The following is a 45,072-nucleotide window of genomic DNA, read 5'->3' as shown; positions in this document are numbered from 1 at the left end:
ATTTACAATTATACCTAAATGAGTTCGTTTACAAGCTTAATAGACGGTATTTTGAAGAAAAATTATTCGACAGGCTAGTGATAGCAAGCATTACAGGGTTATGACTAATAACGGATAATCAAAAAAAATTTAAACTATATTCATTCATTTTAGCATAATTTGTGTTATAATATTTTGAATATTACAAAACTTGATTTTACTAAAAATATTGTTAATAAAAAGATTAAGAGAGATTTTTTGTTTTCGTAACTGTATCTATTGCAAATTTTTCTCTCAAAACTTTCATGTCCTCACTCACTTTCTTATCCAATACTTTTGCATAATGTTGTGTAGTTCTCAGATTTTTATGACCAAGCATCTTGCTTACACTTTCAATAGGAACACCATTTGTGAGTGTTACAGTTGTTGCAAATGTATGACGTGCAATATGAAAAGTGAGTTCTTTATCTATTTCGCATAAATCAGCTAACTCTTTTAAATAAGCATTCACTTTTTGATTAGATAGAATAGGAAGTAGTTTTCCCTCATTCATACATTGGGGATGGTTTTCATATTTATCGATTATAATTTTGCTAACCGGGAGGATTGGTATTCTTGAAGGATTATCCGTCTTTTGACGTTTGATTGATATCCATTTTTCTCCATCAATGCCTATGATTATATTTGATTTGGTTAGATTATATACATCAATGTAAGCTAAGCCCGTAAAACAACTGAAAAGAAACATATCTCTAACCAATTCAAGTCGCTTGATTTTAAACTCTTTATTTAAGAGTGTTTCGATTTCTTCTTGCGTTAAATAGACTCTTTCAATTTCTTTTATTTTACCCTTGTAGTTGAGCAACGGGTCTCTAGCTAACCAACCGTTTACATAACATTGTTTAATTATTTTTCCAAAATTCCGGATGTATTTTATAGTAGAATTGTTATTGCATTTCTTTGTATTTCGTAGGAAGAAATCAAAGTCATTTATAAATGCGATATCAACTTGATTAAGTGAAATATCATTAACATTATACTGGATTTTTAGAAATTCTTTTACATGGCTCAACGTGGTTTCATATTTTTTATATGTGTTATTTGCAAAGTTGGAACCAATTAGTTCTTTCATTCGTTTATTATGATCTTCAAAGATTAATATAAGTTGTCGCTGCTTTTCCTCTATACCTAGAAATTTGTTTTTAAAGGTTTGTACGTTAATTTCTTGATTATTATTGACCATCCATTTCTCTGTTTCGTATACTTTTGATAGTAAGACATCAAGGTAACTGTTTATTAGTCTTGCTTCTTCCGAATTACCTTTGATTTTTCCAGCTGAAGCATTCCACTTTGATTTTTCTATGAATTTTGAAGTACTCAATTCAATACGAGTACCATTGATTGTTATTCTCTGATAAATAGGGAGTAGGCCATTTTTTGAAGCCTTTGAACTTTTCACGTAGAAAAGTATTGACATTTTGTGTTTCATTTTGTGGTGACTTTATGGTTATTCAAATTAGTTATTTAATTCTTTTCCGTCAAGATGTTCATCTTTTGAACTGCTTACTATCACTGGCTTTACAAGAAATTCGGTTACCCTAAATTTGCTTTTTTTCGGGTAACCGATTTTACCACCAATGGTTTGAGATTTATTGAATAATTTGAATAGTATCAAAAACAAAAAACCCTGTAAATCATACGATTTACAGGGTTTTAATTTGAGATGAAAGTAATAATGTGGAGTCGGAGAGAATCGAACTCTCGTCCAAACAAGCAACCAAAGAGCTTTCTACGCGTTTATCCTTTGATTGGATTTTCGACAAAAAGCGAGGCCAAAGGCAGCCACTTCTTGCTTAGCTTTATAGTTGTCAGAAGGGATTCAAAGCATTACCCTTCCTAGGTTTATATTTACGGTTCCCCTGAATCAAACGCCACAAACCAAGGCTTCTGAGGAGAATCTAGCTTCTCGTCCTTGACGAGACTAGGCAAATCTTACTATAATTCAGATTAAGCAGCTAAAGCGTAATTATTTTCGCCGTTTATAAAGTGTGAACCTTGATATTTACGAGCCAAATGTCCAATGCTCGACGTGCTTACCGTTTAGTTCCACCTGCTGTCAAAACCGGTCGACCCCTTTTTTTAGTGTTCAGTTGTCAGTTGTCAGTTGTCAGCAACTCAGCAACTCAGCCACTCAGCCACTCAGCCACTCAGCCACTCACAACAAAAACCAGACCACAAATATACAATTTAAATTGTCATAAATAAAACTTGTCGGTATAAACCAATAATGTTATATTTGAAACAATTTTAAAGATTTACCATAAAAATATCACAAATGACATTTGGCATCATCAAAGAACGCAAAAATCCACCTGACAGAAGGGTTGTATTTACTCCAGAAGAGTTAGTACGTTTACAGCAACAATTTCCGGAGGCAAAAATTAAAGTGGAAGCCTCTGATATCAGGGTTTTTCCGGATCTATTTTATCAAGAAGCCGGACTAGTAGTAACAACAGATATGTCAGATTGTGATGTATTAATTGGGGTAAAGGAAGTGCCAATTGACGCTTTGATTCCGAATAAAAAGTATTTTTTCTTTTCGCATACCATTAAAAAACAACCGCATAATCGGAAGTTATTGCAAGCTATTTTAGAAAAGAAAATTGATTTATATGACCATGAAACGATTGTAGATGCACAAAATCGTCGTTTAATCGGTTTTGGACGTTATGCCGGAATTGTAGGAGCCTACAACGGTTTGAGAGGTTTTGGTATCAAATATGAATTGTTTACATTACCTAAAGCAGAATCGCTTAATGGAAAGGAAGAATTGATTGCTAAATTAAAGCGTCAAACTTTTCCACCCATAAAAATTGTGTTGACCGGTAAAGGCAAAGTAGGCATGGGAGCTAAAGAGATACTTGACGGAATCAAGTTCAAAGAAGTATCCATCGAAAATTTCTTAACCAAAAAATATTCGGAGCCTGTTTATGTTCACATTGACGTCTTAGATTACAACAAGCGAAAAGATGGTAAGCGATTGGATAACCAAGATTTTTATGCTAACCCTGCTGAATATATTTCTGATTTTGAACGATTTACTAAAGTAGCAGATGTTTTTATGGCCGGTCATTTTTATGGTAATGGTTCACCGGAAATTTTAACTAATGATATGTTGAAAGCTGCGGATTGTACGTTGAAAGTAGTGGCTGATATTTCATGTGATGTAAATGGACCAATTGCGTGTACTATTAAAGCATCTACAATAGCTGAACCTTTTTTTGGTTATTTGCCTTCAACCCGTGAAGAAGTCCCCTACATGCATCCGGGTTCCATTATGGTCATGAGTGTTGATAATTTGCCCTGTGAGCTACCCAAAGATGCCAGTGAAGGTTTTGGGGAAATGTTTATGCAGCATGTGATTCCTGCCTTTTTCAATGGAGATAAAGACGGAATTCTTCAACGAGCAAAAATTACTGAAAACGGAAAACTAACGCATCGATTCAGTTATCTACAAGATTATGTGGATGAAACTTCGAAGGTTTTACAATAACAACAGTTTAGAGCAGGTGATTTAATCCGAATTGTTTTTTACATTTGGGAAATGAAACTAGCTTGTATGAAAGGTAGATTTTTAATTTGGTTATTGTTTTTCATTTCCTCTGAAAATTTTGCTCAGGAACTGCTTCCTTTTGTTGAAAATTTCACAAAAACCGACTACAAAGGCGATAATCAAGTATGGAACCTCACTCAAGGTGAAGATAAAGCCTTTTATTTTGCTAATAATCACTATTTTTTACGGTATGACGGAGTAAAATGGGAGCGGTATTCGTTGCCGAATAAAACCATCATTCGTTCTGTATTTGCTCATCAAGACAAGATTTATTGTGGTTCCTATAATGAATTTGGTTATTGGAAAAGGAAAAAGGGTATAATGCAGTATTTTTCACTTTCTAAAGGGAAGAATTTTTTTAAAGGAAGTTCAAAGAATGAAGAAATTTGGAAAATTTTTCGTGCCAACAACAAACTGTATTTCCAATCGTTTAATGAACTTTATATTTATGAAAATCAAACGATTAAAAAAGTAGAAATTCCTTTTTTAATCTCCTATTGTTATGTGATTGATGAACAAATTTATGTTGCTTCTGTTAACAAGGGAGTGTATCTTTTTGATGGGAAGCAATTTTCACCATTGAGTAAATGGGATGCTATCTTTGATAATGTAATTCATGGAATCGATAGAAACCAAAAAAGCACCTATATCTTTACCTTAAAAAACGGAGTTTTTGTTGAGCAAGGAAATGGTTTGACAGAGTGGCAACATCCTTTGAATACAATCCTAAAAAAAGAAGGAATCAATGCTGCTCAGTTTTATAAAACAGATCAATTAGTAATTGGTACGGTATCCAATGGAGTGTATATTGTTCAGCTAAAAACCGGTAAATACATTAAAATTGATCGAAATAATGGATTGTCGAATAATACTATTTTAACTATTTCTATTGATCAGGAAAAGGATATTTGGTTGGGATTGGACAATGGAATTTCACATTTGGAAATCAATTCACCGTATCGAATTTTTTCAGATACAACCGGTGAGTTGGGAAGTGTATATGCTATTTCATCAACGCCAAACGGATACTTATTGGGTTCGAATCATGGTGTCTTTAAATATGAGAATAAACAATTGGAATTTGTAACAGGTTCGCAAGGTCAAGTATGGAATATACAGCAGATTGGACAAAAATATATTATTGGTCATAATGAAGGAACCTTTTTATTGGATATGAATCAATTCGTGAAAGTAAATCCACTGAATGGAGGATGGCAATTAAAGAGAGACATCGCTGCCCCACGATTTGTTCAATCCAATTACTTAGGCATTGCTTTTTTTGCTGAACAAGATAATTTTACTTCATTTAAACGTTTGAATACGGTGTACAGACCCATTAAAGATTTTATTCAAATCGGACCAAATGAAATTGTAGCTTCTGACAGTTATAGGGGGTTGTTCAAAATAAAATACGATCAAAATCTAGAGGTAGTTTCTTATGTTAACTTAACGGAAAAGAATCAGATTAGTAATGATTTTGGGGTAAAAATATTTCAGTATAAAAGTGAAGTGCTGTACTATATTCACTCAGAATGGTATGTTTTAGACCATGTTACAGATGTGTTGAAAAAGCATGAATTGTTTAATGAACATTTTAAAGGAATCAGTCAAATCATTCCTATTGATGATTCGAGTTTTGGTATATTGAAAGATAATTTGCTTTATATTATTAATCAAAATGAGCAACACTTTTCATGGAAATTGATAGCTCCAAAATATTATGAAGGAAAAATTGTAAACAATGATACGCGAATATTTAATTTTAATCATCAGTATTTACTCAATTTAGACGATGGGTTTTTATTATTTGAGACCAATAAAAATGATTTTACTAAACAAAGTATAACGATTGAAGCTTATCTGAACGAAGAATTGATTGAAAATGAGACAAAGATTCCATACAATCAGAGTTTGGAATTGCATTTTCTATCTGATTTTTACGGAAATAAAAAATCTCCCTTGTTTTATCGTCAAAATGGCTCTGAGCTCATTCCGTTAATTGAGGGTAAGTTAGCTTTAAATAATTTAACCAGTGGACAAAATAAAATTGAGGTTTTTTACACCAATGGAGTAGACTATGTAAAAGCAAATGAATTTACTTTTTATGTCAAAAAGCCTTGGTATTTATCTTTTTGGATGATTGTATTGTATCTATCCTTCATTGGACTTATTTTGTTTATTTATTATCGTTGGAATAAAATTCGGTACCAAGAAAAGCTAAAATTAAAAGAAGAGGAGTTAAAGCATCATAAGCAAATTGTAGAACTTGAATTGGAAGCAGAGAATAAGCTCAAAATTCAAGATTATGAAAAGCATATTTTAGAAATGCAAATTCAATCAAAAGCGACCGAATTAGCCGGTAAATCATTATCAATTGCTAAACAAGGTGAAATGATTGAAAACATTCAACGCATCTTAGAACATGAAAACGAATTATTGCAATTGAAAAGTAAAATTCGCAAAGTGATTAAAGCAAATGCCCTTAACAAAAAAGAGTGGGAGAGTTTTGAGAAAAACATCTATCAAAGTCATGATGAATTTGTACAGCGATTAACAAAACGTTTTCCACAATTGACTTCTAAAGACATTCGACTTTGTATTTATTTAAAAATGAATCTCTCTTCTAAAGAGATAGCTCCTTTAATGAATATTTCTTATCGTGGAGTTGAATTGCACCGGTATCGTCTCAGAAAAAAGATTAATCTGGATGCAGATATAAATCTTTCAACATTTATGATAAATCTATAATTTTCTGATATAAATTATAGAATTATTATTTTTTATGTATTTTGAATAACATTCTAATACTACATCATTTATACATCATTTAGTTTTTAAAACGATGTATTGTAAATCTGTTTTAATTGATTTAAATATTTGAAATTCATATCATTATAATATATAAAATTTATTTTGATGTATTAATGTTGTTTGATTTGGTTTGCTTACTATATCGTTTTAGTTACTATATTTACGATATCAAACTAAACAAACCAACAAAATGTATAGAATTATCTATTTATTACTTTTAATTGTAACAATTCCTACTATTCAAGCACAAGAAATTACCGGAAAAGTTACTGATTCAAATGGTATGCCTTTACCGGATGTAATTGTATTGGTTATTAGTACAAAAGAAAATACAGTTACTGATTTTGATGGTAATTTCAAAATTAAAGCAGAATCGGGTGATGAGATTCAATTTTCCATGTTAAGTTTTATAAAAAAGACAGTTCCGGCAGTAAATGGAATGACAGTAAAATTGGAAGATGATAATTCAAAAAGTTTATCGGAGGTTGTTGTTATAGGTTACGGAACCAAAAAAGCGGGTTCAATAACCGGTTCGGTTTCACAAATCAAATCTGCAGATATTTTAAAAACCCCTGCACAGTCTGCTATTCAATCCATTCAAGGTAGAGCAGCGGGTGTAAATATTGTTACTAATGATGAACCGGGGGCAAATCCATCTATCCGAATCAGAGGTCTAGGAACGTTACTTGGTTCACGTGATCCACTTTATATTATTGATGGTATTGAGAGTACTAGTTTAAATGGTTTGAGTCCCAATGAAATTGAAACAATGGACATTTTAAAAGACGCATCCTCTTTGGCGATATACGGTCAAAAAGGTTCTAATGGTGTGGTTATTATCACCACTAAAAAAGGTAAAAAAGGTACGATGAAAGTGAATGTTGATTCCTATTATGGTCAACGTTTCATTCAACGAGAAGTTGAGATGGCTGATTCGTATTTATTTGCATATTATAACAATACTGCACAGGGTTCATCTTCCTATTTTAATTTTGAACAACCATACAATACCAATTGGTTAGATGAAATTACGGATAATGGTGAGGTAATCAGTAATCATATCAACATTTCCGGTGGTACTGAAAATGCAACTTATCATTTCGGAGCCACCAATCTCAAAGAGCGAGGAATTTTAAACGGAACTCAATTTGAAAGAACGAACATTTCATCCAGAAATGAGTTTTATCTTCTTGATCAAAAAATAAAAATTGCACCCTCTATTAATTTATCAATTGTTAGTAATACTCCTAAACCTTTAAGTGCATTTACCAATGCATATAAGCAATCTCCAATTGTTCCGGTACGTTTTGATAACGGTCGATGGGGAGTACCTCTCAGAAATCCGGAAACAGGATTAATTGATATTAACGGAAGTGACCGTTTTAACAATGTTGCCAACCCTGCAGCTCAATTATTTTACACCAATGAGCAGAATAGAAATGTGACGTTGTTTGGCTCCATGAATGCGGAAATTAAAATTTTAGATGAATTAAAGTTTACCTCAAATTTTGGTGCTACTTTTGATTGGTCAAAAGGATTTACATTTACACCGAGCAGAGAAATATGGTTGTCTCAAAATGCTATCTCTACCATTGATGAATATTCTCCAAATGCACCTATTAATATTTTACAACAACGAAGAGGTGAAAGTTATCAATGGAACTGGGATAATTTTTTTACCTATAATAAAACATTTGGGCCACACGAAGTTACAGCAGTTTTGGGAATGTCAAGATCAACTTTGGGTGATACAGCATTTTTGTCCGGCACCCGTTGGAATGTGCCTGAACAATCAAATTACTGGTCCTTGAATTTATCTACTTACGATACAGAAACGGCTCCCGGTGCCGTTGTTTCTCAGCAACAATTCACACCAATAGTTTCCTTATCTTATTTTGCAAGAATGGATTATGAATATGATGGAAAATATTTATTTGCCGCATCATTAAGACGTGAAGGGATTAGTGCCTTTCAAGAGTCTAAACGTTGGGGAATGTTCCCTTCTGTTTCAGCCGGTTGGGTTGTTTCAAATGAAGATTTTTTACTAAACTCAAAATCGCTAAATTACCTGAAAGTTAGAGCCGGTTATGGTGAAGTTGGAAACGGAAATACACTAAATCCTCTAAATATACCTACATTTTTTCAGCGTTTTAATTATGCTTTCGGGGAAAATCAAGTAATAAATCCTGGGAGTAACCAGCCCTTTCAAGTTGATCCGAATTTAACTTGGGAAACCATTAAAGAATTGGGTTTTGGTTTAGATTTTAAAACTTTTGACAGTCGACTTTCCGGTACAATTGATTTATATGACCGTAAATCGACTGATGTTATTTTGCCGGTTACTCTACCTCCATCGCTCTCTCCTGGTCTTGTAACGTTAAACACAGGTGATGTTTCTAACCGAGGAGTTGAACTGTCATTGAAATGGGATGGTAAATTTAATGACAAATTCACCTATTGGGTAGGAGGAAACTTCTCTTACAATAAAAATGAGTTAACAAAAGTCAACAGTGCCTTCTTTTCTGAATTAATTGGAGGTCCAATCAATAACGGACAATGGACTAAACAAGTCTTGGTTGGTGAACCATTGGGGAGTTTTTATGTGTATGAAGTAACCGGTTTAAATGCCGATGGTGCTTTTACTTACAGTGATGAACGAGTGGTGGCCGGTTCCTATATACCAACACATACGTATGGGTTAAGTTTTGGTGCCAATTATAAAAATTTTGATTTTTCGGTTGATACGTACGGTGTGGGTGGAAATAAACTCTACAATGGAAAAAAAGCACAACGTTTTGGTGGTGAGAATGTAGAAAGTGCTGTATTGGATAATTTTTGGACACCTAACAATCCTAATGCTGCAAATCCATTACCATTCAACACCGTTCCATTGTCATCCACATATTACATTGAAGATGGTGATTTTTTTCGAATTAACAACATCACAATTGGCTATACGTTACCCAAATTTTATGAAAGAATTTATAAAGTCCGCTTTTTCATTACTGCAATCAATCCCCTTTTGTTTACCAAATTTACGGGTTACTCGCCCGAATTAGTGGGAAATAATAATGCTGATCCACTGCGGTCTGCCGGAATTGAATTGGATGCTTATCCAACAAATAAGACTTTTTTAATGGGTGTTAATATTAGTTTATAAAAATTAGGTTATGAAAAAAAATTATCGCTATACAATCTTTTTACTCTCTTTTATCATACTTTTTTTTATGTCATGTGAAGATGATTTAAATGTGGAGCCCAATGATTCTCTGACTGAGTTAGATTTCTTAAATAATCCGGCCAATGCAGTTCAATTGGTGAACGGTGTTTATAATAAGCAATTGGATTATAATATGTATTCCTTTTCTTGGATCGGAATAACCAGTATTACTTCTGATGATGCCGATAAAGGTTCCACACCAACAGATACCGGAACAGATAAGCATAAACTCGATAATTTGACTTTTGATGCTACTGACATTTCCTTTAATGATGTTTGGAACGGGCGTTACGATGGTATATACAGGGCTAACAATGCTTTGTTTTATCTGGAACAATTAACTATTGATCCTGTTCTGAAAGACCGTTTAATTGGGGAGGTAAAGTTTTTAAGAGCTTTGTTTTATTTTGATTTAGTGCGTTGTTTCGGTGGTGTTCCTCTTGTTATTGAACGAATAGACATTAACGATAATACTACTATCAATCAAGTAGTTTTTGTGAGAAAATCAAAACAAGAAGTGTATGACCAAATTGAAATGGATTTAACGGATGCTATTGGTAAATTACCTTTAAAAGGTCAATATTCGCCCAATGATTTAGGTAGAGCATCAAAAGGTGCTGCCCAAGCTTTGTTAGCTAAAGTACATTTATATCAAGGGGAATGGCAAATGGCTTATGATATTGCAGGCGAAGTTATATCCTCCGGACAATATGCTTTGTTGAACAATTATGCAGATGTTTGGAGAGAATCCGGTGAAAATAAAGCCGAATCCATTTATGAAGTGCAAGCAACTTTAACAAAAGGATTACGTGATTACACCAATGTTCAAGGACCAAGAGGCACACCTGATTTGGGTTGGGGATTCAATACACCATCATTAAGTTTAGCTAATTCTTATGAAAGTGGTGATTTACGCAAAGAAGCCGCTATTATGTTTGTCCCTTCAGTGTTATGGGATGGATTTATTGCACCCGTAAGTTGGACCAATCCAAGGTATAATTATAAAGCCTATCAAAGTCCTCTTTTAGAGTTATGGAATGATGATAAAGGAGAAACCGCTAAAAATTTACGTATTTTAAAATATAGCGATGTTTTATTGATTAGAGCTGAGGCCGGATTTCAGTTAGGTATGACCGGCGAAGCTCTAGACCGAATTAATGAACTACGTTCACGTGCTGGTCTTGATGTAGCAACAACAGTTACGCTACAATCGATATTGAATGAAAGAAGATGGGAAATGGCAATGGAGCATGACCGTTGGTTTGATTTAGTTAGAACAGGAACCGCAGTAAGTGCTATGTCAGCAAACGGTAAAACATTTGTGGTTGGGAAGCATGAATTATTTCCTATTCCCAATGATCAAATTATTTCAAGTGGAGGGTTATTAACCCAAAACCCAGGATACTAATATTACTAACTTAAATTTTTAACATTTTAAACATTATGATTATGAAAACAATGAAATTATCAATGAAGGCACTGTCTTTAGTATTGATTGGAGCTTCACTTATTGCATGTGGAGATGATGAGGAAAGAAAATTACCACCAATTGGTGGGTTTGATAATGCTGACCAAGTAGCCTCCGCTGATTTAGTTGCTTATTGGCCGTTAAATGGTAATGGAAAAGAAATTAAATCGAATACTGACCCATCAAACACAGTAGGTGCTTCTTATGTTGAGGCAATCAAAGGACAAGGTGTAAACTTTGCAAATGGTTATTTAGCTTATCCTGAGATAGCATCATTGAGTGCTTCTTTACCAAGTATGTCAATCAGCCTTTGGGCAAAAGTAACAAATAATGGTGGAGATGATGGTCATCCGACAATGATGTTTTCTTTAACTCGTCCGAACGAGTGGGGTGGAAACATCAACTTTATGGCTGAAACAGGATGGAGACCTGCAACTGCCGATACATTAGTAGTGAAAGGTTTAGCCATCATCAAAACAGAAGATGGTGGTGCTAATTTTCAAGATATCATTAACTCTGCAAACCCAAGTGCAGAGGATATTGCAAACGGTCATTCTGCTCAACCTAATAAAAATGGTGGACAATGGGCACATTATGTTTTAACATGGGATGCTACAACAGCCATGTTTAGATTATATGCGAACGGTGTTAAAATTTCTAATCCTGTTTGGGAATCCAGAAATGGTGGAAATCCTTTAGCACTAAATTTCTTTACTCCAACAAGACCGGTAATCGGGACTTTTGGTTCGGTAGCTTTTGGAACTCCTGATTCATGGCAAAGACCAATGAACGGACAATTAGATGAAATCAGAGTTTGGAAAAAAGTATTAACTCAAGCAGAAATCGGTGCTCTTTATGAGCTTGAAAAAGCAGGAAGATAATTTGTTTTCATATGATAAACCTAGCAGGATAAATTCCTGTTAGGTTTATTTCTACTTAATTTTTTAAAGAATTCTATATGCAAAATATTCTAAAATATTTATTTATCATTCAATTCTTCTTCATTTCTTGTTCATGTTCTAAAACAAACGAAACGGTGACTAGAGAAGATGATGTAATTAATATACCACCTTTATCTGAGCAGGAGTTATTAGATTTAGCTCAAAAAGATGCGTTTAAATATTTTTGGAATTATGCAGAATCCAACTCAAAATTGGCAAGAGAACGTTATCATGTAGATGAACCTTTTGTGGATGAACATTTGGTTGCAACGGGTGGTTCCGGTTTTGGTTTGATGACTATACTAGTAGGGATAGAAAGAGGTTTTGTAACCAGAGAAGAAGCCTTATCCAGACTACAAACTGCTTTAAATTTTCTAGAAAACGCCGATCGTTTTCACGGTGCATGGAGTCATTGGATTAACGGAACAAATGGAAATACAGTTCCTTTTGGTCCGATTGATAATGGAGGCGATATAGTAGAAACTTCTTTTTTGTGTCAAGGGCTAATTTGTGTACGTGAATATTTTAAAAATGGTACAGAAGCTGAACAAGCCTTAGCACAACAAGCCGATGAACTTTGGAGAGGAGTAGAGTGGAGCTGGTATACAAAAGGCGAAAATGCAATGTATTGGCATTGGTCACCTGATTACGAATGGCAATTAAATTTTAAATTAGAAGGTTATAACGAGTGTTTAATTACCTATGTTATGGGAGCTTCTTCGCCAACGCATCCAATTCCCTCAGAAGCCTATCATCAAGCTTGGGCTAGAAATGGTGCAATTGTTACCGCGGCTTCCAGTTATAATATTCCTAAGATTTTTAATTACAATGGGGCTTCTATTGTTGGTCCAATGTTTTGGGCACATTATTCTTATTTAGGTTTAGACCCTCGAGGACTAACCGACCAATATGCTAACTATTGGGAATTGACTCAAAATCATACTAAAATCATGCATGCTTATTGTGTTGCTAATCCTATTGGTTGGAATGGATACAGTGAGGAATGTTGGGGATTAACAGCAAGTTACACCAGAAATGCTAATGGAACCGTTGGCTATACCGACCATAAACCAGGTAATGATAGAGGTGTCATTACGCCTACAGCAGCATTATCTTCATTTCCCTACACGCCTGAAGAATCTATGAAAGCTTTGCGGTATTTTTACGAAAGCAATGATTGGAGAGACCGATTAATTGGTGTGGCTGGACCTTATGATGCATTTTCACCACATCATGATTGGGTTACAAAACGTTATTTAGCCATCGATCAAGGAACGATTGTCCCAATGATAGAAAATTACAGAACCGGATTTTTATGGAATTTGTTTATGCAAGCTCCTGAAATTCGTACAGGATTACAGAATTTAGGATTTTCATCCGCACAACATGGTTTTTAAAAAAAAATTAGTCACTACTTTTATTTTCTGTTTTTTGATAACAGGATATTTTCCTTTTGAAGCGTATAGTCAAGAAACAAAAGGAAGTTATTCTATAACAATAGAAAACAAAATAAATTACGGCTATATTTTACATCAACCTAAAAAAGGGGTGACAAAAAAACCATTGATTGTTTTTTTACATGGTTCAGGAGAGAAAGGTTTTGATTTGGAAAAGGTAAAAGTGCACGGACCATTAAAGTATCTTCAAACAAATGAATTAGATGCTTATGTTTTAGCCCCTCAGTGTCCTGAAAATACCTACTGGGAATCAGAATCATTGTATCAATTGATTCAAAAAATAATAAAAGAAAACCCAATTGATATTAATCGTGTATATTTAACTGGGTTGAGCATGGGAGCGTGGGGAGCATGGAATTTAGCTTTTGCTCATCCGGAAATCTTTGCGGCATTAGTGCCAATTTGTGGTTTTGTATATAGGGTTCCAATGATTGAAAATTGTAAAATTGCAAATATTTCAACACGAATTTATCATGGATTATTAGATGATATAGTAGATGTGGAATATTCTATCACAATATTTAAAAAATTAAAAAGTTGCTCAAAAGACATTCAGTTGACTATTTTTGATGATGCCAATCATGATAGTTGGTCAAGAGTTTATGCGGATGTCAATCTATATAAATGGATGTTAAGCCAAATAAAAAATCAATAATATGCGATTATTTCAAGCCTTAATTTTTACTGTTTTTATTACTACTACTGTGATGGCTCAAAAGGGGAACAATCAAAAAATAACCCTTTCAAAAGCGGAGTTTATAGAGCAATTACTTTCTAAAATGACGTTGGAAGAAAAAATAGGTCAATTAAATCTTCCAACATCCGGCGATATTACCACAGGGCAAGCCAGTAGCTCTGATGTGGCAAAAAATATCAAAGAAGGAAAAGTGGGTGGACTTTTTAATATTAAAACAGCAGAAAAAATAAGGGAAGTTCAAAAAATAGCGGTTGAGCAAAGCCGTCTTAAAATACCTCTTTTATTTGGTATGGATGTGATTCACGGTTATGAAACGACTTTTCCAATTCCGCTTGGTTTGTCTTCTACATGGAATTTGGAATTGATTAAACGAAGTGCTCAAATTGCCGCTAAAGAAGCCAGTGCTGACGGAATCAACTGGACGTTTTCACCCATGGTAGATATCTCACGTGACCCAAGATGGGGAAGGGTTTCAGAGGGTTCCGGTGAAGACGCCTATTTAGGTAGTGAAATCGCCAAAGCAATGGTCAGAGGTTATCAAGGAAAAGATTTGTCACTCAATACTACTCTTTTAGCTTGTGTGAAACATTTTGCTTTGTACGGTGCTCCTGAAGGCGGAAGAGATTACAATACAGTTGATATGAGTAGAATCCGAATGTATAATGAGTATTTCCCACCTTACAAAGCAGCTGTTGATGCCGGAGTGGGCTCGGTTATGGCTTCCTTTAATGAAATTGATGGTATCCCTGCAACAGGAAATAAATGGCTAATGACGGATGTATTGCGTAAACAATGGAATTTTAATGGATTTGTTGTTACGGATTACACCGGAATCCAAGAAATGATGGAGCATGGTGTGGGTGATTTCCAAACCGTATCAGCGGCTGCACTCAAAGCAGGAATAGAAATGGATATGGTTAGTGAAGGTTTTTTAAAAACCCTCAAACAATCTGTAACCGAAGGAAAGGTTTCTATCCAACAAATTGATAATGCTGTGCGATTAATTTTAGGTGCAAAATACGATTTAGGTTTGTTTGATGATCCTTATCGCTACTGTGATTTAAAGCGTGATAAAACCGATATTTTTACAACTGCTCATCGGAATGAGGCCCGAAAAACAGCAGCAGAATCATTTGTATTATTAAAAAATGACAAAGGAATTTTACCTTTAAAAAAATCAGGAACTATTGCTGTGATTGGACCGCTAGGAAATAATTCAGTAAATATGCCCGGAACGTGGAGTGTAGCAACAAAGCATGAAAAGGCTATTCCTTTATCTGATGGTATGAAATCAGTTTTAGGAAAATCAGTGAATGTGCTCTATGCCAAAGGCAGTAATTTGGTAGCTGATGCCGCTTATGAAGAACGTGCGACCATGTTTGGAAAAACCTTAAATCGAGACAATCGTTCCAGAGAAGAATTGTTGAATGAAGCCCTTCAAGTTGTTTCAAAAGCCGATGTGATTGTAGCTGCATTAGGTGAATCTGCCGAAATGAGCGGAGAATCAAGCAGTAGAACAGAATTAGGTATTCCATCCGTTCAAAAAGAATTATTGGATGCATTACTAAAAACGGGTAAACCGGTTGTTTTGGTTTTATTTACAGGAAGACCTTTAGTTTTGGTTGAAGAAAGTCAAAAAGTTGCTGCGATTCTTAATGTTTGGTTTCCCGGAACAGAAGCTGGATTAGCCATTACAGATGTATTGTTTGGTGATGAAAGTCCTTCCGGAAAATTAACGGCAACTTTTCCAAGAAGTGTAGGTCAAATTCCAATATTTTACAATCATAAAAACACGGGAAGACCGCTTGGAAATAACGAAGGAAAATTTGAAAAATTCAAAACCAATTACATTGATGAGCGAAATGAACCGTTATTTCCATTTGGATTTGGATTGAGTTATACTTCTTTTTCGTATTCTAATTTGAAAATTTCAAATTCTAAATTGAATTCTAATGGAAAAATTATTGCTTCTGTTGATATAACCAATATCGGAAATTATGATGGCAAAGAAGTCGTTCAACTTTACATTCGCGATATAGTAGGTTCGGTGACTCGACCCGTAAAAGAGCTGAAAGGTTTCCAAAAGATATTTTTGAAAAAAGGTGAGAAGCAAACTGTTTCTTTCGAAATTTCAGTAGAAGATTTAAAATTTTATAATTCTGATTTAGAATTTGTAGCCGAACCGGGAATGTTCGACGTTTTCATCGGAACAAATTCAGCTACCACCGAAAAAGTACAATTTGAGTTAGTTCAATAATTGAGTTTTTGTTTGCTTGAAAACCCTTTGAGTTTTTCAAAGGGTTTTTTTTAAACATTTTACTATGAAAAATAAATGCATCATTTTATTTTTTTTGTTGGGAATAACTTCTGCGTTTTCTCAACAAAAAACCTATTGTAATCCCATCAATATCGATTACGGATATTGTCCGATTCCCAATTTTGTAACACAAGGGAAACACCGTGCAACAGCAGATCCGGTGATTACTTTTTTTAAAGGGAAGTATTATTTGTTTTCTACCAATCAATGGGGGTATTGGCACAGTGACGATATGTTGAATTGGAAGTTTATACCAAGAAAATTTCTTCGTCCCGAGCATAAAGTATGGGATGAATTGTGTGCTCCTTCCTTATCTTTTGTCAATGATACGTTATTGGTTATCGGTTCTACGCAAACCAAAGAATTTCCTTTGTGGATGAGCACCAATCCGGAAGTGGATGATTGGAAAGAATTGGTTCACAAACATCAAGCAGGAGCCTGGGATCCTCAACTATTTTGGGATAAAGAGAAAGATGAATTGTACATGTATTATGGTTCCAGTAATTTATATCCGTTATATGGTTTGAAATTAAACCGAAAAACGTTTCAGCCGGAAGGCGAACTTGTTCCCGTTTTAGCATTAAATGATCATGAACACGGATGGGAGCGATTTGGCGAAAACAATGACAATACGTTTTTGCAACCGTTTACCGAAGGAGCTTTCATGACGAAGCACAACAATAAATACTATTTACAGTACGGAGCTCCCGGAACCGAATTTAGTGGCTACGCCGATGGGGTGTATGTGGGTAATCATCCACTTGGACCATTTGATTATCAACCGCACAATCCTTTTTCCTATAAACCGGGCGGATTTGCCAGAGGGGCAGGACATGGTGCAACGTATCAAGATGCTAATAATCAATATTGGCATGTTTCTACTATTGGTATATGTGTGAAGAATAATTTTGAACGACGAATCGGAATCTGGCCTTCGGGTTTTGATGAGGATGGTGTGATGTATAGTAACACAGCTTATGGTGATTATCCAACCTTTTTACCATCGGAACAAAAAAATCATTTAACAGAACATTTTTCAGGTTGGATGTTGTTAAACTATAATAAACCGGTTCAGGTTTCTTCTACCTTAGGAGGATTTCAAGCTAATTTTGCCGTAAATGAAGATATCAAAACCTATTGGAGTGCAAAAACCGGAAACAAAGGCGAATTTATTATTTCCGATTTAGGTGAAATGAGTACTGTGAATGCCATTCAAATCAATTATGCCGATCAAGATGTTGAATTGATGGGAAAACCTGAAAATACTGATGGACACAAATACATTTTATATGCTTCCAACGATGGTAAGAATTGGAAAATTGTTGTAAATAAAAGTAAAAATACCAAAGATGTTCCACACGAATACATTGAATTGCAAACTCCTTTAAAAACTCGATTTTTAAAAATAGAAAATTACGGAATGCCCACCGGAAAATTTGCGATAAGTGGATTCAGAGTTTTTGGAAAAGGCTCCGGTGAAAAACCAACAGCAGTTCAAAATTTTGTGCCTTTGCGTTCCGGTCCAAAAGTCAAAGGTGAACGAAGAAACGTTTGGTTCAAGTGGCAACAAGAACCAACAGCAGATGGATATATGATTTATTTTGGAAAATCCCCCGACAAATTATACGGTTCCATTATGGTATATGGAAAAAATGAATATTATTTCAATGGATTAGATCGTTCGGATGTGTATTATTTCCAAATTGAGGCGTTTAACAACAACGGCATCGGTCCACGAAGCGAAATTAAGATAGCGGATTAGTTTTTTTTCAATTTTACGCAAACGTTGTATAATTTATAAAAACACATTTTTGAAAACGTTTTCGTTGATAACTATTTTGGTAATTCGGTCAATTGATTTTGACTAAAATGTATATTTAGAAATTATTTTTTGTAAAAATTATCAGTACGTTAGTAAATAATTGATTTTTTTATGATTTATATAAATTTTTATTTTTAAAACATTCTCATAACTAACCTTTTAACCATAAACTAATGAGTTCAGAAACTACTAAAACAAATTATCCAGCACTCTATACCCTGATAACGGTATTTTTCTTTTGGGGATTTATTGCAGCCGGAAACAGTATTTTTATTCCCTTTTGCAAAAGTTATTTTTATTTAGATCAATTTCAATCACAATTGGTCGATTTTGCATTTTACACGGCTTATTATTTAGGAGCATTGCTTTTATTTGCTTTTGGAGCGTTAAACGGAAAAGATTTAGTCGGTAAATGGGGTTACAAGCGAAGTATAGTTTACGGTTTGTTGTTTTCTGCTTTAGGTGCCGGGGCAATGATTTTGGCCGTTCAAGCAAATGTTTATGCCGGAATGTTAGTAGGTTTATTTATTGTTGCATTAGGTTTTTCACTACAACAAACAGCAGCCAATCCGTTTGCCATTTTATTAGGAGACCCTAAAACCGGGACAAGTAGAGTAAATTTAGGTGGCGGTATAAATTCTTTCGGAACAACGATTGGTCCACTTATTGTTGCTTTTGCCTTATTTGGTTCAGCGGCAGCGGTGAAGGATGAACAAATTAAAAGTTTAGGTTTAGACAAAGTAATTTTACTCTATGTTGGGGTTGGAATTTTATTTTTAATTGCGGCAGCTTTATTTTTCTTTTCCAAAAAAGTGCCGGATGGAATTTCAAATGAACCGATGGAAAAGGCCAACAAGGCATTAACAACATTAGTAATTATGACCGGACTATTGGCTATTTGTTTTGCACCCGTTTTTTCAAGTTATAAAAGTGATGAAGCTCTAAAAATAGATTTACTTCAAACAGAGGTATCAAGTTTAAAAGCACAGATTTCAGCAGACGATACAGTAGCTGATTATGAAGCACAAATAGCTGAAAGAAATGCAGAAATAGAAACGTTAAAACATCCCTTAGAAAAAGAAAGAATGTATTGGCTTTCAGGAGCATTGCTCGTGATTGTGGGTGGTTTACTTTTTGCCAATAGAAGTGCTCAAAAGAAAAGCGAAGGTTGGGGAGCTATGCAATATCCACAATTGGTTTTGGGAATGTTGGCTATTTTTACGTATGTAGGTGTGGAAGTAGCCGTTGGCAGTAATCTAGGAGAATTATTAAGTTTAAAAGAATTCGGAGGTTTGCAATCGTCTGAAATTGCACCCTATATTTCAATGTATTGGGGAAGTTTGATGATTGGTCGCTGGGCCGGTGCCATCGCTGTTTTTGATTTAAAAGGTCTCAAGAAAACTATTGCTTTAATAGTGGTTCCATTGATTGCTTTTGCTGTTATTTTAATCGTAAATATTGTAGCAGAAAAAGATATGTCGCCTTTGTATTACTATGTTTTCTGCGTATTCATACAAATTATTGCCTTTTTTATCTGTAAAGACAAACCGGCACGAACATTAACTGTTTTTGGTTTAATAGGAATCATCGCTATGTTAATCGGTTTAACCACAGACGGAATGGTAGCGATTTATGCGTTTTTAGCCGGTGGTTTGGCGTGTAGCATCATGTGGCCGGCTATTTTCAGCTTATCAGTTATTGGTTTAGGAAAATATACGGCTCAAGGGTCAGCTTTCTTAGTCATGATGATTTTGGGAGGTGGAATTATTCCGCCATTACAAGGTAAACTATCCGATATAATTGGTATTCATAATTCGTATATCATACCGGTTTTATGTTTTGGATACCTTACACTATTTGCCATTTTAGTAAAAGGAATTTTAAAGAAACAAGGCATTAATGTGGATGAAATAGAAGCAGAAGCAAGCCACTAACAAATTTTGAATTTTAGATAGTAAAACCCGGCAAGTGATTGTCGGGTTTTTTGTTTTCTACTCCCAATAGAGTAATTGTATAAACCTTATCTATAATTCTGTAACAAGCAACTTCGATTACTCATCTACCTTTACACCTAACAATTTAAATAAACAAATTATGAAAAATCGAAGTCTATTATTCGCCTTTGCCTTAACAACCGGATTATTTGCCACTTCTTGTAGCGACGACGATAACGAAGGAGAAACACTTCTACCGGTAATCGGAAAGTGGAATGTAGCCCAAGTGGGAACAGTAATCTCCGGACAGGAAGTTTTAATCGATGCACCACAGAATGAAGCAGGTTGCGACAAAGACTATCTGGACCTTAAAATTGATAACGACGTGAATGAAGGCGAATACGATTCAACCGATTCACCCTGTGAGTTGCTAACCAAAACGGGAACTTTTTCAAGATCACACAATAATTTAACGACTACGATTGACGGCGTAACCAAAACACAAGACATTATGAATCTTACCCTTTCAGAATTAAAAGTGAGAGACGCTGCCGGTTTTATTACCGTGTATGAAAAAGATTAATTCTTAAAAAAACAAATGAAAGTCCTTCACGTTATGGACTGAATGTAAAAACGGAAACACTTTGAGTAGTTGTTTCCGTTTTTTTTGTTTGAAATTCAATTAAAAAAGGCTCACCAAGCAAGCTTAATGAACCTAATTTCTCAATGGTTTAATCTCGCAAAGCCGCAAAGTCGCAAAGCAAAGCTATCCCTTTGCGTCTCCGCGTCTTTGCGAGAAAATAAATATTAGCGTGAAAACCTAATTCCCCGCTCCCCAATCAATCTTCCTAGAAAAATACATCACCGCGGCTAAAATCAAGAACAATCCGATGCTTCCCACCAACAACGCATAATCTTCCATTTGTATAATCACAAAAATAAACGTGTATAAAAAGGTGAGTGAAATGCTAATGAAAGCCGGAAACTTTTTGTTCTTTAAAATTGAGATGGAGTAAAGCGAAATCAACACAATCACCGAAGCTCCGGCCACTACATACGCCAGTGTGAAACTACTGTGTTCGGTAATCGAAATCAGCAACGTATAAAACATTATCAACGCCAAACCAATCATCGAATACTGAAAAATATGAATGTTGATTTTGCTGATGCTTTGAATGAGGAAAAAAATTAAAAACGTCAATCCAATGACCAAAAATCCATATTTTGAAGCTCGTTCGTTTTGTTGGTATTCATCCACAGTGGTGATAAAATCAACACCAAAAGCATGCGGTTTCACATTCGGTAACGTTTCAAACGATTGTTGCGGAAAAGGTCGGTTGAGGTGCAACACTTCCCATTCGGCTTCAAAACCTTTAGCCGTAATTACTTTATTTTTATCATTTGGTAAAAAATTACCTGAAAAACTTGGTGACGGCCAATTGGAAGTCATTTTTGCCGATGTCGTTTTGCCAATCGGTGCAAAATGAATCATTTTACTTCCGTTGTAATTGATGTTGAACGTAAAGTTTTGCTTTTTGTTCTCCCGAAGCGATTGCAAATTCACCAAACCGGTTTCTAACGTTGACAACGAATCATTTTGTTTATTTTGAGTGGGTTCAAATCGGTAAATCGAATCCCCTAACTTCAAATTCACCTGACTTTTAATGCTTTTTAAATTGGTGGTTCGAATCAAAATTGTGGCTTTGTCCCACATAATATTTTCATCCGCAATCGAATTGATTTTAAAGTTGGGAAAAACATAACTTCCGGTAAAATCCATTTGAGCATTGAATACATTCGACTTATATAAACTGCGTTGCAAGGGTTTCACCATCGTGACATCGGTCGTGTTTTTTAGTTCTTCCGGGAAGAAATAAGCTAATTTAGTCTCGGTTACGTATTTTTTTACTTGTACGTTGGTTTTAGCATCATATTCAACAACTTCACTGGTTTGTTTGTACGGAATTTTCAAAATCGGACCATAAAAGTAGATTGCTTCGCCCCATTTTTCGGAGGTTTCAGAAACCACTTCTTTTTGGCGGACGGAACGTTCTTCAATTAAGCTTTTCACAAATTGAAGCGGAATCAATAAAATGAGCGTTAAAAAGCCAACCATGATGATTTTTGCGGTGTTGGACTGAAAGAAATTGGTTTGTTTTTCCATGATTTTTAAGTTTAAGAGTTTAAAGGTTTAAGAGTTTAAGAGTTTAAAAGTTTAAAAGATTAATGTTGTTAATAGTTAAATAAAAAAAGAGAGCAGCGATGGGAATGTTGGCTAGAACAATCAGAATTTTTACCCCAAAATACTCCCGGTGATTTTGAAAGAAAATAAAGTGATGAATGAGGTTGACCACAACTACACCGTTGACAAATAAGGCGAGTAATACATAAAAAACGCCAATGATAAATAGTTCATCAATTTTTGGAAACAGTTGATTGAGGAGAAATAATATGGTCCCAATTAAAAAAGAAGTAATGGCAATTTGTGTAGAAAGTTTTCCTGTAACGGAGGCATAGGTTTTTTTAGTCATGATAAGGATTATTTGATTTTCAGATTATTTGTTTCCATCTTTTTCATCGAAGTTGCAACAAAGTAGATGACCAATAAAAACGTTCCGAATCCAAGTGTAAAATTTTGAACGTCTCTGATAAAAAGACAGTTGATACAAGAATTCAATAATTCAATTGGATTAGAAAGTACATCCCAACTGTTGAATCGAAGGTATCTTCCCAAGTATATTCCGAATGCAGTTAAATAGAGACTAGTTAGAAGAATAATTTTTGAAATGCTTGCCGAATAATGATTACGGATTAACTTTTCGATGGTAAAAAGTGAAAAAATACCAAACAAAAAACCGGTCAGCGAAAAAGAGCTTACCACCATAAGATCAAACCAAACCGGCACCGAATTGAATTTATTCAAATGAAAAAAATCGGTCAATAGATAAAATGAATTGGGAAGAAATAGTAGCCAAACTAGTAATCCAAATACTCTATACCATCGATTATTTCTAATTCTTATGGAATATAACATCATTAGACTGATGCAATAGGGGAGAAAACCCAAGAACAAATTCCAAATTAAAAAGAAGAAGAAGGTGCTGTTTGAAGCTTTTGCCCGAATGATTAATAGACTTAAGCAGAATAACGAAAGAACGGAAAGAACAAGAAATTCTCTCTTTTTGGTTTGAAGATAAAAATGGATTGTTTTCATATTTAAAAGTACTTTGTTTTTCAAAGTTTATAGATAAAAAAATAGGTTAGCTTTTTTTGATTAATTTTTCCAGGGCTTCAATGTGCTCTTGAAAGGCTTTTTTTCCAAGTTGAGTGGCTTTGTAACTGGTATTAGGTTTTTTTCCGATAAATTGTTTTTCAATAGCGATGTATTCTTCTGTTTCTAAAGCTTTTGCGTGAGAGGCAAGGTTGCCATCGGTTACGCCTAACAGTTCTTTTAACGTGTTAAAATCGGCACTTTCATTCACCATCAATATCGACATAATGCCCAGTCGAATACGATGGTCAAAGGCTTTGTTGATATGTTGGATGATGTTTTTCATTTGGCAAAGGAAAGGAATTTATTTTTTTGGGAACACAGATTTATAAAATTTAAAAATCTAGTTTCGTTCATATTTAAAGTACATTATACTACCATATAAAATGTGGCATACCCCGAAACCTAAAGCCCAAAATAATAATCCGTAGCCTAAAAACCATGTTGAAAGTAATCCTAAAACAATAAAAGTTAGTCCTAAATAACGAACCCCTCCGATGGTATATTTACTTGCATTTACACAAGCTAATCCATAAAAGATTAAGGTAAGTGGAGCAACTAAACCTAACATTTCTTTTTCGATAAGAAATATAATAAAGAAACCTCCAGTAGCTAAGGGAATTAAAAAATTGATTACTAATCTTCTTGCCGTACTGTTCCAAATGGTTTCGTTGTTCTTTTTTGCTTTTCGTATGCTTAATAGGATTCCGGTTAGCAAAGAAAGTATCGCTACAGAAACAGCAATTAGTAATAATCGGATAACAGCTTCTTCAGAAATCACTAGGTTTTTATAGGCTCCCATGGTTGAAGTATCAAAGTAAATCGTTTTATAAGCCAAATAAGCACCAATTAACGCATATGTTCCGGCTAAAATTCCCGATAATCCACTCAGTGATAAAAAGCGAGAGGATCGGTTCATCAAGTTTTTGATTTCAGAGAGGTCGTTAAGGTATTTCTCGTTTTCCATTTTTAAAGTACTTTGAGTCGCAAAGTAAAATATAAAATTTTTCACAACCAAACAAATTTTAATTTATTTTTGAAAAATGAAACCTGCCGAAGAATATATTCTCAATCAACCTGAATTATACCGGGATATAATACTCAATTTGCAAGTAATAATTGAGAAAGAACTTCCGGATGCCGTTTTATTATTTAAGTGGAAAATCCCTTATTATTATCTAAACGATAAACCATTTTGCTTCCTAAATGCCAGTCATAAAGGAAAATATGTTGACTTGGCATTTAACAAAGGTTATCAACTTCAACAGCACTTGGAATTTTTAGTAGGGGAAAAGCGAAATACGTTCAAGTCATTGCGATATTTTTCAATCGAAGATATCAATGTAACTGTTTTAAAAGAAATTATTTCTGAGGCAAAGTCACTTCACTAAATTCTGAAAATTCCACCAATCACCAAAATCCGCTGAAAAAACCAAAAATCTTGTTCGGCTCGGTCTGCTTTGTCTTGTGTGGTTCGGATGTCTTTCATGTTGATATAACCGCCTTTTAATTCACCTTGAATAAAGAAATATTTCAAAAACGTAATATTCAATCCTGCTTTGGCTGAAAATCCGTAACCGGATACATGGAATTCATCATAGCGTTCCTTACCCAACAGTTTGGTGTTTGTTTTTGGATATAAAAATCCGCCACCAGCTCCTTCGGTCATGTTGATTTGAAATAAATCGGTATTTTTAATACCAAACCATTTTGAAATGTCATCCACACGTGAAATTTCTGTATTCACATAGTTTAAACCATCGGTATGTTCAAAAGTTAAAAAATCTTCCGTTAACAAAATTTGTCCGTTGGGTAATGTTTCTCCAAAACTTCCTTGGTTGGGATAAAAACCGGTATAATCCACGGCTATGTCTTGATGCATTACATATTTCATGTGGTCAAATCCAACTGAAATATTGTATTTATCAGTAATAAAATAACCTATCCGTAAATTGGTTTGCGGAATGGTCATTCGAACCGGATTAAAGTAATCAATATGAAAGCCTTTTGGTTTATCATTAGCATCAACATCATAAAGGGTAAAATCATAATCCTTACCTTTAAAACGAATGTCAGATTTTGAGTAATCTTCTCTGTTTCCTCCCCAAAAAATGTAAAATTTTCCTTTGTTGTGGGCTGTGTATTTTTCTGGAGCTACCGGAGCTTCTTGGGCTGATATGTGTTGAAAAACGGCACAAAAAAAGAGCACAATCAATAACGATTGATTTTTCACTGTATTGATGATAATTAGGATTAGAATTGATTAATTGTTTTTCGTATAGCTACTAATTTCGTCATTAAATTTTCAAAATAATCGAGGTGAAGCATGTTCGCTCCATCACTCTTAGCGTTAGCCGGGTCAAAATGGGTTTCAATGAAAATGCCATCCACACCGGTTACAATTCCGGCCTTGGCGACGGTTTCTATCATATCCGGGCGACCTCCGGTAACACCAGACATCTGATTGGGTTGTTGCAAGGAATGTGTAACATCTAAAACGGTAGTAGCAAATTGTTTCATGGTTGGAATTCCTCTGAAATCAACAATCATATCTTGGTAGCCAAACATGGTTCCGCGATCAGTAACCATTACGTTTTCATTTTGGCAATCCAACACTTTTTGCACAGCATGTTTCATGCTCTCCGGACTCATAAATTGTCCTTTTTTTAAATTAACTGTTTTGCCTGTTTTTGCGGCAGCCACCACTAAATCCGTTTGACGAACCAAAAAAGCGGGAATTTGCAAAACATCTACATACTCGGCTGCCATAGGAGCATCCTCATTGGTGTGAATATCGGTTACGGTTGGTATACCGAAAGTTTGTGATACTTTTTGTAAAATTTTTAAGGCTTTTTCGTCACCAATTCCTGAAAAACTGTCGATTCTGGATCGATTTGCTTTTTTGAAGGAGCCTTTGAATACGTAAGGAATTTCTAATTTATCAGTGATTTCTACTAAACGTTCAGCTATTCGGAGTGCCATTTCTTCGCCTTCAATAGCACAAGGTCCGGCTAAGACAAAGAAGTTTCCACTGTTTGTATGTTTTATTTGAGGTATTTTAGTAATATCCATAGTTGGTTTTTAAAGTGCAAAAGTACGAATAATTTGATTTGATTTTGTAACATACGTTACTCATCTTTTTTGGAGGTTAAGCCTTTCGGAACCATTAATTTTCCTTTTTCATAAATGTTGAAATAGAGTACTAAAGGTTTTTTACATCCCACCCAATGCAATTGGTATACATCTAAAAATCCGGCACCGATTTCGCTTCTTTTGGTTGGAAATGGACAGCAACTTTCTAGTTTTTTATAAAATAATTTCTCACCATTAGGTCCTGCCAAGGCTTTCAAAAATCGCTCTTGGTTAATTGTGTCGTTGGAAGTGGTTCTATAAAAAATATTAATAGGATAATCCGGGTCATAGCCGTATTTGGAATCATCGCTAAACTCTGTTAACACAAAAGAATTATCTTTTTTCAACATAGGTGTGGGTACAGAATCATCAATATTTTTGATGGTATTTTTAATTCCGCCACAAGAGGCCGTCATAACGGCTACAAAAAAGAGCAATAGAAAGGCTTGTTTTTTCATTTGAATTGGTACAAATTTTAGTCAAAGGTAAAAGTTTTTTCGAATAACATTTACAATTTCATTTGTTATAACGCACTTCATATTCTATTTTTGTAAAAAAAATGCACTATGGAATTAATTTCACAAACATGGCATTGGTCTATTTCCGGTTTTTTAATCGGATTAGTTATGTTGCTTTTGATTTATTTCGGGAAAACATTCGGAATGTCATCGAACCTTCGTTCATTGTGTGCCATGACCGGAATTGGTAAAAAGATTCCTTTTTTTGATTGGGATTGGAAAAGCCAACGATGGAATTTGGTGGTTGTGGTTGGTGCAATGATTGGCGGTTTTATTGCTGTTCAATTTTTGCATAATGAATCAAATGTAAGTCTTAATCCGAAAACAATCGAGCAATTGAGCTTGATGGGAATTGATGAACCAAACGGAAAACTATTACCCAATTCATTATTTGAAAATTCTTCTCCTAAAATGATTATTATTTTGGTTGTAGGTGGAATTTTAATCGGTTTTGGCAGTCGTTATGCGGGCGGATGTACTTCCGGTCATGCAATTTCTGGATTGAGTAACCTTCAAATGCCATCATTAAAAGCCGTTATTGGTTTTTTTATCGGCGGATTAATTATGGCTCATCTTCTTTTACCTTTACTTTTTTAAATTATGAATTTAATTAAATATTTGCTTGTTGGCATTCTTTTCGGAATCGTTTTAACTAAAACAGAAGCCGTCTCATGGTATAGAATTTATGAAATGTTTCATTTTCAGTCGTTTCATATGTATGGAATAATTGGTACAGCTATCGCAACCGGTCTTTTGGGTATTCAAATTATTAAACGAAAAAAACTCAAAGACATCGACGGAATGCCGATTGAAATTTTGGACAAAGAAAAAGGGAATGCTCGCTATTGGATTGGAGGAATCCTTTTTGGTTTAGGTTGGGCATTGGTAGGGTCTTGTCCGGGTCCGATTTTTATACTTTTAGGAGCAGGTTTTTACAATGTCGCTTTGGTGCTTTTGGGTGCAATTTTTGGCACCTTTTTGTATGGATTATTCAAAGATAAGCTACCACATTAAACAGAAAAAGCACTTAATCCGAAGATGAAATGCTTTAAGGTTTTGGTGTTAGTTATTTTAAATAGAGAGTATATATTCTACAAGCCCTTGTTCATGCGATAAATCCATTTTTTTGCGTAAACGGTAGCGTTTAATTTCTACACTTCGCACGGATATATTCAATAAAGGAGCAATCTCTTTGGAAGATAGATTAAGTCGCAAAAAAGCACAGAGTCTTAAATCGTTTGGTGTTAAACTTTGGTGAGCGGCTTTAATTTTCTTTAAGAAATCTTTGTCGGCATTGTTAAATGCATCAACAAATACATTCCAACTATCCTCTTCATTGATATTTTTATTGATAGAGGTGATTACCGATTTAATACTTTTGTTTGGCAAAGTTTCCGTAGAACTTTTTAAATCCTCTTTGATCATGGAGAGCAATTCATTTTTCTTGATCAAATTCATTGTTGATGCGGCCAACTCTCTGTTTTTATTTTCGAAATCTTGCTCCAATTGTTGATTTTTAACCCGCATTAATTCCTGTTCGGTTTCAAGCTCTTTAATTTCAAGCAATCGATTATTTTCTTCAATTAATTTTTCTTGTTGTTTGTAATAGTATTTTTGGTAAGCTTTATTAATAAAATAGGCCATAACCAGTAATAATAAAGTGTAGATGACCAAAGCAAGATTAGTCAAGTACCAAGGTTTTAAAATTGTAAACGAATATTTTTCAGCATTTTCGCTGATAGCGTTTCCAATTTTTGAACGGACTACAAAGGTGTATTTTCCGGGTTGAAGATTTTTAAAATTTACAGTTGGTTTAGAACTCCATTCGCTCCATTCATTTTGAAAGCCTTCCAATTTATATTGAAATTCTGCAATTATATATTTATTGTATTTTGGAACTGTAAAAGAAAATGTAATGTTATTATTATTTGAATCAAAACTTCCATTTTCACGAATAGATTCATTCGTTAAAGATTCATTGTGCTTATTAGTCGTAATTGCCGTGATGTATAAATGATTGTTATTGAATAACAAATCGTCAATATTAATGGTATAATAACCATCTGTCGTTCCAACCAAATAGAGTGATTCAGAAAGTTGAGAAATATTTTCATAGCCCAACATCGAGTTGGTTAGTGAGGATGGAATCGGAATCACGTTGTGTTTTAAAGTCGTGCTTAATTTTCCGTAGGAAAAATAATTGATGTAATTTTTAGAAAAAAACCAAAGACGATTCGAATTGTCCGTCATTAATTTTCCCGACAGGTACTCGTCTTTTTCAAAAGCGGAGCTTAATTTTTTAGTTTTTTGGAATTTTTTACTTTTGTTGTTAAAGTCAAAAATACCGTCTTTTGAAGCATAGTAAACCGTTCCGCCAAAATTAGCTATACTGGCATTTTTTCCTTTTTTGGGATTTTCATGAGCTTCAAACAAGGTTACTTTTGAGTAATTTGGATCAATTTTAATTCTAAAAATACCTTTGTATTCATGACTGATAATAATTTCATCGGAATCCGAAAATTCAAAATATTTAGATGAATAGTCAAAACCTTTGATCTTGTTCTTAAACTGCCAACTATTGTTTATTTTTTCTAATACTGATATTCCTGAATAATTACCTTGCAATAAAATGTTTTTGTTGGAAGGAACAGGTTCAAATTTCCAAGTTCCGCTACCATTGAAAAGAGATGTTGCGATTTGATTTTCCACCAAGAATGTCCCTGAATCATGACCGCAAAACAGCTTGTTGTCATAGGAATATAATGACCAAACTTGACCTTTCGTTCCCGAAACAAACTTAAATGTATCATATCCATCCTTGTTTTTATAGAATAAGCCTTGGTTCGTTCCCACATATAATTTATCACCATGAATAATTGAAGCATATACCGTTCCTAAAATTCCGGTATCGTCATAAAAACTCCGAATAGGAGAGGTGATATTGATACAGTTGATTCCGTTGTCTAAACCAATCCAAATATTTTTGTCGGCATCTTCAAATAAGGAAAGTGCTGTGTTATTACTTATTCCTTTATTTTGAGTGATATGATAAAGTGTTTCCCCTTCAGAGTTTATGATGAATATTCCATTGGAAACGGTTCCGATTAAATAACTTTCATCAGCATATTTTTGTCCACAATAAACGCTACTGTTATTTAATTGTACATCGGAATCGGTTATCCATTTAGAGAGTTTATTATCTTTAAATTCATAGAAGCCATCATATTGCGTGAGTAAAAGCAACCCATTGTTTCGTTTATAGATGGAAACAATTTTGTTGTTAATAAAAAATGCATCTTTGGAAATGAGTTTACTTACGCCATTTTCAATTTCATAAAATCCATTTTTAACGGTTTGAAAATAAATCGATTTTGCAACAGAATACGCTTTAAAAATTCCTGACTCCGGTTTTATGGTTTTAAATGTTTCATTTTTGGAATCATAAATAAAAATTTGATTCAACGATTGAAAAATTACCCAATGATCAAATTGTAATATATTCCAAAATTGTTCGTCGTCCAATATTTTAGATTTAATTTTATCACTCAATGATTTGTATTTCAGCAACCCGTTTTGTTTGCGTTCCCAATAGCCAAATTCCATGTAACAACCGGTATAAATTCTTTCGTCAATTACTTTTACCGATCTTAGAATTGATTCATTGGCAGAGGGATAGAGTAACCATTCAGAACCATTAAATTCCAACAAACCATCATTGTTTGCAAAATACATGATGTTTTGTTTATTTTGAGAAATCATCCAGTTTTGATTACCTGCTTTGTATGTATTGGGAGCATATTTAATAATTGGAGGCAATTCCTGAGCATGAAGTGTAAATGCCATAAAAAGAAGTAGGCATTTTAAAATCCAATTATAAATATGTAGTGGTCTTTTTTTAAAATCAAAAGATTGTTGAAGCATAGGTAAATAATCATTTTTGAAAGTATAAAAATACAACTTTTAACGAGTATAGCTAAATAAAAAATAGTTCTTATGTAACTTTTGTTACTTTTTTTCTATTGAGGATGACATACCTTTATAGAATTAATAAATGAAAAATGAAAGCGATAGTTAAAATACAAAATCTAAAATGTCACGGTTGTGCCACAACAATTACCAAAAAACTTACTGCATTAGAAAACATTTCAGAGGTGGAAGTGGATAATGACGAGCATACAGTTTCTTTTTTTTATAGCGATATGCTTGATTTAGAAAAAGTTAAGTTAACATTAAATAGTCTAGGTTATCCAGAGGAAGGTGATGCAAACTCTTTAAGTGAGAAAGCAAAATCGTTTGTGAGTTGTGCGATTGGTAGAATAAGCTAGACTTGATTGTAGTTCAGAATACTTTTTACAATGAAGTATTGAGCTCCTAAATACGTACTCATAATCAAAAATGAACTTAATGGCAGTGTTACGTAGAATTTGTTAATAGCTAAAATACTGTCTGAAATAACAAACAATAAAGCACCAATCAATACTTGTAGATTAGCCGGTTTTTCCCACTCAAAAAAAACTTTTAAACTCATTAAAAGCATTGTCGAAATTACTATTGCATAAATGGCAACCGGAATTTTCATTTCGTTTAACGAGGACCACAATAAACTTAAAATAGCAAAAAGATAAATCCCCACAATCGGAATATACCGCAAATAAATTTTACCGGCGTTAATTTTATTTTGCTTGTTAAACAAGAAAATATAAGCTAAGTGAGCAATTAAAAATGCAATTAACCCTGAAATAAAAAATAGTGCATTCTTATCCGTAAACATCAATAAAACATCCCCAATCCAAGAGAAAAATAAAGCGAATAGAAGTATTTTTTTCGTTTTAAATTTATCTGAAATCGCAACGATACTAATTAGAAAGGGAATTAATAATGGTTTCAGCCACCAAGCCATTTCCTCCTTATTGGTAATCAATAAAAGAAGATAACAAAAGCCAATAACCGCAAAACTCTGAGTATATTTTTTGACTTTCATTAGGAATTAATTGGTTTAGCTGTGTTTTTATTAACAGAAAACTCATAAATTGAAAAATAATATGAAAAGCCTAATGAAACCAGAAAATAAAAAACAAGTAAGTAATTCGTGTAGGGTAGGATTACATTTAATCCAAACCAGTCTCCATAGAAAAACAAAATACCAAAACCAACTAGCATTCGGTATAACTCGAAAAAGTAAGCGTTTGCATTAGTATCCATCAATTCAGTTTGACTATAAATTGTAATAAAAATGAATAATCCGTAAACAAAAATAGAAGGCAAACCAATGGTTCCAACATTTGCAAATAGATAGCTCACAAATCCCAACGTAATAAAAAGTTGAACTATCGAATAATAGGTCAAAAAAGAGGAATGTTTTGGGTTATATTTTTCAAAAGCATATACATCTTCAATTTTACAAGCAGGGTAATTTTCCTCAAAGCCTTCCGGTCTCCAACCCGTTGGCATAAACCAAATTCTAAATTTATCTCTCCAATTTTCGGCACGCCAGGCGTCTTGTATTAATAGCCATAAATGCTGAAAGTTAATTTTTATTGGATTCCAGGTTTGAGCAGGTCTTGTAATCCCAAAAACAGCGGGAACTTCTTTTAACTCTTCCTGAAAAGTACCAAACCATTTGTCCCAAAAAATAAAAATTTGTCCGTGATTTTTGTCTAAATATTCTTTGTTGATTGCATGATGCACTCGGTGATGAGAAGGTGTAACAATGATTTTTTCTAAAATTCCCATTTTGCCAATGTGTTTGGTATGGTACCAAAATTGTAAAAACAAATGCAAAGGCAAAACTATGGCTATGACTTCTGCAGGAACCCCTAAAAAAGCTGCAGGAAGCAATAAAAAAGTAAATAAATTGACAAAAGAAGAAATAGATTGTCGCAAAGCACATGCCAGATTAAATTCTTCACTACTGTGATGAATCGCATGTTTATTCCAAAAAATATTGATTTGATGTGACCATCGGTGCGACCAATAGCCATAAAAATCAATCACAAAAAAAGCGATAATGTAGGTAAGAATTATATTTTCTATGGTAAAGAAGGCAACTTTTGAAACCATCCATTCATACGTTAAAATCGAAATACTGATTCCTAAAACATCTTTTGTGGCATTCGTAATTCCGGAGCTCAAACTCGAAACGGTATCCATCAAAGGAGCGGTATCATTTCCTTTGAAATAGCCATACGCTTTTTCAATTACGATGAGTAACAGAAATGCCGGCATGGCAATGACGAGTATTTTGCCGTATTCTTCCACCGTTCAATTAGATAATTTCGGCACTCAAACCGGCCTCTAACAATTGTGTACATTGCGGTTTTAATTCGTCAAAAGGTCCGGTTTTAACCGTACATTTTCCTTTATAATGTACTAAAATGGCACATTGTTCAGCTTGTTCACTCGTGTGTTTGCAAACGCGAATAAGCGTATCAATTACATGGTCAAAAGTGTTCACATCGTCATTAAAAAGCACAATTTCGTTGTTAATGCCTACTGCTTCTTCGACTAAAACTTCTTCTTGAATTTTTTCTATCGTACTCATTTTTTTTATTTTTATGATTATTGGATTATCAGATTTTCAGAAAATCTTGTAATCTAATAATCCAATAATCTGATAATCGAACTATCCCAACTGGTACTTCAAACTCACCCAATTATTCCGCTCCAAAGTTTTTTCTAATTGTAAACCTAATTTTTGGCAACATTCGTCTATAGCAGGAATATCTTCTTTGTAAAAACCACTCAAAAATAATAAACCATTTTGATTTAAACAATTCACATAGCGATGCATATCGTTTAAAAGTATATTTCGATTGATATTAGCAATAATTACGTCATACTTTTGGTCTACCAACAGCGAAGCATCTCCTTCATAAACGGAAATGTGCTCACAATTATTACGTTCGGCATTTTCAATGGAATTCAAATAACACCAATTGTCAATGTCAATCGCATCAATGGGTTTGGCTCCTTTCATTTCGGCTAAAATGGCTAAAATGGCAGTTCCGCAACCCATGTCCAACGTTTTTTTACCAACCAAATCGGTTTCCAATAAATGTTGAATAACCATGTGTGTGGTTTCATGATGACCCGTACCGAAACTCATTTTCGGCTCGATGATAATGTCAAATTCAGCCTCCGTTTTTGGATGAAAAGGAGCACGAACATGGCATTTTCCATCTACATCAATTGGTTCAAAATTTTTCTCCCATTCTTCATTCCAATTGACTTGTTCAATTTCTTCCACAACAAATGAAATGACAAATTCAGGAGAAGTTAAGATGAAAATATCTTCTAAAATATCTTCTGTCCAAAGGTCTTTTTGCACATAAGCAGTTACACCAAATTCAGTTTCAATAAAACTTTCAAATGGTTTTTCGCCTAATTCGGCCACTAAAATTTCACAACCTAATTCTTTTGGTTCAACCGTAAAATGATATCCTAAGTATATATTCGACATTTTGTTTTTTTTGCAAAGGTAACAATACCTCAACAATACTTTCACTTTACAAAAATTAAATTACTTTTGCCATGCAAACACAACTACTACAAATGAATAAGATTTTTTCACTTTTGTTTTTTTTAGTATCCTTATTTTCAATCGCTCAGGATATTAATTTTAGCACAAAAGATAACGATTTAAAATTAGCCACTTTACCCTACTATAATTATGGTAGAGGTTTAGGATTAACCTCTCCTGATAGCATATTCCAGCTGAACATCCGTTTTAGAATGCAGAACAGATTGAGCTATTTGAATAATGAAGACCAAGAAGATGCCTTTGATGGACAAATTCGTCGTTTACGTTTGCGTTTTGATGGTTATGTGGGAAATCCAAAATTTTTGTATGCAATTCAATTATCTTTTGCACCAGGTGATGTAGGAGAAATTGAAGAAGGAGAAAACATCAACATTATTCGCGATGCGGTTGTGTTTTATCGTCCCAACAGACGGTGGAGTTTTGCTTTCGGACAAACTAAATTACCCGGAAATCGGCAGCGAGTAAATTCTTCTGGAGCTCTACAATTAACCGATCGTTCTATCAATAATGCTCGTTTTAATATTGACCGTGATTTTGGGTTTCAAACGTATTTTTTGAATGAGAAAATGGATAAATTTTCATACAATATTAAGACGGCTGTCAGCACCGGAAATGGTAGAAATGTGACCAAAAGTCCCGATGATGGTTTTGCGTTGACCGGAAGAATGGAATTTTTTCCTTTGGGGGCGTTTGCAAAGGATGGTACTAATTTTGAAGGCGACATTGCTCGTGAACAAAAAATTAAAATGTTGCTTGCCGGAACATTTCATCGAAATGTGAAAGCTCGGCAAACACAAGGGCAATTAGGTGCCGATTTATTTGAAAAAAGAACGATGGAATCCATTTTTGTAGATGCTATGTTGAAATACAATGGCTGGGCGTTCATGAGTTCCTACATGAATCGAACAGCACAAAATCCATTAACTTTTAATCCGGAAGACCCAACTGATTTTAATTTTGTGTATGTTGGTGAGGGTTTTGATTATCAGTTGAGTTACATTTTTCCAACAAATTATGAAATAATTGGTCGGTTTTCAACTCAAAAAGTGAATGAAAGTATTCAAAATTTTACACCAGATACCAAACAATACAGTATTGGCGTTACCAAATATTTTTGGGAACATGCTTTTAAATTACAATCCGAATTTACACTGGACGATTTAACTTATTTTGATGGTAGTACAAAAACCAATTGGTACATTCGCTTTCAAGTTGAGATTGGAATTTAAAAGCTAGTTAACTTAATTTAAATCCGTTTTAATTAATTATAATTTAACTTGGAAACTGTTTTTCACTTTCCAAGAATATCCCTATTTTTGCCCATGCAACACAACGTACTTATTTTAGATTTTGGTTCGCAATACACACAACTTATTGCGAGAAGAGTTCGGGAATTAAATATATTCTGCGAAATTTTTCCTTATAACAAAGTACCCGAAGATTTGTCCAGCTTTAAGGCTACAATTCTTTCCGGTAGTCCTTTTTCTGTTCGAGCCGATGATGCTCCTCATCCTGATTTATCACAAATTAGAGGCAAGATGCCTTTGCTGGCCGTTTGTTATGGTGCTCAATATTTGGCCCATTTTGATGGTGGTGAAGTAGCTCCTTCCAACATTCGTGAATACGGTAGAGCCAATTTGAGTTTTGTGGATGATCACGATCCGTTTTTTGAAGAAGTGGCTCTCAATAGTCAGGTATGGATGAGTCATAGTGATACGATAAAAAAGCTTCCGGTAAATGGCGTGAAATTAGCCAGTACAAAAGATGTAGAAAATGCAGCGTATCGAATTGATGGTGAAAAAACATATGCTATTCAATTTCATCCGGAAGTTTATCATTCCACCGATGGAAAGCAAATGTTGGAAAATTTTTTGGTACGTATTGCCGAAGTACCTCAAAATTTTACACCCAATGCATTTGTGGAAGAAATTGTAGCCGAATTACAAGAAAAAATCAAAGGAGATAAAGTTGTTTTAGGACTTTCCGGAGGTGTAGATTCTACCGTAGCGGCCGTTTTATTGAACAAAGCCATAGGTGAAAATCTCTATTGTATTTTTGTGAATAATGGTTTGTTGCGTAAAAATGAATTCCAAAATGTATTAGATCAATACAAAGGAATGGGATTGAATGTAAAAGGAGTAGATGCCTCCGATCGATTTTTAAATCAATTAGCCGGAATCGAAGAACCTGAAGCCAAACGAAAAGCCATCGGAAGAGTATTTATTGAGGTTTTTGATGATGAAGCTCATCGAATAGAAGACGTAAAATGGTTGGCACAAGGAACGATTTATCCTGATGTGATTGAATCTATTTCGGTAAAAGGACCATCAGCAACCATAAAATCGCATCATAATGTAGGCGGTTTACCGGATTTTATGAAATTAAAAATTGTTGAGCCATTACGAATGTTGTTCAAAGATGAAGTGCGTAGAGTAGGAGCAACATTGGGAATTGACCCTGAATTATTAGGAAGACATCCGTTTCCGGGACCGGGATTATCCATCCGAATTTTAGGAGATATAACAAAAGAAAAAGTTCGTATATTGCAAGAAGTTGATGCTATCTTTATCGAAGGTCTAAAATCACACGGACTTTACGATCAAGTTTGGCAAGCGGGTGCCATTTTACTTCCGGTAAATAGCGTAGGTGTAATGGGAGACGAACGTACCTACGAAAAAGTAGTAGCGTTAAGAGCCGTTGAATCAACTGATGGAATGACCGCCGATTGGGTTCATTTGCCTTATGATTTCTTGATGAAAATTTCAAACGAGATTATTAACAAGGTAAAAGGAGTGAATCGTGTGGTTTATGATATCAGTTCTAAACCGCCGGCAACTATTGAGTGGGAATAATTTTAAGTTAAATATAGATGAAGAAGTTTTTGTTTGGAGCAATGATATTGCTAAGCCCCCAAATCACTTTTTCACAAACCGTTGTGAAACCCGGAATGGATCCTGTGAAACACACAGTAGCTCCGGGTGAAACTGTTTTAGATATTTCAAAAAAATATGTAGTCGATCCGGCTGAAATTTACAGAGCCAATCGTTTTGCCATTGATGGTGTTAAAGAAGGAATGGTTTTGGAGTTTTATGCTCCGCAAAAATCACCGGAAATTGTGTTACCTACTGAAAATTATCAAGCTATACCGGTTTCAAATCCAACGGAGACAATTTCAAAACCAGCTGAGCAAACGGAAAAAAAGGTTGTTCAAAAGAGTAGTAGCATTAATAAAATGCATAAAGTAAAACCGGGTGAAACTTTATATGGACTCTCTAAACTATACAATGTTTCAGTGGATGAAATTAAAAATGCAAATACAATTTTAATGAAAAATAATTTGCAAGCCGGTCAAACATTAAAAATTCCGGATGGCACAGTTGTTGGTATTGAAAATACCAAAGTGGTTAAAAAAGACGATAAGCCAGTCAAAACAGCAAATTATCAAAATGTAGGCGAAATCATCAAGCATACAGTCGCTCCAAAAGAAACCTTGTATGGATTATCTAAAAAATACAATGTTTCAATTGAAACCATAATTAGCCAAAATGAACGTTTATTAAAAAATGGATTACAAGCCGGACAAGTATTAACCATTAAAGCCAATTAACCGCATTTAAAAAGCAGTAACCTACAAGTATGATATTAGTTTTTAGAACTCTAATTGTTTTTTTGATTGTCACCAATTTTTTGATGGCACAACCCTCTACTTATAAAAAACATACGGTTGTTAAAGGAGAAACAATTACTCAAATTGCCCAGAAATACAAAGTTACTCCTTATGATATTTATCGTTTGAATCCGGATGCTCAAAATGGTATTCAAGAAAATGCAGTTTTGCTTATTCCCACTTCTGCCCTAAATAAGGAGCAAAACGGAATACAAAAGACCCATGAAGTTCTGCCAAAAGAAACTTTGTTTGGAATTGCTAAACAATATAATACGACAGTAGAGGAATTGGAACGATTGAATCCGGAAGTAAAAACAGACGGACTAAAAATTGGTCAATCGATTCAAATTTCGGGTAGTAAAGCAGAGGTTATGCAAAATATAATCTCTGATTCAAAATCCGTTTATCATGAAGTGCAGCCTAAAGAAACAATGTATGGAATTTCAAAACAATACAATGTATCGGTTGAAGAACTTGAATTGTTGAATCCGGAGGCTAAATCAGGCCTAACAATCGGACAGAAATTAATCATTTCAAAAGGAAAAACGGTTGATACGACTTCTTCTATTCCAACAAAGAAAATCGAAGTACCCAACAGTGTTAAATATTTGACATACGAAGTAAAAACTAAAGAAACGTTATTTGGTTTAGCAAAAATGTTTCGTTTGAGTCAGGACGAACTGATTGCTTTAAATCCGGAACTAAAAGAAGGTGTTAGAGAAGGTATGTCGCTTAAAGTTCCTTCATCCGTTTCTTTTAACATGGGAAATGTTCGTGATGTAAAAGATTTAACTAAATCCTTTTCAAAAGCTGAAAAAAAGGAAATAGTATTATTGCTTCCTTTTAATATTTCTAATATTGAGAGTGATACAACATTGTCAACACAAGCTCGTTTAAAACGTGACGGATTTTTAAACATGACATTGGATTTTTATTCAGGGGCTTTAATGGCAATTGATTCGGCAAAGCGGTTAGGACTTAATTTTGATGTGAAGATATTTGATTCTCAGGAAACCAAAAGCTCTTCAAATGTGCTTTCTATCATCAGAAATAATAATGTAGACAAAGCTGATGCCGTGATAGGACCTTTTTATCCACAATATGTTGAAAAAGCAGCGGAGCTTTTAAATCCGCACAATGTCCCGGTGATTTCTCCATTGCGAGAAACCTCAAAATCGTATAGTAATCTATATCAATCCATGCCATCCACTGATTTTGTAAAAAATGTGATGTTTGATTATATCCGTTCAAAAAATGGAAATATGATTGCTTTAATTGATCGAAAAAAAGGTGCTTCTAAACAGTTTATTGAAGAAAATCACAAAGATATTTATATTGCACCTTTAGGTGAAAAAGGCGGAGTTTTAGGCGATAGTATAACCCCAAAACTTTCTAAGAATAAAGTAAATTATTTTATTTTAGATACTGCTGCAACAGGAATGGTTTTAAATTCGCTTACACACTATAATAACGCCAAATCAGCAGGTTATCAAACAGAATTGGTGGTTTTAGATATTAATGCAACTTTTGAGACAGATGAAGTTTTCCAAAGAATATTGAAGCAAAATATTATTTTTCCATCCTTAACAAAGTATAAAGATACACCTGAATCATTGATCTTTGCTGCTAACTACAAAAAAATAAACAATGTTTATCCCAATCAGTATGCCGTTCGTGGTTTTGACATTGTTTTCGATACAATGCTTCGACTTGCCCAAGAAGAAGATTTTGAAACAACAATACAATCAACAGCAACGGAGGGTGTAGAAAATAAATTTGATTACGAGAAAAAATTAGCTTCTGGTTATTCAAACAAAGGTGTTTACATCATGCGATATGAAGAAGATTTAACTGTTAAACCTGTAGAATAATGACATCTAAAGTAACTTATATTGGTGATTTACGAACAACTTCCGTTCATTTACAATCGGGTACAGAAGTTCTTTCTGATGCACCAAAAGACAATCATGGTAAAGGAGAAGCGTTTTCACCAACCGATTTGGTTGCCAATTCACTTGCGACGTGTATGATTTCTATTATGGGAATAAAATCCAGAGATTTGAATGTGGATTTGACCGGTTCAACAGTGGAAGTCACAAAAATCATGCAGGCTGAACCAAGAAAAATAGCCAAAATTATTACTCTTTTAAACATGAATATCGCTGCCGATGATAAAACAAAAACAATACTGGAGAGAGCAGCGATGACTTGTCCGGTAATGCTGAGTTTGCATCCGGATATTGAAAAAGAAATTACTTTTAACTGGAAATAGTAATCTGTTGTCTGTTGTCCGTTATCCGTTAACAGAAAACGGACAACCGATAACGCATAACCGACAACCGCCAACTGCTTTGGATCAACAAAAACAACTCATCAAATTAGCTCACACCAAAATGCCTTTCGGAAAATATGAAGGTCGTTATTTGATTGATTTGCCTGAATATTATGTGGTTTGGTATCATAACAAAGGTTTTCCAAAAGGCGAACTCGGACAACAACTTCAGTTGATTTATGAGCTCAAATTAAACGGATTAGAACATTTAATTCGAACGATAAAAGTCAAATTTCCTAAACCGTAAGGATTGAAATAGATTGAAATTTTTCTAAATTCAATTATTACTTCACAATCTCATTATTTCATTTTTACATTGATGAATTAAATCGTACTTTTGCACCGTTTTGCATTAAAGTATGTTCTATTAATTCATCACACACAACTACAACAACAAACAACAACACAATGAATCAGACGAAGTATATTTTTGTAACAGGCGGCGTAACTTCTTCCTTAGGAAAAGGGATTATTGCGGCTTCCTTAGCAAAATTATTGCAAGCCAGAGGTTATCGAACCACCATTCAAAAGTTCGACCCGTATATCAATGTCGATCCGGGAACATTAAATCCGTATGAACATGGCGAATGTTATGTAACAGATGATGGAGCAGAAACCGATTTAGATTTAGGTCATTACGAGCGTTTTTTAAACGTACCGACTTCGCAAGCAAATAACGTAACTACCGGAAGAGTATATCTTTCAGTAATTGAAAAGGAGAGAAGAGGCGAATTTCTAGGTAAAACGGTTCAAGTCGTACCCCACATTACCAATGAGATTAAAGAAAGAATGCAATTGTTGGGTAATTCAGGTAATTTTGACATCGTGATTACCGAAATTGGTGGAACGGTGGGTGATATTGAATCTTTACCTTACATTGAATCAGTTCGTCAATTGTTATGGGAATTAGGGGAGGAGAATGCCATCGTTATACATTTAACGTTGATTCCATATTTGGCTGCGGCGGGTGAGTTGAAAACGAAACCAACGCAACATTCGGTAAAAACGTTGATGGAAAGCGGAATTCAAGCCGATATTTTGGTTTGTAGAACGGAGCATGAATTATCAGATGAATTGCGTCAAAAACTGGCTTTGTTTTGTAATGTAAAACGTGAAGCGGTTATTCAGTCGATAGATGCCTCAACAATTTATGATGTTCCGAATTTAATGTTGGAAGAAGGTTTGGATAAAGTCGCATTGAAAAAATTGAATTTACCCGAAAAAACAACACCGGATTTGAAACAATGGAATGAATTCTTATACAAATTGAAAAACCCAAAGCACACGGTCAATATCGGTTTGGTTGGAAAATATGTTGAATTACAAGATTCTTACAAATCGATTTTAGAAGCTTTTATTCACGCTGGTGCGGCCAACGAAACAAAAGTAAATATCGTTAGTGTGCATTCTGAATACATTGATAGAAGCAATGTGGCTGAAAAAATAGGTGGTTTCGACGGAATTTTAGTTGCACCCGGTTTTGGAGAAAGAGGCATTGAAGGAAAAATTGAAACCGTTCGCTATGTTCGTGAACATAACATTCCGTTTTTCGGAATTTGTTTGGGAATGCAAATGGCAGTGATTGAATATGCTCGAACCGTTTTAGGTTTTGAAGATGCCAATTCAACCGAAATGAATTCGCAAACGTCTCATGCTGTAATTGATTTAATGGAAGAGCAAAAAACTATTACAGATAAAGGCGGAACCATGCGTTTGGGAAGTTGGAAATGTAATTTAGAAAAAGACAGTTTGGCTCATCAAATTTACGGAAAAGACCAAATTCAAGAACGTCATCGTCACCGATTTGAATTTAATGGTCAATATAAAGAGCAACTAGAAAAAGCAGGTTTAAAAGCAAGTGGTATAAATCCCGATACCGGTTTGGTTGAAATTATTGAAATTGAAAACCATCCGTTTTTTATTGGGGTGCAATATCATCCGGAATATAAAAGTACAGTAGCCAATCCACACCCAATTTTTGTTGGGTTTGTAAAAGCGGCCGTTCAATATAAAACCGTTTCTGTTTAATTCGGAAGCGTAAAAATTGTAATAAGTAAGTAAATGGAAGAAAAAAAATTAGACTTAAACTCGATTATCGGATTCGGATTAATTTTCGTGATTCTGATTTGGGTCATGTACAACAGTCAACAAAACGAAGCAAAAGAAAGAGCAAAAAAGGCTCAGCAAGAACAAGTTGATGCCAAAGAAAAACCAACTCCAACTAAAGTTGTGAAAACAGAGACAAAAGCGGTTGCACCGGTTTCTGACTCTATTCAAGCAGCTCAATTGCAAAGTAGTTTGGGTGCTTTTGCTTATTCAGCTTCACTTCCATCGGCAACGGAAGCGTTTACAACCATTGAAAATGAAGTAGTGCGATTAAAAATTGCCAATAAAGGTGGTTATATCGTAGAAGCGGAAATGAAAGAATTTGAACAATTCCGAAAAGGTTCCGGCAAAAAAGTGCATTTGATTAAAGAAGGAAATGCCGATTTTAACCTTGAATTGAAAACCAACGATAATCGCACCTTAAACACAAGAGATTTATTTTTTGAACCAACTCTAACCAAAGAAGGTAAAAATCAGGTTGTTTCTTTAAAACTAAAAGCCGGAAATAATCAATACTTAGAGTACCGTTATGTGTTGAAACCAAACAACTACATGCTGGATTTTGCTATACGTTCACAAGGGTTGAATACGGTTTTAAACACATCCAATCCGTTAAATTTAGATTGGAAAATCAAAACGTATCGCAATGAGAAAAGTGTAAGCTACGAAAATCGATACACGGAGCTTATTTTCGAATATGAAGACGGAAAAGATGATTATTTAGGACAAGGTGAGTCTACTTCTGATGAACCTGTTGATGTGTCTTATATTGCTTTCAAACAACATTTTTTTACTTCAGTTTTATTGACCGATACAGCTTTTGAAAAAGCGGTAGTTGTTTCTGAAAATTTGGTAAAAGACGAAGAAAAAGATACTTTATTCACCAAACAATTTAAAGCGACTGTTCCGTTGTCCTTCAAAAATGGGGAAGTGAATTATAACATGAATTGGTATTACGGACCGGCAGATTATCATATTTTAGATGAATACGAAAAAAATCTTGATGAAATTGTTCCATTAGGTTGGGGAATGTTCGGATGGATAAACCGTTACATTTTTATACCAACGTTTGACTTGTTAATTGGTTTTTTACCATACGGAATTGCGATTATTATCTTAACCATTTTGGTACGAATTGTCATGTCACCCGTAACCTATAAATCTTATCTTTCTCAAGCAAAGATGAAGGTTTTGCGTCCGGAAATTCAAGAATTAGGAACTAAATTCGCGAAAGATCCAATGAAGAAGCAGCAGGAAACCATGAAATTGTATTCCAAAGCAGGAGTGAACCCCATGGCGGGATGTTTACCGGCATTAATGCAAATTCCGGTTTTCTATGCCTTGTTTAGTTTCTTTCCTTCAGCTATAGATTTGAGACAAAAAAGTTTCCTTTGGGCTGATGATTTATCGTCTTTTGATTCGGTTATTAGTTTACCGTTTTATATTCCTTTTTATGGAAATCATATTAGTTTGTTCCCTATTTTGGCTTCTATTGCTATTTTCTTCTACATGAAAATGACAACCGGCGACCAAATGACTGCTCCACCACAAGAAGGTATGCCGGATATGGGTAAAATCATGAAAATGATGATTTATTTATCGCCTATCATGATGTTGTTCTTCTTTAATAATTTTGCATCCGGATTAAGTTTATATTACTTTGTATCTAATGCCATTACGATTGGAATTATGTTGGTGATTAAAAATTATATCATTGATGAAGATAAAATTCACGCACAAATTCAAGAAAACAAAACGAAGCCAAAAACCATGAATCGCTTCCAACGCAAAATGCAGGAAATGATGGAAGAGGCTGAAAAACAAAAGAATTTGAAAAAATAAAGTCATAAAAAGCTCCGAGATGTTTCGGAGCTTTTCTTTTTGTTGCAAATACTTTTTATATCTTAATTATAAGTAAATATTCAAACAATGAGTATTGAAAAAAGCAAAAGATATGTTGAAATAAAAATTCTCCGACAATAGTCTTTACAAACAGATTAGGAATTCAGTCTAACAACATCATTCTATGACTACTTTAGTATTTATGTAACTCTTAAAAAGTTATACAAATTGATGAAGTTTATTGTTATTTCTAGAGGATAAAAATAATTGTTTTAAATTATGACTAGTCCTAAATAATCGATACAGATTATTAGACAAAAATAAATAAATTAAACACTTGCAAAAACGTTTTTGCAAGTGTTTTTAGTTTTATAGGTTTTCATTTTCAATTCATTTTGTTGATGC

The 45,072-nt window shown here is 34.2% G+C and carries 37 protein-coding genes, 1 other RNA gene and 1 pseudogene; 24 read left to right on the top strand and 15 right to left on the bottom strand.

The window, feature by feature from the left end:
* A pseudogene (locus tag ACIQ0M_RS09390) lies at positions 1-104 on the top strand (IS1595 family transposase); the annotation flags it as partial.
* A gap of 119 nt (positions 105-223) precedes the next feature.
* Here ACIQ0M_RS09390 and ACIQ0M_RS09385 read toward each other — a convergent pair.
* Both ACIQ0M_RS09385 and ssrA read right to left on the bottom strand, forming a co-directional pair.
* Positions 224-1,468: a site-specific integrase gene (locus ACIQ0M_RS09385; protein ID WP_396151590.1), complete on the bottom strand. Its 1,245-nt coding sequence runs from the start codon at positions 1,466-1,468 to the stop codon at positions 224-226.
* Between the two features lie 246 nt (positions 1,469-1,714).
* Positions 1,715-2,113, bottom strand: a transfer-messenger RNA (tmRNA) gene (gene ssrA / locus ACIQ0M_RS09380).
* A gap of 201 nt (positions 2,114-2,314) precedes the next feature.
* On the opposite strand from ssrA, the gene ACIQ0M_RS09375 reads away from it, so the two are divergent.
* The 11 genes from ACIQ0M_RS09375 (at position 2,315) to ACIQ0M_RS09325 (ending at position 20,842) form a co-directional block, all read left to right on the top strand.
* Entirely contained in the window at positions 2,315-3,532 is a 1,218-nt protein-coding gene (locus tag ACIQ0M_RS09375; protein ID WP_396151589.1) for an NAD(P)-dependent oxidoreductase, read from the top strand.
* Positions 3,533-3,598: 66 nt separating this feature from the next.
* A complete protein-coding gene (locus ACIQ0M_RS09370) occupies positions 3,599-6,340 on the top strand; it encodes a histidine kinase (RefSeq protein WP_396151588.1) in 2,742 nt (913 codons plus the stop codon).
* A 253-nt stretch (positions 6,341-6,593) separates the two neighbouring features.
* Positions 6,594-9,563: a SusC/RagA family TonB-linked outer membrane protein gene (locus ACIQ0M_RS09365; RefSeq protein ID WP_396151587.1), complete on the top strand. Its 2,970-nt coding sequence runs from the start codon at positions 6,594-6,596 to the stop codon at positions 9,561-9,563.
* 10 nt (positions 9,564-9,573) lie between these two features.
* A complete protein-coding gene (locus ACIQ0M_RS09360) occupies positions 9,574-11,031 on the top strand; it encodes a RagB/SusD family nutrient uptake outer membrane protein (RefSeq protein ID WP_396151586.1) in 1,458 nt (485 codons plus the stop codon).
* A 41-nt stretch (positions 11,032-11,072) separates the two neighbouring features.
* On the top strand, positions 11,073-11,972 hold the full coding sequence (locus ACIQ0M_RS09355) for a LamG-like jellyroll fold domain-containing protein (RefSeq protein WP_396151585.1): 900 nt from the start codon (positions 11,073-11,075) through the stop codon (positions 11,970-11,972).
* A 77-nt stretch (positions 11,973-12,049) separates the two neighbouring features.
* A complete protein-coding gene (locus ACIQ0M_RS09350) occupies positions 12,050-13,429 on the top strand; it encodes a glucoamylase family protein (protein WP_396151584.1) in 1,380 nt (459 codons plus the stop codon).
* Positions 13,419-14,144 carry a prolyl oligopeptidase family serine peptidase gene (locus ACIQ0M_RS09345; RefSeq protein ID WP_396151583.1) on the top strand — a complete coding sequence of 242 codons (726 nt, stop codon included), beginning with the start codon at positions 13,419-13,421 and terminating at the stop codon, positions 14,142-14,144. Before ACIQ0M_RS09350 ends, ACIQ0M_RS09345 begins: the two co-directional genes overlap by 11 nt.
* Position 14,145: 1 nt before the next feature.
* A complete protein-coding gene (gene bglX, locus ACIQ0M_RS09340; RefSeq protein WP_396151582.1) occupies positions 14,146-16,443 on the top strand; it encodes a beta-glucosidase BglX in 2,298 nt (765 codons plus the stop codon).
* A gap of 64 nt (positions 16,444-16,507) precedes the next feature.
* Positions 16,508-18,265, top strand: coding sequence for a family 43 glycosylhydrolase (locus tag ACIQ0M_RS09335; protein WP_396151581.1), 1,758 nt, complete (start codon positions 16,508-16,510; stop codon positions 18,263-18,265).
* 233 nt (positions 18,266-18,498) lie between these two features.
* Positions 18,499-20,259 (top strand): MFS transporter, encoded by a 1,761-nt coding sequence (locus ACIQ0M_RS09330; protein ID WP_396151580.1) that lies wholly within the window; start codon positions 18,499-18,501, stop codon positions 20,257-20,259.
* Positions 20,260-20,419: 160 nt separating this feature from the next.
* Positions 20,420-20,842 (top strand): lipocalin family protein, encoded by a 423-nt coding sequence (locus ACIQ0M_RS09325; RefSeq protein WP_396151579.1) that lies wholly within the window; start codon positions 20,420-20,422, stop codon positions 20,840-20,842.
* Between the two features lie 237 nt (positions 20,843-21,079).
* On the opposite strand, the gene creD is transcribed toward ACIQ0M_RS09325, so the two are convergent.
* The 5 genes from creD to ACIQ0M_RS09300 are packed head-to-tail and all read right to left on the bottom strand — an operon-like array spanning position 21,080 to position 24,497.
* Positions 21,080-22,423, bottom strand: a complete 1,344-nt coding sequence (gene creD / locus ACIQ0M_RS09320) for a cell envelope integrity protein CreD (protein WP_396151578.1) — start codon at positions 22,421-22,423, stop codon at positions 21,080-21,082.
* A 43-nt stretch (positions 22,424-22,466) separates the two neighbouring features.
* Entirely contained in the window at positions 22,467-22,790 is a 324-nt protein-coding gene (locus tag ACIQ0M_RS09315; protein WP_396151577.1) for a hypothetical protein, read from the bottom strand.
* A gap of 8 nt (positions 22,791-22,798) precedes the next feature.
* Positions 22,799-23,473 carry a DUF1361 domain-containing protein gene (locus ACIQ0M_RS09310; protein WP_396151576.1) on the bottom strand — a complete coding sequence of 225 codons (675 nt, stop codon included), beginning with the start codon at positions 23,471-23,473 and terminating at the stop codon, positions 22,799-22,801.
* A 46-nt stretch (positions 23,474-23,519) separates the two neighbouring features.
* On the bottom strand, positions 23,520-23,816 hold the full coding sequence (locus ACIQ0M_RS09305) for a winged helix-turn-helix domain-containing protein (RefSeq protein ID WP_396151575.1): 297 nt from the start codon (positions 23,814-23,816) through the stop codon (positions 23,520-23,522).
* Positions 23,817-23,873: 57 nt separating this feature from the next.
* Positions 23,874-24,497: a hypothetical protein gene (locus ACIQ0M_RS09300; RefSeq protein WP_396151574.1), complete on the bottom strand. Its 624-nt coding sequence runs from the start codon at positions 24,495-24,497 to the stop codon at positions 23,874-23,876.
* A gap of 76 nt (positions 24,498-24,573) precedes the next feature.
* On the opposite strand from ACIQ0M_RS09300, the gene ACIQ0M_RS09295 reads away from it, so the two are divergent.
* Positions 24,574-24,921, top strand: coding sequence for a DUF1801 domain-containing protein (locus ACIQ0M_RS09295; protein ID WP_396151573.1), 348 nt, complete (start codon positions 24,574-24,576; stop codon positions 24,919-24,921).
* On the opposite strand, the gene ACIQ0M_RS09290 is transcribed toward ACIQ0M_RS09295, so the two are convergent.
* Genes ACIQ0M_RS09290 through ACIQ0M_RS09280 form a run of 3 tightly spaced genes read right to left on the bottom strand, consistent with a single transcriptional unit; the run spans position 24,918 to position 27,120 of the window.
* Positions 24,918-25,763: a hypothetical protein gene (locus tag ACIQ0M_RS09290; protein WP_396151572.1), complete on the bottom strand. Its 846-nt coding sequence runs from the start codon at positions 25,761-25,763 to the stop codon at positions 24,918-24,920. The genes ACIQ0M_RS09295 and ACIQ0M_RS09290 overlap by 4 nt on opposite strands.
* Positions 25,764-25,783: 20 nt before the next feature.
* Positions 25,784-26,602, bottom strand: coding sequence for a 3-deoxy-8-phosphooctulonate synthase (gene kdsA, locus ACIQ0M_RS09285; RefSeq protein ID WP_396151571.1), 819 nt, complete (start codon positions 26,600-26,602; stop codon positions 25,784-25,786).
* A 56-nt stretch (positions 26,603-26,658) separates the two neighbouring features.
* Positions 26,659-27,120 carry a 2-dehydro-3-deoxyphosphooctonate aldolase gene (locus ACIQ0M_RS09280; protein WP_396151570.1) on the bottom strand — a complete coding sequence of 154 codons (462 nt, stop codon included), beginning with the start codon at positions 27,118-27,120 and terminating at the stop codon, positions 26,659-26,661.
* Between the two features lie 108 nt (positions 27,121-27,228).
* Here ACIQ0M_RS09280 and ACIQ0M_RS09275 point away from each other — a divergent pair, with 108 nt between their 5' ends.
* Positions 27,229-27,777: a YeeE/YedE family protein gene (locus tag ACIQ0M_RS09275; protein ID WP_396151569.1), complete on the top strand. Its 549-nt coding sequence runs from the start codon at positions 27,229-27,231 to the stop codon at positions 27,775-27,777.
* 3 nt (positions 27,778-27,780) lie between these two features.
* Positions 27,781-28,194, top strand: a complete 414-nt coding sequence (locus tag ACIQ0M_RS09270) for a DUF6691 family protein (RefSeq protein ID WP_396151568.1) — start codon at positions 27,781-27,783, stop codon at positions 28,192-28,194.
* Positions 28,195-28,251: 57 nt separating this feature from the next.
* Here the strand turns inward: ACIQ0M_RS09270 and ACIQ0M_RS09265 are convergent, their stop codons facing one another.
* Positions 28,252-31,023, bottom strand: coding sequence for a triple tyrosine motif-containing protein (locus ACIQ0M_RS09265; protein WP_396151567.1), 2,772 nt, complete (start codon positions 31,021-31,023; stop codon positions 28,252-28,254).
* A 215-nt stretch (positions 31,024-31,238) separates the two neighbouring features.
* On the opposite strand from ACIQ0M_RS09265, the gene ACIQ0M_RS09260 reads away from it, so the two are divergent.
* Entirely contained in the window at positions 31,239-31,505 is a 267-nt protein-coding gene (locus ACIQ0M_RS09260) for a heavy-metal-associated domain-containing protein (protein ID WP_396151566.1), read from the top strand.
* Here ACIQ0M_RS09260 and ACIQ0M_RS09255 read toward each other — a convergent pair.
* From ACIQ0M_RS09255 to prmA, 4 genes are all read right to left on the bottom strand, one after another.
* The gene (locus ACIQ0M_RS09255) at positions 31,502-32,161 is read right to left on the bottom strand and encodes a lysoplasmalogenase (protein ID WP_396151565.1); all 660 of its coding nucleotides are present in this window, start codon (positions 32,159-32,161) and stop codon (positions 31,502-31,504) included. The genes ACIQ0M_RS09260 and ACIQ0M_RS09255 overlap by 4 nt on opposite strands.
* The gene (locus tag ACIQ0M_RS09250) at positions 32,161-33,438 is read right to left on the bottom strand and encodes a sterol desaturase family protein (protein ID WP_396151564.1); all 1,278 of its coding nucleotides are present in this window, start codon (positions 33,436-33,438) and stop codon (positions 32,161-32,163) included. Before ACIQ0M_RS09250 ends, ACIQ0M_RS09255 begins: the two co-directional genes overlap by 1 nt.
* Positions 33,439-33,445: 7 nt before the next feature.
* A complete protein-coding gene (locus ACIQ0M_RS09245; RefSeq protein ID WP_396151563.1) occupies positions 33,446-33,721 on the bottom strand; it encodes an ATP-dependent Clp protease adaptor ClpS in 276 nt (91 codons plus the stop codon).
* Between the two features lie 81 nt (positions 33,722-33,802).
* Entirely contained in the window at positions 33,803-34,639 is an 837-nt protein-coding gene (prmA, locus tag ACIQ0M_RS09240) for a 50S ribosomal protein L11 methyltransferase (protein ID WP_396151562.1), read from the bottom strand.
* A 92-nt stretch (positions 34,640-34,731) separates the two neighbouring features.
* On the opposite strand from prmA, the gene ACIQ0M_RS09235 reads away from it, so the two are divergent.
* The 8 genes from ACIQ0M_RS09235 to yidC all read left to right on the top strand — a co-directional run bounded on the left by ACIQ0M_RS09235 (position 34,732) and on the right by yidC (position 44,667).
* Positions 34,732-35,949 (top strand): porin, encoded by a 1,218-nt coding sequence (locus ACIQ0M_RS09235; RefSeq protein ID WP_396151561.1) that lies wholly within the window; start codon positions 34,732-34,734, stop codon positions 35,947-35,949.
* 93 nt (positions 35,950-36,042) lie between these two features.
* Complete coding sequence (gene guaA, locus ACIQ0M_RS09230; protein WP_396151560.1) at positions 36,043-37,572, top strand: glutamine-hydrolyzing GMP synthase; 1,530 nt, start codon at positions 36,043-36,045, stop codon at positions 37,570-37,572.
* A 17-nt stretch (positions 37,573-37,589) separates the two neighbouring features.
* Positions 37,590-38,327: a LysM peptidoglycan-binding domain-containing protein gene (locus ACIQ0M_RS09225; protein WP_396151559.1), complete on the top strand. Its 738-nt coding sequence runs from the start codon at positions 37,590-37,592 to the stop codon at positions 38,325-38,327.
* 29 nt (positions 38,328-38,356) lie between these two features.
* Positions 38,357-40,258, top strand: a complete 1,902-nt coding sequence (locus ACIQ0M_RS09220; RefSeq protein WP_396151558.1) for a LysM peptidoglycan-binding domain-containing protein — start codon at positions 38,357-38,359, stop codon at positions 40,256-40,258.
* Positions 40,258-40,659 carry an OsmC family protein gene (locus ACIQ0M_RS09215; protein ID WP_396151557.1) on the top strand — a complete coding sequence of 134 codons (402 nt, stop codon included), beginning with the start codon at positions 40,258-40,260 and terminating at the stop codon, positions 40,657-40,659. The genes ACIQ0M_RS09220 and ACIQ0M_RS09215 overlap by 1 nt, the downstream gene beginning before the upstream one ends.
* Before the next feature lie 79 nt (positions 40,660-40,738).
* Entirely contained in the window at positions 40,739-40,966 is a 228-nt protein-coding gene (locus ACIQ0M_RS09210) for a DUF3820 family protein (protein ID WP_248433377.1), read from the top strand.
* A gap of 161 nt (positions 40,967-41,127) precedes the next feature.
* A complete protein-coding gene (locus tag ACIQ0M_RS09205; protein ID WP_396151556.1) occupies positions 41,128-42,747 on the top strand; it encodes a CTP synthase in 1,620 nt (539 codons plus the stop codon).
* A 33-nt stretch (positions 42,748-42,780) separates the two neighbouring features.
* Positions 42,781-44,667 (top strand): membrane protein insertase YidC, encoded by a 1,887-nt coding sequence (gene yidC / locus ACIQ0M_RS09200; protein WP_396151555.1) that lies wholly within the window; start codon positions 42,781-42,783, stop codon positions 44,665-44,667.
* Positions 44,668-45,072: the final 405 nt, after the last annotated feature.

It is taken from the genome of Flavobacterium sp. (genome assembly GCF_044339515.1).
GTDB lineage: Bacteria > Bacteroidota > Bacteroidia > Flavobacteriales > Flavobacteriaceae > Flavobacterium.
This window is presented reverse-complemented; position numbering and strand designations above follow the sequence as displayed.

Coding starts and splice junctions, on each gene's coding strand:
- ACIQ0M_RS09220 (WP_396151558.1), top strand. CDS start 38,357: ATGATATTAGTTTTTAGAACTCTAATTGTTTTTTTGATTGTCACCAAT.
- ACIQ0M_RS09245 (WP_396151563.1), bottom strand. CDS start 33,721: ATGAGTACGATAGAAAAAATTCAAGAAGAAGTTTTAGTCGAAGAAGCA.
- ACIQ0M_RS09215 (WP_396151557.1), top strand. CDS start 40,258: ATGACATCTAAAGTAACTTATATTGGTGATTTACGAACAACTTCCGTT.
- ACIQ0M_RS09315 (WP_396151577.1), bottom strand. CDS start 22,790: ATGACTAAAAAAACCTATGCCTCCGTTACAGGAAAACTTTCTACACAA.
- prmA (WP_396151562.1), bottom strand. CDS start 34,639: ATGTCGAATATATACTTAGGATATCATTTTACGGTTGAACCAAAAGAA.
- ACIQ0M_RS09205 (WP_396151556.1), top strand. CDS start 41,128: ATGAATCAGACGAAGTATATTTTTGTAACAGGCGGCGTAACTTCTTCC.
- ACIQ0M_RS09295 (WP_396151573.1), top strand. CDS start 24,574: ATGAAACCTGCCGAAGAATATATTCTCAATCAACCTGAATTATACCGG.
- ACIQ0M_RS09305 (WP_396151575.1), bottom strand. CDS start 23,816: ATGAAAAACATCATCCAACATATCAACAAAGCCTTTGACCATCGTATT.
- ACIQ0M_RS09280 (WP_396151570.1), bottom strand. CDS start 27,120: ATGAAAAAACAAGCCTTTCTATTGCTCTTTTTTGTAGCCGTTATGACG.
- ACIQ0M_RS09350 (WP_396151584.1), top strand. CDS start 12,050: ATGCAAAATATTCTAAAATATTTATTTATCATTCAATTCTTCTTCATT.
- ACIQ0M_RS09260 (WP_396151566.1), top strand. CDS start 31,239: ATGAAAGCGATAGTTAAAATACAAAATCTAAAATGTCACGGTTGTGCC.
- kdsA (WP_396151571.1), bottom strand. CDS start 26,602: ATGGATATTACTAAAATACCTCAAATAAAACATACAAACAGTGGAAAC.
- ACIQ0M_RS09345 (WP_396151583.1), top strand. CDS start 13,419: ATGGTTTTTAAAAAAAAATTAGTCACTACTTTTATTTTCTGTTTTTTG.
- ACIQ0M_RS09365 (WP_396151587.1), top strand. CDS start 6,594: ATGTATAGAATTATCTATTTATTACTTTTAATTGTAACAATTCCTACT.
- ACIQ0M_RS09325 (WP_396151579.1), top strand. CDS start 20,420: ATGAAAAATCGAAGTCTATTATTCGCCTTTGCCTTAACAACCGGATTA.
- creD (WP_396151578.1), bottom strand. CDS start 22,423: ATGGAAAAACAAACCAATTTCTTTCAGTCCAACACCGCAAAAATCATC.
- bglX (WP_396151582.1), top strand. CDS start 14,146: ATGCGATTATTTCAAGCCTTAATTTTTACTGTTTTTATTACTACTACT.
- ACIQ0M_RS09225 (WP_396151559.1), top strand. CDS start 37,590: ATGAAGAAGTTTTTGTTTGGAGCAATGATATTGCTAAGCCCCCAAATC.
- ACIQ0M_RS09235 (WP_396151561.1), top strand. CDS start 34,732: ATGAATAAGATTTTTTCACTTTTGTTTTTTTTAGTATCCTTATTTTCA.
- guaA (WP_396151560.1), top strand. CDS start 36,043: ATGCAACACAACGTACTTATTTTAGATTTTGGTTCGCAATACACACAA.
- ACIQ0M_RS09265 (WP_396151567.1), bottom strand. CDS start 31,023: ATGGCATTTACACTTCATGCTCAGGAATTGCCTCCAATTATTAAATAT.
- yidC (WP_396151555.1), top strand. CDS start 42,781: ATGGAAGAAAAAAAATTAGACTTAAACTCGATTATCGGATTCGGATTA.
- ACIQ0M_RS09310 (WP_396151576.1), bottom strand. CDS start 23,473: ATGAAAACAATCCATTTTTATCTTCAAACCAAAAAGAGAGAATTTCTT.
- ACIQ0M_RS09330 (WP_396151580.1), top strand. CDS start 18,499: ATGAGTTCAGAAACTACTAAAACAAATTATCCAGCACTCTATACCCTG.
- ACIQ0M_RS09270 (WP_396151568.1), top strand. CDS start 27,781: ATGAATTTAATTAAATATTTGCTTGTTGGCATTCTTTTCGGAATCGTT.
- ACIQ0M_RS09375 (WP_396151589.1), top strand. CDS start 2,315: ATGACATTTGGCATCATCAAAGAACGCAAAAATCCACCTGACAGAAGG.
- ACIQ0M_RS09255 (WP_396151565.1), bottom strand. CDS start 32,161: ATGAAAGTCAAAAAATATACTCAGAGTTTTGCGGTTATTGGCTTTTGT.
- ACIQ0M_RS09360 (WP_396151586.1), top strand. CDS start 9,574: ATGAAAAAAAATTATCGCTATACAATCTTTTTACTCTCTTTTATCATA.
- ACIQ0M_RS09300 (WP_396151574.1), bottom strand. CDS start 24,497: ATGGAAAACGAGAAATACCTTAACGACCTCTCTGAAATCAAAAACTTG.
- ACIQ0M_RS09355 (WP_396151585.1), top strand. CDS start 11,073: ATGAAAACAATGAAATTATCAATGAAGGCACTGTCTTTAGTATTGATT.
- ACIQ0M_RS09335 (WP_396151581.1), top strand. CDS start 16,508: ATGAAAAATAAATGCATCATTTTATTTTTTTTGTTGGGAATAACTTCT.
- ACIQ0M_RS09275 (WP_396151569.1), top strand. CDS start 27,229: ATGGAATTAATTTCACAAACATGGCATTGGTCTATTTCCGGTTTTTTA.
- ACIQ0M_RS09370 (WP_396151588.1), top strand. CDS start 3,599: ATGAAAGGTAGATTTTTAATTTGGTTATTGTTTTTCATTTCCTCTGAA.
- ACIQ0M_RS09385 (WP_396151590.1), bottom strand. CDS start 1,468: ATGAAACACAAAATGTCAATACTTTTCTACGTGAAAAGTTCAAAGGCT.